Annotated in this window: 51 protein-coding genes (1 of these 51 running past the window's edge); 25 read left to right on the forward strand and 26 right to left on the reverse strand. The window is 64.1% G+C overall.

Features of this window, described 5'->3' with window-relative positions; genetic code table 11:
* Positions 1–54 precede the first annotated feature (54 nt).
* Both cmk and rpsA read left to right on the forward strand, forming a co-directional pair.
* Positions 55–705, forward strand: a complete 651-nt coding sequence (gene cmk, locus FJ979_RS08785) for a (d)CMP kinase (RefSeq protein WP_140512881.1) — start codon at positions 55–57, stop codon at positions 703–705.
* Between the two features lie 203 nt (positions 706–908).
* Positions 909–2,606, forward strand: a complete 1,698-nt coding sequence (gene rpsA, locus FJ979_RS08790; protein WP_140497246.1) for a 30S ribosomal protein S1 — start codon at positions 909–911, stop codon at positions 2,604–2,606.
* Positions 2,607–2,717: 111 nt separating this feature from the next.
* On the opposite strand, the gene FJ979_RS08795 is transcribed toward rpsA, so the two are convergent.
* The 4 genes from FJ979_RS08795 to FJ979_RS08810 all read right to left on the reverse strand — a co-directional run bounded on the left by FJ979_RS08795 (position 2,718) and on the right by FJ979_RS08810 (position 6,731).
* Positions 2,718–3,425 (reverse strand): SDR family NAD(P)-dependent oxidoreductase, encoded by a 708-nt coding sequence (locus tag FJ979_RS08795; RefSeq protein WP_140512879.1) that lies wholly within the window; start codon positions 3,423–3,425, stop codon positions 2,718–2,720.
* Between the two features lie 212 nt (positions 3,426–3,637).
* Positions 3,638–5,218 (reverse strand): 5-guanidino-2-oxopentanoate decarboxylase, encoded by a 1,581-nt coding sequence (locus FJ979_RS08800; RefSeq protein WP_140580574.1) that lies wholly within the window; start codon positions 5,216–5,218, stop codon positions 3,638–3,640.
* Positions 5,218–5,889, reverse strand: coding sequence for a TetR family transcriptional regulator C-terminal domain-containing protein (locus FJ979_RS08805; RefSeq protein WP_140497252.1), 672 nt, complete (start codon positions 5,887–5,889; stop codon positions 5,218–5,220). The genes FJ979_RS08800 and FJ979_RS08805 overlap by 1 nt, the downstream gene beginning before the upstream one ends.
* Positions 5,859–6,731, reverse strand: a complete 873-nt coding sequence (locus FJ979_RS08810; RefSeq protein ID WP_140525839.1) for a dimethylarginine dimethylaminohydrolase family protein — start codon at positions 6,729–6,731, stop codon at positions 5,859–5,861. The genes FJ979_RS08805 and FJ979_RS08810 overlap by 31 nt, the downstream gene beginning before the upstream one ends.
* A gap of 211 nt (positions 6,732–6,942) precedes the next feature.
* Here FJ979_RS08810 and FJ979_RS08815 point away from each other — a divergent pair, with 211 nt between their 5' ends.
* The 7 genes from FJ979_RS08815 to FJ979_RS08845 all read left to right on the forward strand — a co-directional run bounded on the left by FJ979_RS08815 (position 6,943) and on the right by FJ979_RS08845 (position 13,189).
* Entirely contained in the window at positions 6,943–7,758 is an 816-nt protein-coding gene (locus FJ979_RS08815) for an ABC transporter ATP-binding protein (RefSeq protein ID WP_140580576.1), read from the forward strand.
* A gap of 53 nt (positions 7,759–7,811) precedes the next feature.
* Positions 7,812–8,612 (forward strand): transporter substrate-binding domain-containing protein, encoded by an 801-nt coding sequence (locus tag FJ979_RS08820; protein ID WP_140512875.1) that lies wholly within the window; start codon positions 7,812–7,814, stop codon positions 8,610–8,612.
* A gap of 260 nt (positions 8,613–8,872) precedes the next feature.
* On the forward strand, positions 8,873–9,538 hold the full coding sequence (locus FJ979_RS08825; RefSeq protein WP_140556911.1) for an ABC transporter permease: 666 nt from the start codon (positions 8,873–8,875) through the stop codon (positions 9,536–9,538).
* A complete protein-coding gene (locus tag FJ979_RS08830) occupies positions 9,538–10,347 on the forward strand; it encodes an ABC transporter permease (RefSeq protein ID WP_140497262.1) in 810 nt (269 codons plus the stop codon). Before FJ979_RS08825 ends, FJ979_RS08830 begins: the two co-directional genes overlap by 1 nt.
* Positions 10,348–10,450: 103 nt before the next feature.
* Positions 10,451–11,452 (forward strand): Ldh family oxidoreductase, encoded by a 1,002-nt coding sequence (locus FJ979_RS08835; protein WP_140564982.1) that lies wholly within the window; start codon positions 10,451–10,453, stop codon positions 11,450–11,452.
* Between the two features lie 236 nt (positions 11,453–11,688).
* Positions 11,689–11,970, forward strand: a complete 282-nt coding sequence (locus tag FJ979_RS08840) for a hypothetical protein (protein WP_140580578.1) — start codon at positions 11,689–11,691, stop codon at positions 11,968–11,970.
* A gap of 244 nt (positions 11,971–12,214) precedes the next feature.
* Positions 12,215–13,189, forward strand: a complete 975-nt coding sequence (locus FJ979_RS08845) for a complex I NDUFA9 subunit family protein (RefSeq protein ID WP_140580580.1) — start codon at positions 12,215–12,217, stop codon at positions 13,187–13,189.
* Between the two features lie 21 nt (positions 13,190–13,210).
* Here FJ979_RS08845 and FJ979_RS08850 read toward each other — a convergent pair whose 3' ends face one another.
* Positions 13,211–14,581, reverse strand: a complete 1,371-nt coding sequence (locus tag FJ979_RS08850; RefSeq protein WP_140512865.1) for a cytochrome P450 — start codon at positions 14,579–14,581, stop codon at positions 13,211–13,213.
* A gap of 231 nt (positions 14,582–14,812) precedes the next feature.
* Here FJ979_RS08850 and FJ979_RS08855 point away from each other — a divergent pair, with 231 nt between their 5' ends.
* From FJ979_RS08855 to FJ979_RS08865, 3 genes are all read left to right on the forward strand, one after another.
* Positions 14,813–15,382 carry an NADPH-dependent FMN reductase gene (locus FJ979_RS08855; protein ID WP_140580582.1) on the forward strand — a complete coding sequence of 190 codons (570 nt, stop codon included), beginning with the start codon at positions 14,813–14,815 and terminating at the stop codon, positions 15,380–15,382.
* Between the two features lie 347 nt (positions 15,383–15,729).
* Positions 15,730–18,201, forward strand: coding sequence for a DNA topoisomerase (ATP-hydrolyzing) subunit B (gene gyrB, locus FJ979_RS08860; RefSeq protein ID WP_140512864.1), 2,472 nt, complete (start codon positions 15,730–15,732; stop codon positions 18,199–18,201).
* A gap of 227 nt (positions 18,202–18,428) precedes the next feature.
* Positions 18,429–19,346, forward strand: coding sequence for a hypothetical protein (locus FJ979_RS08865; protein WP_140580584.1), 918 nt, complete (start codon positions 18,429–18,431; stop codon positions 19,344–19,346).
* A 68-nt stretch (positions 19,347–19,414) separates the two neighbouring features.
* Here the strand turns inward: FJ979_RS08865 and FJ979_RS08870 are convergent, their stop codons facing one another.
* From FJ979_RS08870 to FJ979_RS08915, 10 genes are all read right to left on the reverse strand, one after another.
* On the reverse strand, positions 19,415–20,815 hold the full coding sequence (locus tag FJ979_RS08870) for an NAD(P)(+) transhydrogenase (Re/Si-specific) subunit beta (protein ID WP_140580586.1): 1,401 nt from the start codon (positions 20,813–20,815) through the stop codon (positions 19,415–19,417).
* 1 nt (position 20,816) lies between these two features.
* Positions 20,817–21,242, reverse strand: coding sequence for an NAD(P) transhydrogenase subunit alpha (locus FJ979_RS08875; RefSeq protein ID WP_140580588.1), 426 nt, complete (start codon positions 21,240–21,242; stop codon positions 20,817–20,819).
* On the reverse strand, positions 21,242–22,570 hold the full coding sequence (locus FJ979_RS08880) for a Re/Si-specific NAD(P)(+) transhydrogenase subunit alpha (RefSeq protein WP_140580589.1): 1,329 nt from the start codon (positions 22,568–22,570) through the stop codon (positions 21,242–21,244). The genes FJ979_RS08875 and FJ979_RS08880 overlap by 1 nt, the downstream gene beginning before the upstream one ends.
* Positions 22,571–22,657: 87 nt before the next feature.
* Positions 22,658–22,882 carry an aa3-type cytochrome c oxidase subunit IV gene (locus FJ979_RS08885; RefSeq protein ID WP_140501115.1) on the reverse strand — a complete coding sequence of 75 codons (225 nt, stop codon included), beginning with the start codon at positions 22,880–22,882 and terminating at the stop codon, positions 22,658–22,660.
* Positions 22,883–23,095: 213 nt separating this feature from the next.
* The gene (locus FJ979_RS08890; protein WP_140501117.1) at positions 23,096–23,245 is read right to left on the reverse strand and encodes a DUF3096 domain-containing protein; all 150 of its coding nucleotides are present in this window, start codon (positions 23,243–23,245) and stop codon (positions 23,096–23,098) included.
* A 114-nt stretch (positions 23,246–23,359) separates the two neighbouring features.
* Positions 23,360–24,127, reverse strand: coding sequence for a hypothetical protein (locus FJ979_RS08895; RefSeq protein WP_140501119.1), 768 nt, complete (start codon positions 24,125–24,127; stop codon positions 23,360–23,362).
* 339 nt (positions 24,128–24,466) lie between these two features.
* Positions 24,467–26,782 carry an EAL domain-containing protein gene (locus FJ979_RS08900; RefSeq protein WP_140580591.1) on the reverse strand — a complete coding sequence of 772 codons (2,316 nt, stop codon included), beginning with the start codon at positions 26,780–26,782 and terminating at the stop codon, positions 24,467–24,469.
* Between the two features lie 136 nt (positions 26,783–26,918).
* Positions 26,919–30,395, reverse strand: a complete 3,477-nt coding sequence (locus tag FJ979_RS08905) for an indolepyruvate ferredoxin oxidoreductase family protein (protein ID WP_140580592.1) — start codon at positions 30,393–30,395, stop codon at positions 26,919–26,921.
* Between the two features lie 220 nt (positions 30,396–30,615).
* Entirely contained in the window at positions 30,616–31,167 is a 552-nt protein-coding gene (locus tag FJ979_RS08910) for a hypothetical protein (RefSeq protein WP_140558751.1), read from the reverse strand.
* Positions 31,142–31,756: a CGNR zinc finger domain-containing protein gene (locus FJ979_RS08915; protein ID WP_140580594.1), complete on the reverse strand. Its 615-nt coding sequence runs from the start codon at positions 31,754–31,756 to the stop codon at positions 31,142–31,144. Before FJ979_RS08915 ends, FJ979_RS08910 begins: the two co-directional genes overlap by 26 nt.
* 150 nt (positions 31,757–31,906) lie before the next feature.
* Between FJ979_RS08915 and FJ979_RS08920 the strand changes: the two genes are divergently transcribed.
* The 4 genes from FJ979_RS08920 to FJ979_RS08935 all read left to right on the forward strand — a co-directional run bounded on the left by FJ979_RS08920 (position 31,907) and on the right by FJ979_RS08935 (position 36,529).
* Positions 31,907–32,812: a branched-chain amino acid ABC transporter permease gene (locus tag FJ979_RS08920; RefSeq protein ID WP_140580596.1), complete on the forward strand. Its 906-nt coding sequence runs from the start codon at positions 31,907–31,909 to the stop codon at positions 32,810–32,812.
* Positions 32,813–33,103: 291 nt separating this feature from the next.
* Positions 33,104–33,688, forward strand: a complete 585-nt coding sequence (locus FJ979_RS08925; RefSeq protein ID WP_140501131.1) for a TRAP transporter small permease subunit — start codon at positions 33,104–33,106, stop codon at positions 33,686–33,688.
* Positions 33,685–35,481 carry a TRAP transporter large permease subunit gene (locus FJ979_RS08930; RefSeq protein ID WP_181167623.1) on the forward strand — a complete coding sequence of 599 codons (1,797 nt, stop codon included), beginning with the start codon at positions 33,685–33,687 and terminating at the stop codon, positions 35,479–35,481. Before FJ979_RS08925 ends, FJ979_RS08930 begins: the two co-directional genes overlap by 4 nt.
* Positions 35,482–35,500: 19 nt before the next feature.
* Positions 35,501–36,529, forward strand: coding sequence for a zinc-dependent alcohol dehydrogenase family protein (locus tag FJ979_RS08935; RefSeq protein ID WP_140580598.1), 1,029 nt, complete (start codon positions 35,501–35,503; stop codon positions 36,527–36,529).
* Positions 36,530–36,676: 147 nt separating this feature from the next.
* Here FJ979_RS08935 and FJ979_RS08940 read toward each other — a convergent pair whose 3' ends face one another.
* On the reverse strand, positions 36,677–37,786 hold the full coding sequence (locus tag FJ979_RS08940) for a TRAP transporter substrate-binding protein (protein WP_140501135.1): 1,110 nt from the start codon (positions 37,784–37,786) through the stop codon (positions 36,677–36,679).
* A gap of 244 nt (positions 37,787–38,030) precedes the next feature.
* Between FJ979_RS08940 and FJ979_RS08945 the strand changes: the two genes are divergently transcribed.
* On the forward strand, positions 38,031–38,822 hold the full coding sequence (locus FJ979_RS08945; protein ID WP_224647246.1) for a gamma-glutamyl-gamma-aminobutyrate hydrolase family protein: 792 nt from the start codon (positions 38,031–38,033) through the stop codon (positions 38,820–38,822).
* Here the strand turns inward: FJ979_RS08945 and FJ979_RS08950 are convergent, their stop codons facing one another.
* The 5 genes from FJ979_RS08950 to FJ979_RS08970 form a co-directional block, all read right to left on the reverse strand.
* Positions 38,823–39,227, reverse strand: a complete 405-nt coding sequence (locus FJ979_RS08950; RefSeq protein WP_140580600.1) for a hypothetical protein — start codon at positions 39,225–39,227, stop codon at positions 38,823–38,825.
* A gap of 85 nt (positions 39,228–39,312) precedes the next feature.
* Positions 39,313–40,296 carry a 2-hydroxyacid dehydrogenase gene (locus FJ979_RS08955; protein WP_140580602.1) on the reverse strand — a complete coding sequence of 328 codons (984 nt, stop codon included), beginning with the start codon at positions 40,294–40,296 and terminating at the stop codon, positions 39,313–39,315.
* A complete protein-coding gene (locus FJ979_RS08960; protein WP_140501249.1) occupies positions 40,293–41,315 on the reverse strand; it encodes a LacI family DNA-binding transcriptional regulator in 1,023 nt (340 codons plus the stop codon). Before FJ979_RS08960 ends, FJ979_RS08955 begins: the two co-directional genes overlap by 4 nt.
* A gap of 66 nt (positions 41,316–41,381) precedes the next feature.
* Entirely contained in the window at positions 41,382–42,266 is an 885-nt protein-coding gene (locus FJ979_RS08965) for a DMT family transporter (RefSeq protein ID WP_181165295.1), read from the reverse strand.
* A 172-nt stretch (positions 42,267–42,438) separates the two neighbouring features.
* Positions 42,439–42,846, reverse strand: coding sequence for a DUF2000 family protein (locus tag FJ979_RS08970; protein ID WP_140580605.1), 408 nt, complete (start codon positions 42,844–42,846; stop codon positions 42,439–42,441).
* 49 nt (positions 42,847–42,895) lie between these two features.
* Here FJ979_RS08970 and FJ979_RS08975 point away from each other — a divergent pair, with 49 nt between their 5' ends.
* On the forward strand, positions 42,896–43,765 hold the full coding sequence (locus tag FJ979_RS08975; protein WP_140580607.1) for an AraC family transcriptional regulator: 870 nt from the start codon (positions 42,896–42,898) through the stop codon (positions 43,763–43,765).
* Positions 43,766–43,781: 16 nt separating this feature from the next.
* On the opposite strand, the gene FJ979_RS08980 is transcribed toward FJ979_RS08975, so the two are convergent.
* Entirely contained in the window at positions 43,782–44,252 is a 471-nt protein-coding gene (locus FJ979_RS08980; RefSeq protein ID WP_140525594.1) for a MarR family transcriptional regulator, read from the reverse strand.
* 411 nt (positions 44,253–44,663) lie between these two features.
* On the opposite strand from FJ979_RS08980, the gene FJ979_RS08985 reads away from it, so the two are divergent.
* From FJ979_RS08985 to FJ979_RS09005, 5 genes are all read left to right on the forward strand, one after another.
* Positions 44,664–45,713 (forward strand): GTP-binding protein, encoded by a 1,050-nt coding sequence (locus FJ979_RS08985; protein ID WP_140580609.1) that lies wholly within the window; start codon positions 44,664–44,666, stop codon positions 45,711–45,713.
* Between the two features lie 128 nt (positions 45,714–45,841).
* Positions 45,842–46,816 carry a WD40 repeat domain-containing protein gene (locus tag FJ979_RS08990; RefSeq protein WP_140525596.1) on the forward strand — a complete coding sequence of 325 codons (975 nt, stop codon included), beginning with the start codon at positions 45,842–45,844 and terminating at the stop codon, positions 46,814–46,816.
* A gap of 98 nt (positions 46,817–46,914) precedes the next feature.
* Positions 46,915–48,288 (forward strand): aspartate aminotransferase family protein, encoded by a 1,374-nt coding sequence (locus tag FJ979_RS08995; protein ID WP_140558757.1) that lies wholly within the window; start codon positions 46,915–46,917, stop codon positions 48,286–48,288.
* A 47-nt stretch (positions 48,289–48,335) separates the two neighbouring features.
* Positions 48,336–49,721 carry a glutamine synthetase family protein gene (locus FJ979_RS09000; protein ID WP_140580650.1) on the forward strand — a complete coding sequence of 462 codons (1,386 nt, stop codon included), beginning with the start codon at positions 48,336–48,338 and terminating at the stop codon, positions 49,719–49,721.
* Complete coding sequence (locus FJ979_RS09005) at positions 49,718–50,455, forward strand: UdgX family uracil-DNA binding protein (RefSeq protein ID WP_224647248.1); 738 nt, start codon at positions 49,718–49,720, stop codon at positions 50,453–50,455. The genes FJ979_RS09000 and FJ979_RS09005 overlap by 4 nt, the downstream gene beginning before the upstream one ends.
* 9 nt (positions 50,456–50,464) lie before the next feature.
* On the opposite strand, the gene FJ979_RS09010 is transcribed toward FJ979_RS09005, so the two are convergent.
* The 4 genes from FJ979_RS09010 to FJ979_RS09025 form a co-directional block, all read right to left on the reverse strand.
* Positions 50,465–51,730: a glycerate kinase gene (locus FJ979_RS09010; RefSeq protein ID WP_140525599.1), complete on the reverse strand. Its 1,266-nt coding sequence runs from the start codon at positions 51,728–51,730 to the stop codon at positions 50,465–50,467.
* Positions 51,731–51,914: 184 nt separating this feature from the next.
* Positions 51,915–52,421, reverse strand: coding sequence for a heme-degrading domain-containing protein (locus FJ979_RS09015; protein ID WP_140580611.1), 507 nt, complete (start codon positions 52,419–52,421; stop codon positions 51,915–51,917).
* An 89-nt stretch (positions 52,422–52,510) separates the two neighbouring features.
* Positions 52,511–53,824 (reverse strand): guanine deaminase, encoded by a 1,314-nt coding sequence (guaD, locus tag FJ979_RS09020; protein WP_140580613.1) that lies wholly within the window; start codon positions 53,822–53,824, stop codon positions 52,511–52,513.
* Between the two features lie 2 nt (positions 53,825–53,826).
* Complete coding sequence (locus FJ979_RS09025) at positions 53,827–55,044, reverse strand: urate hydroxylase PuuD (protein ID WP_140501161.1); 1,218 nt, start codon at positions 55,042–55,044, stop codon at positions 53,827–53,829.
* A 138-nt stretch (positions 55,045–55,182) separates the two neighbouring features.
* On the opposite strand from FJ979_RS09025, the gene FJ979_RS09030 reads away from it, so the two are divergent.
* The gene (locus FJ979_RS09030; protein ID WP_140558761.1) at positions 55,183–56,103 is read left to right on the forward strand and encodes a LysR family transcriptional regulator; all 921 of its coding nucleotides are present in this window, start codon (positions 55,183–55,185) and stop codon (positions 56,101–56,103) included.
* Positions 56,104–56,211: 108 nt separating this feature from the next.
* On the forward strand, positions 56,212–57,139 hold the 5' portion of the coding sequence (locus FJ979_RS09035; RefSeq protein ID WP_140580616.1) for an LLM class flavin-dependent oxidoreductase. Its footprint extends 56 nt past the window's final position; only the first 928 of its 984 coding nucleotides appear in the window; its start codon is at positions 56,212–56,214; its stop codon lies beyond the right edge, outside the window.

Genomic DNA, 57,139 nt, shown 5'->3' on the forward strand with positions numbered 1-57,139 from the left:
GCAAGCTCTCTCCGGACCGCTACGCTGTTCGGTTTCAGGTATGCTGGCCTGCCAATGACACACGTCTTCACCATCGCCATCGACGGTCCGGCCGGAGCCGGCAAGGGCACCCTCGCCCGGCGTCTGGCCGATCACTACCGACTGAACCTGCTCGACACCGGCCTCACCTACCGTGCCGTCGCCCATGCCTTGCTGCGGCTTGGCTTGCCGCTCGACAATGTCTCGGCGGCCGAGACGGCCGCGCGCCAAGTCGACCTGGCGAAGCTCGACCGGGCCGTCTTGTCGGCGCATGCGGTTGGCGAAGCGGCCTCGAAGGTCGCGGTGTTTCCAACGGTGCGGCGCATCCTGGTGGAGAAACAGCGCGAGTTTGCCAAATCCCCTCCGGGTGCCGTGCTCGACGGTCGCGACATCGGCACCGTGGTGTGCCCCGATGCCGACATCAAACTCTATGTGACCGCGAGCGCCGAGGTGCGGGCAAGGCGCCGGCTGGCGGAGATCGAGAGCATCGGCGGCACGGCTGATTTCACCGAAATCCTCGCCGATATCCGGCGCCGCGACGAGCGTGACATGGGCCGCGCCGACTCGCCCTTGAAGCCTGCCCCCGACGCGCACTTGCTTGATACCAGCGAAATGGCTATAGAAGCCGCGTTTCTCGCGGCCAGAACTGTCATCGACGACGTGCTGTCCAAGGGAAACAAGGCCTGATCCGGGTTTTCCCTCGAGTTTCCGTTGCTGGAGGCAAAGGAAATACCCATATCGGGCACGAACCAGCCTGCCAGCATTCTTCATGCGCCGGACTTGCCGCCTTAAGCGGCCAAGGGCTCTTTGCCCGGAACGCCGGCAGGCCAACGCAACGCTAACCCACGGCGCACGCCCCGCTAAAGATGCGGGGTATTCCAGGAGAAACAATGTCTGTAGCAAATCCCTCTCGCGACGATTTCGCGAGCATGCTCGAAGAATCATTCACCGCCGGCCATTCCGGCGAGGGCCAGGTTGTCCGGGGCACGATCACCGCGATCGAAAAGGACATGGCCATCATCGACGTCGGCCTCAAGGTCGAAGGCCGCGTGCCGCTGAAGGAATTCGGCGCCAAGGGCAAGGAATCCACCCTCAAGGTCGGCGACACGGTCGAAGTCTATGTCGAGCGTATCGAGAACGCGCTTGGCGAAGCCATGCTGTCGCGCGAGAAGGCTCGCCGCGAAGAGAGCTGGGTGCGTCTCGAAGAGAAGTTCACCAAGGGTGAGCGCGTCGAAGGCGTCATCTTCAACCAGGTCAAGGGTGGCTTTACCGTCGACCTCGACGGCGCCGTGGCGTTCCTGCCGCGCAGCCAGGTCGACATCCGCCCGATCCGCGACGTCTCGCCGCTGATGCACAACCCGCAGCCTTTCGAGATCCTCAAGATGGATCGCCGCCGCGGCAACATCGTGGTGTCGCGCCGCACCGTGCTCGAGGAGAGCCGCGCCGAACAGCGTTCGGAAATCGTGCAGAACCTCGAAGAGGGACAGGTTGTCGAAGGCGTGGTCAAGAACATCACCGACTACGGTGCGTTCGTCGACCTCGGCGGCATCGACGGCCTGCTGCATGTCACCGACATGGCATGGCGCCGCGTCAACCATCCGACCGAGATCCTCAACATCGGCCAGACGGTCAAGGTGCAGATCATCCGCATCAACCAGGAAACGCACCGTATCTCGCTCGGCATGAAGCAGCTCGAGAGCGATCCTTGGTCGGAGATCGGCACCAAGTTCCCGATCGGCAAGAAGATCAAGGGCACCGTCACCAACATCACCGACTACGGCGCGTTCGTCGAGCTGGAGCCGGGCATCGAAGGCCTCATCCACGTTTCGGAAATGTCGTGGACCAAGAAGAACGTGCATCCCGGCAAGATCCTGTCGACGACGCAGGAAGTCGATGTCGTGGTGCTCGAAGTCGATCCGGCCAAGCGCCGCATCTCGCTAGGTCTCAAGCAGACGCTGGAGAACCCGTGGGAGGCTTTCGCTCGCAGCCATCCGGTCGGCAGCCAGGTCGAGGGCGAGGTCAAGAACAAGACCGAGTTCGGCCTGTTCATCGGCCTGGAAGGCGACGTGGACGGCATGGTCCACCTTTCAGACCTCGACTGGACCCGTCCGGGCGAGCAGGTGATCGAGGAGTACAATCGCGGCGACATGGTCAAGGCGCAGGTGCTCGACGTCGACATCGAGAAGGAGCGCATCTCGCTCGGCATCAAGCAGCTGGCCCGCGACACGGTTGGCGAAGCGGCGACGTCAGGCGAACTGCGCAAGAACGCCGTCGTCACCTGTGAGGTCATCGGCGTCAAGGATGGCGGTCTGGAAGTGCGGCTGGTGGAAAGCGGCATCGAGACCTTCATCAAGCGCTCCGACCTTTCCCGCGACCGCGACGAGCAGCGCCCCGAGCGCTTCACCGTCGGCCAGAAGGTCGACGCCCGCGTCATCGCCTTCGACAAGAAGACCCGCAAGCTGCAGGTCTCGATCAAGGCGCTGGAAATCGCCGAGGAGAAGGAAGCGGTCGCCCAGTACGGCTCGACCGACTCCGGCGCCTCGCTGGGCGACATCCTGGGCGCCGCGCTGAAGAAGCAGGGCAGCTAATCGCCCTTTCGCACAGGCCCGAAACAAAACCCCGCCGGAGCGATCCGGCGGGGTTTTTCTTTGTCGGAAACTCGGACGCAGCCCGAGGATCGTCGGAATCAACTATGCGCCTTATGCGCGACCGTAGAGCGGCACCAGCGTGCCGCTCATCGCCTGGTTGGCGGGCGAGGCAAGGTAGGCGATGGCCTCGGCCGCCGCTTCGAGGCTGACCCATTTGCTGAAATCGGCATCCGGCATGTCGGCACGGTTGGCCGGCGTGTCGAGCGTCGAGGGGGCCACCGCATTGACCAGGATGCCCTGGTGCTTCAGCTCTTCCGCCATGGCCACCGTCATCGCCGCGACCGCTGCTTTGGAGGCGGCATAGGCGACCATGCCCGAGCCGCGGCGCGGATCAAGCCCGGCGCGTGCCGTGACATTGACGACGCGGCCGGCGGTGCCCGCCGCCAGCATCGAGCGCACCGCCGCACGGCTGCACAGGAACGCGGTGCGGGCATTGGTGTCCATCATCTCGGCAAAGGAGGCGGATTCGATCTTCTCCACCGGCGCCATGGCAAAGCCGCCTGCCAGATGGATCGATCCCCACAAGGCGGGAACCTGGGCATAGAAGGCTTCGACCTTGGCGGAGTCGGAGAGGTCGACATTGTGCGCCAGCCTGACGTTCTCGTGCGTGGTGAAAGGGAAATGCGAAGGTGCCGCGGCATGGGCGTTCGGCACATGGCAGACCGCGCCCTCGCCCAGCAGCTTGCCGACGACCGCGCCGCCGAGCGCACCGGTTCCACCGGTCACAACGATATGCCTGCCCTGAAGTGTTTCCGTCATCCTGGACCGCTCCTGTCTTTTTTTGATTATGTCGCTTGTTTCGCCGCGCCGACGCGAAGCGTCGCGCCTTTCGTGCGATCACTCAATTGATATCTCGACATGGCAGCCGTCGCGTCTTTGCATGTGTCGGGCAGCGGCGATTGTTGCCGCGCAAAAGCCAAGCCGGCGAATGACCACGATGCAGGTAGGAAAATCGACGCCGGCGTGAAGCTTCAATCGACCGTGATTTCGATGACGCGCGGCAACCCCGTTGCCCAGGCCCGCTTCAGCGCGAGTGGCAAGGCGCCGGTATCGGCGAGCCGTTCGGCGCCGATGCCATAGGCCTCGGCCAGTTTGCAGAAATCCGGCGGTGCCGGGGACACGCCGACGGGTTCCACGCCGACGTCGAGCATCGAAGTCTCGATCTCGCGATAGCCCCTGTTATTCCAGACGACGAAGATAACGGATGCCGCGGCATCGAGCGCCGCGCCAAGCTCGGGCAAGGTGAACTGGAAGCCACCGTCGCCGGTGAGGCAGACGATCGGCGCGTCTGGCATGGCGAGCGCCGCGCCCACCGCCGCCGGCGGGCCGTAGCCCAGCGCGCCGAAGCCGGTGGCGGCGTTGAACCAGCCGCCCGGCCGGTCGTGATCGTAATAGAGGTTGGCGGCGTAGACGGGCTGGGTGGAGTCGCCGACGATGATCGCGCCCGGCAGGGCATCGCGGATGGCTTCCACCGCATGGACCTGCGCCGCATGGACGGGAGTCAGTTCGGCGCGAGCCGCCTTTCGCGCCGCCGCGGCGCGGTTCTTCCCGTCCTGCCTGCCCGCGTCGACCGAGCCGAGCGCGGCAAGCAAGGCTTCGATCGCCTCGGCGCAGTCGGCCTGGATGGCCACCGTCGCCGGACGGCGCGCCAGCTGATCGGCGCCGATGTCGATGCGGATCAGATTGGCCGGCAGGACAAATCCGCCATCGCCATAGCCGTCATAATCGGTCGGGCCGAACTCGGTGCCGGCGGCAATGACCAGATCGGCCTCGCCCATCAGCGCGCGGATGGCTTTCAGGCTGGGACTGGCCGGTACGCAGAGCGGATGGCGGTGGAGCAGGCCGCGCGCATTGGTCGTCTCGACGACCGGCGCGCCCAGCCTTTCGGCCAGGCGCCGCAGCGCATCCTCGGCGCGCTTGGCGCCGCCGCCGGCCAGGATGAGCGGGTGCCGAGCCGCCGCACAAAGGCTGGCCGCCGCGGCGATGGCCGTCGCTCCGGCAGCCGGTGGCGCGGCATTGCTCAGCACCGCCGCGATCCCATCGGCAGGCTTGACCATGACGTCGGTCGGAATCTCGATATGCACCGGGCCCGGCCGCGACGAGGAAAACAGCGCGAAGGCACGGGCGAGCGCGCCGGGCAGTTCGCCGGCCTCGGTGATGCGTTGCGAAAACAGCGCCACCTTTTCCATCATGCCGCGCTGGTCCGGCAGCTCGTGCAGGAAGCCCAGGCCCTTGCCAAGCGTCGGCGTGGCGTTGACGCCCGAGATTACCAGCATCGGCACCGAATCGGCGCGCGCCTGTGCCATGGCGGTGATGGTGTTGGTCAGACCCGGGCCGGTGATGACGAAGGCGACGCCCGGCCGGCCGCCGGCGCGCGCATAGCCGTCGGCCATGAAGCCCGCGCCCTGCTCGTGGCGCGGCGTGACATGGCGGATCCTCGAACGCGCCAACCCGCGATAAAGCTCGACCGTGTGGACGCCGGGAATACCGAACACGGTGTCGACGCCATGCGCCTCGAGCAGTGATATCAACGCTTCGCCAATGGTGGTCATTAGTGTTCTCCCCTTTCCGGCTCGAGGCCGAGCTCGGCTTCGACAGCCTTGATCCCAATCGCCGCCAATTCGCCGGGCGAGAACATCTCGCCGGCCAGGCAGCCTTCGATCCAGAGTCCGTCGATGATCGCGTTGATCGCGATGGCATGGTGGCGCAACTGGCTTGCGTCCGGCTTGCACTGTTCGGCGGCGAGCACTTCGGCCACAACCGCCTCCACCTCGTTGCGAAAGCCGAGATAGCCTTCGCGGTGGGCACGGGCCAGGGTCGGATCCGCACCGGCGCGGCCGATGAAGGTTGCCCAGAGCGAAAAAACCCGCGCGTCGATGATCGGCGCGTTGAGGTTGGCGGTGACGAAAGCCGCAAGGCGTTGCCGCGGCGAGGCATCTTCCATGACCAATGCTGCTTTCGCCTGCTCGGTCATGCGGCCGACCAGTGCCGTATAGGCCTCCTGCAGCAGTTCTTCCTTGCCGGGGAAATAGTGCCGGATCAGCCCCGCGGTGACGCCGGCACGCAATGCGATGGTGCGCAAGGTGGCGCCCTGCAGCCCATGTTCGGCCACGCTGTCCAGAGTCGCCTCGATCAGATCCTGCCGCCGCCGCTCCTCGCCCTCGCGACGAAACTTGCGGCGGGATGGCGCATTCATTGGCGCAGGATCGGCCGCGTCAGGCATGTCGGCCCACCTTCGCAGGCGATGCAGAGCGCATCCGCCTCGAAGACTTCAACCATGCAGCCCGCGGCCTCCATCGCGGCCTTGGTCTTGGGAAAGCCTGCAACGGCAATGACCTTGAGCGGGCTAGTCGGCAGTACGTTAAGGCTGAGGCCGTTGGAAGCAGCGAACTCCTCGGCATCGCCTTCGACCAGCCGGATGCCGCGTGCCTTCAGCATTTGATAGAACGGGGCCGGCAAAAGCGGCGAATAAACCAGCGCGAGGTCGTCGGCCAACGGGCTGATCACCGACATCAGGTGCAGGCACGCCTCTTCGCCCTGCCACAGCGGCAGATCAAAGCCGTAGACGGAAACGCCCAGCGGCGTCAGCAGGTTGGAAACCTGCTGGATGCCTTCCTGGTTGGAGCGGACACCGCGCCCGATCGCCAGCGTGCGGGCGTCCACCCAGACACAATCACCGCCTTCGACCTGACCAGGAGCCTCGACGCGGCCGAGGATCGGAATGCCCAGCCTTGTGTAGGTTTCCTCATGCAGCGAGGGCTCCCTGGCGCGTAGTGGCTTACCCATGGACAGGATCAGCGCGCCGCGACCGGTCATCAGCGATGGGTCGTGCGTGAACACCGAATCCGAAAGTCCGTCGGCCTTGTCTTCGATCCATTCGATTTCAGCGCCGGAAGCCGCTACCAACTCAGCAAGGGCCGCGTGCTGCGAGGCAGCTTTCGCCGGATTGAACCCCGGGCCATAGTGCCAGGCAGATCTGTCGGCGTCGCGCATGGCGTTGGCCGCCGACCGCATCAGCACGCGCCGCAGCGTCGCCGCCATGGACTGTGATCCGAAAGCGCTCATCGGTGCCCTTTTTAGCTGAAAAAAATCGAGAAAATTTCATGAAAGGCTATTTATACACTTGCACAACAAGGCCGCAAGTGCCGTAATGAGCGGGATTGACGGGCTCGCGCTGTTGGGTCCATGCTGAAGTCTGGAGCGGGGCAGTACAGCGTATGTTGATTAGCCGGGTAGACGTTCGACGAGCTGCCATCGACTGCACGGAGGTCACCTGTTGAGCACGGCGGGAGTTGCCGCAGCCCCATCCGGTGAGGCGCAAAATGGCGCCGCCGAAGCCATCCACGTCGAGAACCTGCACAAGAAATTCGGTGAGCTGCATGTGCTGAAGGGCGTCTCGCTGTCGGCGCGCGACGGCGAGGTCATCGCCATCATCGGCGGCTCGGGCTCAGGCAAATCGACGCTGTTGCGCTGCATCAACTGCCTGGAGAATCCGACCAGCGGCATCATTCGCGTCAATGGCGAGGAGATCAAGCTGAAGGCGGACAGCCACGGCCATACCGTGCCGGCCGACCGCAGGCAGATCGAACGCATCCGCTCCAAGCTCGGCATGGTGTTCCAGAATTTCAATCTGTGGAGCCACATGACGCTGATCGAGAACGTCATCGAGGTTCCCGTGCATGTGCTGGGCGTCAGGCGCGACGCGGCGATCGCCCAGGCCGAAAAGCTGCTCGTCCGCGTCGGCCTCGCCGAAAAGCGGGACGTCTATCCGGCCTATCTATCGGGCGGCCAGCAGCAGCGCGCCGCGATCGCTCGCGCATTGGCAATCAATCCGCGCGTCATGCTGTTCGACGAACCGACGTCGGCGCTCGACCCCGAACTGGTCGGCGAGGTGCTGAGAGTGATCGGCGACCTGGCGCGCGAAGGCCGCACCATGGTGCTGGTCACCCACGAGATGAAGTTCGCGCGCGAGGTCGCGACGCATGTCGTCTATCTCTACAATGGACTGGTCGAGGAGGAAGGCCCGCCGGAGCAGATCTTCGGCGCGCCCAGATCCGAAAGGCTCAAGCAATTCATTCGCAACATCGGCTAGCAAACCGAGGGCGGAAGAAAACCGGGAACCAACAACAAACTGGGAGTCGTGAAATGAAGACTGTTCTGAAGACGTTCGCCGCAGCGCTGCTGCTCGGCGTCGCCGCCATGGGCGTGGCCAAGGCCGATCCGGTCAAGATCGGCATCGCCGCCGAGCCGTATCCGCCGTTCACCTCGCCGGATGCTTCGGGCAAATGGGTCGGCTGGGAGATCGAGTTCATCGACGCCGTCTGCGCCGAGGAGAAGCTCGACTGCGTCATCACGCCCGTCGCCTGGGACGGCATCATCCCGGCGCTGACCACCAAGAAGATCGACCTTATCGTCTCTTCGATGTCGATCACCGACGAACGCAAGAAGACGATCGACTTCTCGGATAAGTACTACAACACGCCGACGGCGATCATCGGACCGAAGGACCAGAAATTCGGCTCCGCGCCGGACGATCTCAAGGGCAAGATCCTGGGCGTCCAGGTATCGACCGTGCATGCCGTCTACGCCAAGAAGCATTTCGGCGCCACGGCATCCGAGATCAAGGAGTACCAGACGCAGGACGAGGCCAACAACGACCTTGCCGCCGGGCGCCTCGATGCGGTGCAGGCCGATTCCATCGCGCTTGGCGAGTTCCTCAAGACCGACCAGGGCAAGGCCTGCTGCGACCTGAAGGGCATGGTGGCTCCGGACGACGAAGTGCTCGGACCGGGCGTTGGCGCCGGCGTGCGCAAGGAAGACACAGAGCTGAAGGAAAAGATCAACGCCGGCATCAAGGCGATCCGCGCCAATGGCAAGTATGACGAGATCTCGAAGAAATACTTCGATTTCGACATATATGGTGGCAGCGGCGCGCAGTCGAACTGACGTGGCGATGCCATGCAGCCGGACTGACGCGGCGGTGCCACGCAGTCGGACTGACGACCATCGCATGGGCTGGAAGACAAGGCACTGACGCCAAGTCCTCCAACCCGACCTTTCCCACGCACCCTTGCCGCCGGCGGCTTGCGCCGGCGGATTGAGCCAGCAATCCGGGGGCGAAGCTGATCGATTCATTTCTTCCGGCCTCTGCGGCCGGCATCATCGAACTCCTGTCGCCCGCGCCCGTCGGCTGGGGCGGGACGCTCATGCTTGGGCTGCTGCATTCGCTTGAGATCGCCGTCGGCGCCACGATCGTCGGACTGTTGATCGGAACCGGCGGTGCCTATGGCAAGCTTTATGGCGGCCCCGTGGTGCGCGACCTGCTGGCGGTCTACACGACCATCGTGCGCGCGGTACCGGAACTGGTGCTGATCCTGCTCCTCTACTACGCCGGTACCGACCTGATAAACCAGATGCTGACCGCCATGGGCTATCAGCGCGTCGACATCAGCGGGCTGGTGGCCGGCATCGCGGTGCTCGGTTTCGTCCAGGGTGCCTACTCGACCGAGGTCATACGCGGCGCCATTCTTGCCGTCCCGCAAGGCCAGATCGAAGCTGCCCGCGCTTACGGCATGTCTCCCGGCCTTCTCTTGCGGCGCATCACGTTGCCGGCAATGCTGCCCTTCGCCATTCCAGGTCTCGCCAATCTGTGGCTGATCGCCACCAAGGATACGGCGCTGCTGGCCGTGGTCGGCTTCTTCGAATTGACGTTGGCGACGCGGCAGGCGGCGGGCGTCACCAAGGCCTATCTGATATTCTATCTCGCGGCCGGCATGCTCTATCTGGCCGTGACGCTGTTTTCGAACCTCATTCTTGGTCGCGTCGAGAAATGGGCGCGGCGCGGCATGCCTTCGATCAAGGAAGCACACTGATGGCGAGCGAAGCGGCCATCATCAACAGCGCGGCTCGCGCCTCGCTCTGGCTGCAACCGCATCGCATCGTCCTGATCCTGATTGCGCTCGGGCTGGTGCTGTCCGCGGCGTTCTTCATGCGCTGGGACTGGCTGCCGCAATATTACGGCCTGGCCCTGCTCGGCATCTGGCGCGCGTTGTGGATCCTGGCCGTCACCTGTCTGTTGGGCTTCCTGATCGCCGTGCCGGTCGGATTGGCACAGGCTGGCGGCCCGATCTGGTTCGCGGCGCCGGCGAAGGTCTTCTGCACCGTCATCAGGGGAACGCCGCTGCTGTTGCAGCTGTGGCTGCTCTATTACGGGCTGGGTTCGTTGTTTCCGCAATATCCGTGGATCCGCGAATCCTGGATGTGGCCCTATCTCAGGCAGGCATGGCCTTACGCCGTCCTGGCGCTGACGCTCTCGTTCGCGGGTTACGAGGGCGAAGTGATGCGCGGCGCCTTTGCCGGCGTGCCGAAGGGGCAGCTCGAAGCCGCACGTGCGTTCGGCATGAGCCGCTGGAAGATCTTCCGGCGTATCTGGCTGCCGCAGGCCTTCTACCGGGCGCTGCCGACGCTGACGGGGGAAACCGTGCTGCAGCTGAAATCGACGCCGCTGGTGGCGACCATCAGCGTCATCGACATCTTCGCCGTTTCGTCGAAGGTCAGACAGGACACTTACCTCACCTATGAGCCCTTGCTGCTGCTTGCCTTGATCTATATGGCGATCACCGGCATTCTGGTCTTCGCCTTCGGCAGGATCGAGGCGCGGATTCCGAACAAGATCGGCTAGGGACCTAGTGAGTAGGGATTGGTGAGTAGGAAGTGGCTAGCCGCCACCACCCATTGCTGACTACTCACTACTCACCACTCACCACTCACTAAAGGCAGTCGCCATGCAACTCAGTCTCGAACAGGCAACCGGGCTGTGCCGCATGGCGGCGCTGGGTGCGGGCGCCAACGAGGAAGCGGCGCAATCGCTCACCGCCTCGATCATATCGGCCGAGGCAGAAGGACTCTCGACCGTCGGATTGTCGCATTTCATCGACTATCTCGAAGCGCTGGAGGCCGGCCGCATCGACGGCAATGCCGAGCCGGTGATCACCCGGCCGGCGCTCGCAGTCTATCTTTCCGATGCGCAAGGCGGGCTGGCGCATACCGGCTTCGACCGCACGCTCGACGATCTCGCCAAGGCGGCAAGACTGTTCGGCGTCGCCATCTTTTCGCAGAAGAATGCCTATACATGCGGCGCCCTCGGCTACTTTACCGGAAGGCTGGCAGCGCAGGGGCTGGTCTCCTTCGCTGCCACCAACGGTCCCGCCGTGCTTGCCGGTTCGGGCTCGGTCAAGCCGGTCTATTGCACCAACCCGATGTCCTTCGCCGCACCCGCCGCCGACGGCCCGCCGCTGGTCATCGACCAGTCGTCGAGCGCCACCGCCTTCGTCAATATCCGCAAGGCGGCCGAGGACGGCAAGAAGATCCCCGAAGGCTGGGCGCTCGATGCCAGCGGCAATCCCACTACAGATCCGGCCGCAGCCATGAAGGGCGCCATGCTCGCCTTCGGTGGCCAGCGCGGCGCCAACATCGCGCTGATGGTCGAGGTGCTGGCGGCGGGTCTGTCGGGGGCAAACTGGTCGCTCGATGCGCCCTGGTTCACCGGCGGCCCGGACAATCCCGGCACCGGCCTGTTCGTGCTGGCCGTCGAGCCCAAGCTGCTCGATCCGGATTTCGAGCAGCGGATGAAGGATCAGCTCGACCGGCTGCGCCGGCGCTACGGCGTGCACATACCGGGCCGCTCCCGGGCCGAGGCGGCGGAGAAGGCCGCGGCACGGGGCATCAAGGTCTCCAAGGCCGTGGTGCAACGCATTTCCGAATTCGCCGAGCGCTATTCGGCCTGAAGTAACTTCTTCTTTTCAGCTCATCAGCCGCCGGCGCCTGCCCGCGGCATGGCTATGCGTGTTTTTTTCGCGCGCGGTCTGAACCTTTTCGAGCGTCGGGGCGACCAATGCTTGTCCAGGGCAGGATGAGCTTGCCGATCCAGACCGGGGAACAGCACGTCACATCGAAATCTGCTCCACGCCAAGGCATGGCCTTCGCGTCCCGGAGAAACCAACCTCAGTGAAAAGGAACCATCATGACCAGCACCAAGACCACCATTCTGACCGCCGTCCTTCTCCTCGGCTCGTTCATGGGCGCGACCCAGGCGGCCAACCTGAAGGCCGCGCCGGTCAAGCCGTCCAGTCCAGGCGTCATTGCCGCGCCGGGCGGCGGCGCTACCGAGGACCACTATTGCAAGAACGGTCACGCGAAATTCGTCAGTTGCAGCGCCGATTTCATCGCGGCCTGCAAGAAGGTCGGTGGCACCATGTCGGATGTCCAGGGCTGGGGTGGGCGTACTTGCTTCACGCCCTCCTGATACCGTCTCAGGTCAGGCCGCTCCGTTGGCCCCTGGCTTCGCATGGATGTCATCCGGAAAACCCCGCCTCGGCGGGGTTTTCTGCGTCAGGCAAGGCGTTCTGAAGCGCTTTTGTCCTGACGCAATTCCCAAGCTGTTTCTCCTGGGAAACCCGCTTCACAGCGACGACGCGTCACCCTTTGCGTTTGACGCGAAACGGATTATGAAACGGCTTCAGCCAAGCTTTCGAGCGCCGGAGCCAGCCATGACCGAAATCCTGCAGACCCCCAAGCTCGTCGTCATTTTCGGCGGGTCGGGCTTTGTCGGCCGCCACGTGGTGCGGGCCTTGGCCAAGCGCGGCTATCGCATCAGGGTCGCCTGCCGCCGGCCCGATCTCGCCGGCCATTTGCAGCCGCTCGGCAATGTCGGCCAGATCCAGCCCGTGCAGGCCAATGTGCGCGTGCGCTGGTCGGTCGATCGCGCCGTGCAGGGCGCCGATCATGTCGTCAACCTGGTTGCCGTTCTGCATGAGAGCGGGCGGCAGAAATTCACGGCCGTGCACGAATTCGGCGCTCGCGCCGTGGCCGAAGCGGCACGCGCAGCGGGCGCCGGCCTGACCCATATTTCGGCCCTGGGCGCCGACCTGGAAGCCGCATCCAACTATGCACGCACCAAGGCGCTTGGTGAAAAGGCCGTTCTGGAGACGATCAAGGACGCCGTGATCCTGCGGCCGTCGATCAATTTCGGACCGGAAGATAGTTTCTTCAACCGCTTCGCCAACATGGCGCGTTATTCGCCGGCACTGCCGCTGATCGGCGGCGGCCATACCAAGTTCCAGCTGGTCTATGTCGGCGACGTCGCCGAAGCGGTGGCGCGCTCGGTCGATGGCAAGGTCAAGGGCGGTCAGATCTACGAGCTTGGCGGCCCGCAGGTGCTTACTTTCAAGGAAAGCATGCAGGAAATGCTCGCGGTGATCGAGCGCAAGCGCCTACTGGTTCCGGTGCCGTGGTGGGTGGCGAACCTGCAGGCGTCGATCCTGGGCCTCTTGCCCAACCCGCTGCTGACCAAGGACCAGGTGCTGCAATTGCGCGAGCACAATGTCGTGTCGGAGGAGGCCGCCGGGGCCAACCGCACGCTTGCCGGCCTCGGCATCCAGCCGCAGGCGCTCGGCACGATCCTGCCAAGCTATCTCTGGCGTTTTCGCGCGGCCGGCCAGTTCCAGCGCAAACCGGCGGTCTGAACATAGGCCGACGGCGGGCGATTACAGGCGCGAAGTGATCCGCATGGGCAGCCCGCCTTGCGGCTGGGTGGTCAGCTTCTGGACCGGCCACGGCCTGGTTTGCGCGATGGAATCGAAGCGGAAACGCGACAGCAGGACGGCGAGCGCGATGATCGCTTCCTGCATGGCGAAGCTGGCGCCGATGCAGACGCGCGGCCCGGCGCCGAACGGCAGATACTGAAAGCGGTCGATCTTTTCGCGGTTGCCCGGATGGAACCGCTCCGGCATGAACGCGTCCGGCCTGTCCCACAGCTTCCTGTGACGGTGGACGACCCAAGGCATGACCAGCACGGCCGCGCGCCCCGGGATGTGGAGATCCCTCCAGTTCTCCGGCTCGATCGGCTCGCGGTTGATCGACGGCGCCGGCGGATAGAGCCTGAGCGCCTCGTCGAAGGCGGCGCGGGTGAGCGGCATGGCGTCCAGCCATCTGGTCGGATCGGGCTCGCGCGCCAGCACGGCATCGATCTCGCGCTCGATCTTTTCCCGCTCCCATGGCGCCTCGGCCAGGCAATAGAGCGTCCAGCCCAAGGCTCGCGCCGTGGTCTCATGGCCGGCACCGATGAAGGTGATGATGTTGTCCTCGACTTCCGAGCGTGTCAGCCCGTCCGGCCCCTCGGCCTTGAGCAGGAGGGTCAGGAAATCCTGCGGCACGGCATCGGCATCGCGCCTGAGTCTCTGTTCGCGTATCTTGACCGTATTGCTGACGATCTTGCGGAAATAGGCCATGGTCTTGCGGCCGCGGATGCGGGTAAGCCGCGGCAGCCATTCGGGCGCGCGCAGCAGGTCTAGCGGATCGACGCGGCCCATGGTCTCGAACAGCCGGTCGATCTCCTTGGCGAAACTGCCCGGCTCCCCCGCGATTTCCCCGGAGAACAGCGTCTCGGCCAGGATGTCGTAGGTCAGCAGCGTCATGTCGTGGGCAATGTCGGAGATGCCGCCATCCTCGTAGCGGGAGGCGAATTCAAGCGTGCGCTTGAGCATCGGTCCCGCGAAACCAAAGATGTGACGCGGCGTGAACACCGGCGCCATCGCCTTGCGCGAACGCTTCCAGACCTCGCCTTCGGCCGTCAGCAAGCCGTCGCGCAGGATCGGCCGCAGGATGAGCTGGCGCACCGTCGCCATCTTGTAGTTCCTGGCATTGTCGACCAGGACATGGCGAATGAGGCCCGGGTCGTTGGCGATGACCAGCGGTCCACCGACGCCGTTCACCGAGATCCAGGGCTCGTTGTAGGTCGGCTCTCCCCACAGCTCGAGCGGGTTGCGGTAGACGATGCGCATCATCTCCAGCGTCGAGGGCGGCGATGTGCGCGGCCTCGGCGCCGGCGGAACGAAGGGGGCGGGCTGAGTGTCCATGGCTGCTCCGCTGGCAAGCGCGTCGCGCTAGTCCTTGCCTCCGTTCGATGTAGTGACTGACGCACGGCGCGTCCATGTGGCCTGACGATAAAAGCCCGTGCCCCGACGGGACGGAGCGATGCTCCCATCATCTGATTGTGACCGCTCGCCAAACGGCGCGGTCTTGTCCATGACGGCGCTCTGCCGTAGGTCACAGTCACCAACAGATACCGTCAATCGAAGGAGCCCGCCTTGAAGCACCAGTTGAACATCATCATCGGCAGCACCCGGCCGGGCCGGGCCGGGCCGGTTTTCGCTCACTGGCTGGAGCGGTTCGCGCGCGAGCACGGCAAGTTCGAACCGGTGCTGACCGACATCGCCGCCTTCGATCTGCCGGTGCTGGACGAGCCGCACCATCCCAGGCTCGGCAACTACCTGAACGATCATACCAAGGCCTGGTCGAAGGCCGTCGATGCCGCCGACGCTTTCGTCTTCGTGGCACCGGAATATAATTACTTCGTCGCACCGGCCATCGTGAACGCGATCGACTATCTCTCGCGCGAATGGAAATACAAGCCCGCCGCCATCTTCAGCTATGGCGGCGTTTCCGGTGGCCTGCGCGCGGCACAGGCGCTCAAGCCGCTGCTGACCTCCGTCGGCGTCATGCCGGTTCCGGAAGGCATCGCGCTGCCGCTGTACCAGAAGCTGCTGGGGACCGACGGCTCCTTCGAAGTGAGCGAGCAGGTGCAGGGCGGGGCAAGAACCATGCTGGAGGAGTTGCTGCGCTGGAGCGAGGCGCTGAAGCCGATGCGCGCCGGCTGATGCAAGCCGGCTCGCCCGCGCCGTAGACAGGCGGAATGTCGGCAAACGACCGAACCGTGGGCGGTTCGGCCTGCGTTTGCCCTGCGCTTTGCTGCCGGTGCTTTTTGATCGCCGTCGTCGCGGCAGCCGGCGCCAAGATAGAAGTTCACGATCAAAATTCCTGCGCGACCGGCTGGCTAAGGTCAAAGCCTCTCGCCAATAGCTGGCCGACGGTGCGCTTTTCCGCCCGGAAATGCCTGCAAACCTTGGAAAAACCACCTTTAACGCCTATATCTAGGCAATATTGAAAGCGCGATTCGGGGGGGATTTTTCGCGCTCCACCAGCCGCCTCTAGACAACAGGTTTTCATGAGCGACCAGACTGAGAACGCCAACGGCGCCGAAGCCGAATACGGCGCAGATTCCATCAAGGTTTTGAAGGGCTTGGATGCCGTCCGCAAACGGCCCGGCATGTATATCGGCGACACCGATGACGGTTCGGGCCTGCATCACATGGTCTATGAGGTCGTCGACAACGCCATCGACGAGGCACTGGCCGGTCATGCCGATCTCGTCACGGTGACGCTCAATCCCGACGGTTCGGTCACCGTCATCGACAATGGGCGCGGCATTCCCACCGATATCCATCCCAGCGAAGGCATTTCGGCAGCCGAAGTGATCATGACGCAGCTGCATGCCGGCGGCAAATTCGACCAGAACTCCTACAAAGTGTCCGGCGGCCTGCACGGCGTCGGCGTCTCTGTGGTCAACGCCCTGTCGGCCTGGCTGAAGCTCAAGATCCGCCGCAATGGCAAGATTTTCGAGATGAGCTTCACACACGGCAATGCCGACGCGCCGCTGAGCGTCACAGGCAGCTATGAACAGGACAAGCAGCCCGGCACCTATGAAGGCCGCAGCGGCAGCGAGATCACCTTCTTTCCGTCGTCCGAGACCTTCACGATGGTCGAATTCGATTTCGGCACGCTGGAGCATCGGCTGCGCGAGCTTGCGTTCCTGAATTCGGGCGTGCGCATCGTGCTGACCGACGCCCGCCACGCCGACGTCGTGCGGCATGAGCTGCACTATGATGGCGGCCTGGAGGAATTCGTCAAATATCTCGACCGGGTCAAGAAACCGCTGATCGACAAACCGATCGCCATCAGGGCCGAGCGCGACGGCATCACCGTCGAAGTGGCCATGTGGTGGAACGACAGCTACCACGAGAATGTGCTGGCCTTCACCAACAACATCCCGCAGCGCGACGGCGGCACCCATCTCGCCGGTTTTCGCGGCGCCCTGACGCGTCAGATCACCGGATATGGCGATTCCTCGGGCCTGACCAAGAAGGAAAAGGTCTCGCTGATCGGCGACGATTGCCGCGAGGGGCTGACGGCAGTGCTGTCGGTCAAGGTTCCCGACCCGAAATTCTCCTCGCAGACCAAGGACAAGCTGGTCTCCTCGGAAGTCCGGCCCGTGGTCGAAGGGCTGGTCAACGAGGCGCTCGGCACCTGGCTCGAAGAACATCCGAGCGAAGGCAAGGTCGTGGTCGAGAAGGTGATCCAGGCCGCGGCGGCGCGCGAGGCCGCGCGCAAGGCGCGCGACATCACCCGCAAGACCTCGCTGGGCGTCACCTCGCTGCCCGGCAAGCTTGCCGACTGCCAGGAACGCGATCCGGCGAAGTCCGAGATCTTCATCGTCGAGGGCGACTCGGCCGGCGGCTCCGCCAAGGGCGGCCGCTCGCGCCAGAACCAGGCCATCCTGCCGCTGCGCGGCAAGATCCTTAATGTCGAGCGCGCCCGCTTCGACCGCATGCTCAGTTCCGACATGATCGGCACGCTGATCACCGCGCTCGGCACGTCGATCGGCAAGGACGAATTCAACGCCGACAAGCTGCGCTACCACAAGATCATCCTGATGACCGACGCCGATGTCGACGGCGCGCATATCAGGACGTTGCTGCTCACCTTCTTCTTCCGGCAGATGCCGGAATTGATCGAACGCGGCCATCTCTATATCGCCCAGCCGCCGCTTTATAAGGTGACGCGTGGCAAGAGCTCGCAATACATCAAGAACGAAAGCGCGTTCGAGGAATTCCTGATCGGCTCGGGACTGGAAGAAGCCTCGCTCACGCTCGGCTCCGGCGAGGTTCGCGCCGGACAGGACCTGCGGGCGGCGATCGACGATGCGCTCGCCGTGCGCCAGCTCATCAACGGCCTGCACACGCGCTACAACAGAGGCGTCGTGGAGCAGGCGGCGATCGCCGGCGGGCTCAATGCCGACGTCGTCGCCGATCTTGGCCGCGCCAATGCGATGGCGGAGCGGATCGCGCAACGTCTCGACATCATTGCCGAGGACACCGAGCGCGGCTGGACCGGCCGGATGTCGACTTCGAATGAGGGTATCGGCGGCTATGTCTTCGAACGCACGGTGCGCAGCGTCAAGGAATACGCCCATCTCGATATGGCGCTGATCAATTCAGCCGATGCGCGACAGCTCGACCGCTACGCGCAGCGGCTCAGCGACGTCTATGGAGCGCCGCCCGTGCTGCGCCGCAAGGATGTCTCGGAACCCATCTCGGGACCGTTGGCACTGCTCAACGCGGTGTTCGCGACCGGCCGCAAGGGCCTGACCATGCAGCGCTACAAGGGCCTGGGCGAGATGAACGCCGAGCAGCTTTGGGAAACCACGCTCGATCCGAACGTGCGTTCGCTGCTGCAGGTCAAGGTGAACGACGCCACCGACGCCGACAGCCTGTTCTCGCGGCTGATGGGCGACGAGGTCGAGCCGCGGCGCGAGTTCATCCAGGACAACGCGCTGTCGGTGGCCAATCTGGACATTTAATCCGGAGTCATCCCGGGACCATTGGCGCGCGTCGGTCGCGCCAGTGTTTCCCTTGCGAGATTCATTCGAACCGCCGGAACGGAAGCTTCTTTCCAGCATTGTGACAGTATCGATCACAATTCCTGGCGAAGGAGGCTCCCATGGGACGCGGCATCTTGCTCTGGTTACTCGGGGTTCCAATCCCGATCATCCTTCTTATCATGCTTTTCGCGCGATAGGGGGCTGTCATGCAGTCCACCCTGTCGATCACGGATGATCCCGGCGCGGTGGAATCGTCCGCCACCGCTATCAGCTGGGGTCCGATCATCGCCGGTGCCTTCGCCGCCTCGACATTGACCTTCATCCTGATGCTGCTCGGCTCCGGCCTGGGGTTGAGCATGGTCTCGCCATGGTCGGGCTCAAGCGCCTCTATCACCAGCTTCGCGGTTTCGACCGCGGTCTGGCTGATCGTCGTGCAATGGCTGTCATCCGGCCTCGGTGGCTATCTTGCCGGCCGGCTGCGCACCAAATGGGTGGGCGTGCATACCGACGAGGTTTATTTCCGGGATACGGCTCATGGCTTCCTGGCATGGGCGCTGGCGACGCTGCTGGTCCTCGGCGTGCTCGGCTCGGCGCTGTCGGCGGCTGTGGGTTCCGGCGTCCAGGCTGTATCCAGCGTGGCCGCCGGCGCCGCCCAGGGCGCTTCGGCCGGTGCATCGGCCAATGCAGGCGGGGCATCGACGGACAATGCCACATCCTATCTGGTGGACTCGTTGTTCAGGCCGGCGGACGCGGCGAGACTGGCGGCAGCCAATCCGCAAAACGACGCGGCGGCGGCGGCGCAGGCATCGCGCATCCTGGTCGCCAGCGCTGCGGCTGGCGAGGTTTCGCCCGAGGACAAGACATACCTGTCGCAGCTGGTCGCGGCACGCACCGGCCTGTCGGAAGCAGACGCCAAGACGCGTGTCGATACGCTGCTGGCAAAGGCGCAGGACGCCAAGGCCAAGGCCCAGCAGGCGGCCGATACCGCCAGGAAGGCGAGCGCCACATTTGCGCTCCTCGGCGCCCTGTCGCTGGTCATCGGCGCCTTCATCGCCAGCGCCGCGGCCGCCCTCGGCGGCAGGCAGCGCGACGACGAGGAGGCTGTGTTCCTGACCAGCCGTTGAACATCGTCTGAAATCCGCATGAAGAAGCCCGGCGAGCCGGGCTTCTTCATGCGGACGATGTGACCGGGTCAGTGATCCATGGCCTTGACGATTTCCTCGGTCATCTTCTTGGCGTCGCCGAGCAGCATCATGGTGCCGTCCTTGTAGAACAGCGTGTTGTCGATGCCGGCATAGCCGGAGCCGAGCGAGCGCTTGACGAACAGGCAGGTGCGCGCCTTGTCGACGTCGAGGATCGGCATACCGTAAATAGGTGAGCTCTTGTCATCCCGCGCCGACGGGTTGGTGACGTCGTTGGCGCCGATGACATAGGCGACGTCGGCCTGCGCGAATTCGGAGTTGATGTCCTCGAGCTCGAACACTTCGTCGTAAGGCACGTTGGCTTCGGCCAAGAGCACGTTCATGTGGCCCGGCATGCGGCCGGCCACGGGGTGGATGGCGTATTTGACGTCGACGCCATTGGCCTTGAGCTTGTCGGCCATCTCGCGCAGCGCATGCTGCGCCTGCGGGACCGCCATGCCGTAGCCCGGCACGATGATGACCTTCTGTGCGTTCATCATCAGATAGGCGGCATCGTCGGCCGAGCCCTGCTTGACCGTGCGCTCGATCCCATCATCAGCGCCCGCGGCTGCGGTCTCACCACCGAAGCCGCCGAGGATGACGGAGATGAAGGAGCGGTTCATGCCCTTGCACATGATGTAGGACAGGATGGCACCCGACGAGCCGACCAGGGCGCCGGTGATGATCAGCGCCAGATTGCCGAGCGTGAAGCCCAGAGCCGCGGCCGCCCAGCCGGAATAGGAATTCAGCATCGACACCACGACCGGCATGTCGGCGCCGCCGATGGGGATGATGAGCAGCACGCCCAGCACCAGCGATGCGGCAACGATGAGCCAGAAGACGAGCTTCGATTCGGTGGTGACCAAAAGCACGATCAGCACGACCAAGGCGATGCCAAGCGCGATGTTGATGAAATGGCGGCCGCCGATCATGATCGGCTTGCCGGACATGCGCCCGTCAAGCTTGAGGAAGGCGATGACCGAGCCGGTGAAGGTGATGGCGCCGATGGCCACACCCAGGCTCATTTCGACCAGCGCCTGGGCGTGGATGTCGCCCGCCGTGCCGATGCCGAAGCTTTCCGGCGCATAGATGGCGGCCGCCGCCACCATCACGGCGGCAAGGCCGACGAGCGAGTGGAAGGCGGCGACCAGTTGCGGCATCGAGGTCATGGCGATGCGCCTGGCCGTGACGGCGCCGACGCCGCCGCCAATGGCAAGGCCGAGCACGATCAGGCCGAAGCGTCCGGCCGATGGCGTGGCCAGCGCCAGCGTGGTGGCGATGGCGATGCCCATGCCGATCATGCCGTAGAGATTGCCCTGCCGGCTGGTGGTCGGGTGCGACAGGCCGCGCAGCGCCAGGATGAACAGAATGCCGGAGACCAGATAGAGGAAGGAGGCGAGATTGACGGTCACGTCACTTGTCCTTCTTCTTGTACATTGCCAGCATGCGCTGGGTGACGAGGAAGCCGCCGAAGATGTTGACCGACACCAGCATCAGCGCGACGAAGCCGAAGCCCGCGGCGACGCCGGAGGCGGCGATGCCGACGGCAAGCAGCGCGCCGACGACAATGACCGAGGAGATGGCGTTGGTGACGGCCATCAGCGGCGTGTGCAGCGCAGGCGTCACCGACCAGACGACGTAATAGCCGACGAAGATCGCCAGCACGAAGATGGCCAGGCGGAAGACGAAGGGATCGATGGCGCCGCCCGACAGCGCCTGCGCGGCGTCGCCGGCCGCCTCAGCGCCTCCGGGAGCATTTGCCAGGTTCTGCACCGCCAGCCGGACGGCGGCACTTGCCTGGTCGAGCTGGTCGAGGGCTTTCTGCAAGGTCTGATCCATCACGCGGTCCCTTTCGGCTTGGGCGAGGGCGACTTTGGCGAGGGCGACTTTGGCAGCGAGGGCTTGGATGCGGCGGCTTGCTTGGGCGCGGCTTTCCTAGGCGCGGCTTTCTTGGGCGCCGAAGCATCAGCGACCATTGTGCTGGCCGGTATCGCGGGGGGCTCGATATATTGGCCCTTTGGCGGCTGCTGGTCGGCCTTGGCGAAGGCCGGATGGACGATCTTGCCGCCGTCGGTCAGCATGGTCGCCTTGACCAGGTCGTCATCGCGGTTGATGGCAAGCGTCTTCGTCGCCTTGTCGACCAGGGTCTCGAGGAAAGCAAAAAGGTTCCTGGCGTAGAGCAGCGAAGCGGAGGCCGCGACGCGGCCCGGCACGTTGAGATGGCCGACGATCTTGACGCCGTTGGCCGTCGTCACGACCTTGCCAGGCACAGCGCCCTCGACATTGCCGCCGCGCTCCACAGCAAGATCGACGATCACCGAACCAGGCTTCATCGAGGCGACCATGTCAGCCGACACCAGCCTCGGCGCCGGGCGGCCGGGGATCAGCGCCGTGGTGATGACGATGTCCTGCTTGGCGATGTGCTCGGCGGTCAGCGCCGCCTGCTTGGCCTGGTATTCCCTGGACATCTCCTTGGCGTAGCCGCCGGCGGTCTCGGCCGCCTTGAACTCTTCGTCCTCGACGGCGAGGAACTTTGCGCCAAGCGAGGCGACCTGTTCCTTGGCGGCGGGGCGCACATCGGTCGCGGTGACGACCGCGCCGAGCCGGCGCGCTGTGGCGATCGCCTGCAGGCCGGCGACGCCGACGCCCATGATGAACACCTTGGCGGCAGGAACAGTGCCGGCCGCCGTCATCATCATCGGCAGCGCCCGGTCATATTCGGCAGCGCCGTCGATGACCGCCTGGTAGCCGGCAAGGTTAGCCTGCGAGGACAAGACGTCCATCGACTGGGCGCGCGTGATGCGCGGCATGAATTCCATCGCAAAGGCGGTCACCCCGGCCTTGGCCAGTGCCGCGACGGCGGCATCGTTGCCATACGGATCCATGATGGCGATGACCGCAGCGCCTGACTTGTAGCTTTTCAGCTCCGCATCGGTCGGCCGGCGCACCTTCAGCACCACGTCGGCCTTGGCCACATCGCCGGCCTCGCCGATCGAAGCGCCCGCCTTGGCGAACTCCTCATCGGGAATGCGCGATCGCGTGCCGGCACCGGCCTCCACAACCACTTCAAGACCCAGGCCGGCCAGCCGTTTCACCGTATCGGGCGAAGCCGCGACGCGCGGCTCGTTCGCATCGAGCTCACGAGGGATGAAAACCGTCTGTCCCACCGCATGATCCTTTCGGCTGGAACCTGTTTGCGCAAAGTGTCGGCCGGGGCGTCCGGCGACGTCAAAGGCAATGGGGTTTTGGAAAGACTATCGCAGAATGAAGGCGCCGACGGCCATGATCAGGACGAACAGGATAGTCGCCGAGAAGAAGCCGCCCGCGAAGAAACCGAAAGCCATCGCCAGAAGTATGGCGCCGCAGAAGAGTGATCCGTATTTGGCCAGCATGAGGAAGCCCGCATAGGTGCGGTCGTGCTCGGCATAGTCCATCTTCGCGCCCAGTTCGACAGGACCGGTCGGCGTGTGCTCAGCCATAGGAATACCCCTTCGAAGACATCTTTCAGGCACATAGCGAAAAGCCGCGCCGAGAGCAATGGCGCTATTGCCGCATCGCAGCCGACAACTGCCTCAAGGGAAATTTGAAGCAAAGCGCCCCTGCGTTCGGCAGAATCGCCGAACCGCTCCGGCTGCTTGTTTTCGCGCAATCCCGGACGAAGCCGGCTGGCGCGTCAACCGCGCTGTCCGTCTTTAGCCGGCGAGGTGCGGAAACAATCCAAGCAGGCCGGCTATGATCAGGTAGAGCGCGACGATGTAGTTCAGCAGCCGTGGCATGACCAGAATCAGCACCCCGGCGATCAGCGAGATAAGCGGCGTGAGCGCGAGCTGGGAAATATGCATGTCGGGGTCCTTTTGGCAGATACGTCGAAATGAAGACGCGGAGCGTCAACGCGCCGCCGTCATCAAAACGCGGATCTGGCCGGAAAGCTCCGGAGCTTTGCAAAATCAGGGGCCTCAGGCGGCCTCACGATAATATTTCGCCGTCGGCACGATAGACAAGGGCGTCAGCCGATTGATGGCCGGATTGGCGAACATCAACCGCTGTTCCATGGGCGTCGACCTGAAGAATGGGAAACGTTCGAGCGTCAGGCGCATATTTTCGCCGGCGGGGATTTCGAACAGGGCGATCCGGGTAAGAACGCCCGGAAACTCCTTAGCCTCGGTCCTCTGCACGGCATTGAAGTAACGAGAATAAAAATTGGAATGCTCGACCTTGACCGGCGTCAGCACAGAGTTCTGGCCAAAATAGAGCGAGGCCACCATGGCAAGCCTGAGTGTCAGAAACGGCAGCACTCCGGGTGCCGGCGCGGCATCAGGATCGGTTGCGAAGCGGGTTCCGTCGATGAAGGTTTCTCCGCGGGCAAGCCGCTCGATCAGTATTTCCGGATAGGCATCAACGGAGGGCGAATTCGGGTGCTCGATGGAAATGTAATGGAAGCGGATTGTGCTCACCAATTCGCCGTAGCAATAGACACCGAATCGGTAGGAATTGGGTAGATTGTCCCAGCGATCCTCGAACATGCCGCTGGCGAGCGGGCCGCACATGCCGGAGCGCAGATAGGACTTATAGCGAAGCCGGTAAATCGCTTCCAAATCCTCGCCCCCGGTAATGAGGCGATAATCGACATGCTCAAGCAGTTGCATCATCGATCGATTCAGCACCGAATCCCCGGCTGTGCTTACCCCGCCAGACGCATTCCTTGTAGCTGTTGCAGCATCCATCGTCTGTCCTCGAATTCGACCTAGGATAGGCTATTCGAGTTGAAATGAGACACAAGCCGAAATTTAGATCTTGTTGATTTACATTCCGTTAACCTTAATGGCCGGGAGCCGCTTGAGAATATCTTACTGAGCAATCGTCCGAGCGATTGCCACTGAGAGGATGTGGATCATGCCTCCGATACATCTGCGTAGTGAGGAAGACCTTTCAGCAGCATTGCGCAAAGCCAAAATCACGGCGGAACCGTATCCTGTCATCGAACGATTGAGTTCGACATCAAAGAGCATCGTGCGACTCGCACGCGCGGGGAATCCAATCGAGCGAAGTCGAAAATTACGGCGCTAACGGACCGTCCGTTTACCGGTGCGACGCAGGTCAGCGGCGAATGGCCAGGTGACATTCGACATCGTCTCGATACCCGACGCACTGAGCGCGGCACCGAACAGGAAGCCCTGCACGAGATCCGGTTTCACTTGCAAGGCCAGGATCTTGAGCTGCTCAAAGGTCTCGACGCCTTCGACAGTCACCGAAAGTCCAAGCGGCCGCGACAGATTGACAATGCCCTTCAGCAGCTCCAGCGAACGCTTGCTCTGGGTGACGTCCATCAAGAAGGAGCGATCGATCTTGATCTTGTCGAGCGGCAGCTTGTGCAGATAGCTCAGGCTCGAATAGCCGGTACCGAAATCGTCAAGTGCGATGCGCACACCGATCTGCTTCAGTTCCTCGATGTATTGACGTGTCAGCGACTTGTCATCGAGCAGCGCCGTTTCGGTGACCTCGATCTCCAGCCGGCCGGCGGCAAGGCCGGAGCTGGCCAGAGCGTCGCGAACCTTCTGGATGACGTCCCGGTTGCGGAAATCCTTGGCGGAGAGATTGACCGAGACGCTGGTGTGGTCCGGCCATTTGGCGCATTCGGTGCAGGCTGCCTGCAGCACGAAGGTGCTGATCTCGGAAATGATGCCCATTTCCTCCGCCAGCGGAATGAAGATGCCGGGCGAAATCGGCCCGAGGTCGGGATGGTCCCATCGGCACAGCGCCTCGCAGCTGGCGATGCGCATCGTGCTCATCGCCACGATCGGCTGGTAGACGACGCGCAGGGCCTTGCCTTCCACCGCGCTGCGCAGATCCGCCTTCATCAGCTGGCGGTTGCGGAACGCAGCGTCCATGGCGGCCTCGAACAGCCGCCAGCCGTTCTTGCCGAGCTCCTTGGCCTTATAGAGCGCCAGGTCCGCCTTGACGATCATGGCGTCGACGTCGGTATCCCTGACCCGCGACAGCACGGCGCCGGCGCTGGCCTGGATGCGCAGCCCATGGCCGGCGACGTCCACCTCCCCTTGCAACGCTGCAAAGATCTCGTCGATCTGAAGGGTCAGATGGCTTTCATCCTCTATACGGTCGAAGAAAACCATGAATTCGTCGCCGCCGAAGCGGCTGACGGTGATGCCTTGTCCCGCAATGGCGGCAAGACGCTCGGCCACCGCGTAGATCAATCCATCGCCGATCGGATGCCCGAGCGTGTCGTTGACACTCTTGAAATCGTCGAGGTCGAGCACGGCAAGGCCGCAGAGGCGGTCACGGTCGCCTGACGCCATCGCCTCGCCGATCAGTTCGTGGAAATAGGCGCGATTGGGCAGGCCGGTGAGATTGTCATAGCGCGCCATGAAGCGGATCTTGTCTTCCGCCTCGACGCGCGCCGTCACGTCCTCGAAGGTGATGACCCCGAGTTCCTGGCTGCCTTCGCGGGCGGAGAATTCGTAGTGCTGGCCATTGGCGAGCGAAACCAGGACCTTACGGTCGCGGCCCTCGCGCAATGCACGCGTCAGCTGGGCTTCGATGTAGCGGCAGTCCTTTGGGGCCAGCATGCCGCCCACGACGCCGCGCATCAAGAGACCATGGATTGACCGCCCAAGCAGCGCATCGGCCGATTTGAGCGACATCAGATGCGCGGCCTCGGCATTGGCGACCGCCACCCGACCGTCCGGGCCAAGCATGACGAGGCCATGCGACATGGTATTGAGCGCGCGATCGAATCTGAGCGCGAGCTTCCTCGCTTCCTTGTGGCCGATGACAGCCGAGAAAAGCACATCGCGGACGTGGTCGGCGCTGTTGATCGTGACGAAAGTCAACGGGATGATCATCAGACCGAGAATGACCGAAGGCACATCCATGCGCAGCAAAAGTGCAAGTGCTGCCGGACCAATGAAGGTCACGGAGAAAACCCGCACCATAATGGGAGAGCCGTAGTTCCGGCCAACAACCGTCACCAAGGTCGCGATGGCCAGCGACGTCGCGGCCAGTTCGGCAAAGGGATCGGGATAGACATAGATCGATATGAAGCACAGTGCGCCCAACGTTAGGCCCTGCACGCTGCCCTTGAGGATGTAGTTGCGCTCCCACCGATGCGCCTCCTGGACGTCGGCTATTACACCGCCTGCCTTCCGGAAGGCGCGAATGCCGAAATAGCGGTAAAGGCAGATGGACAGCAGAACAAAAGAGAAAGCCAGGAACAACGGATTGTTCGTGCGCAAGTAGATCATTAGTCCGAGGATCCAGTAGCACACGCCACCGATCACCAGCATGTGGGCGTTGTCGAACAACGACCGCACAAACTGGATATAAACATCCGCTGGGATGTTTTCGGTCTTTGTTCTGCCCATGTCGTCGGCCCAACGCTAGGCCTCGTCATCTCACATCCGCCTTAAGAAAGGCTTAGAACAGCGGTTTTGGGCGGCTTGCCGAAGGCGCGCAAAGCAGGACAGACTGGGAGAATTGGGCTTTAGGTAAACAAGGCCATCACTCGGCGGCCTGGAGTTCCACCCTCGCTGACGTGCCGGACAGGCGCTCGAGCAGTCTTTGGCGCTCGCCGGCCGCCTTTTGAGCGCTGGCTTGCCGAACATGGCCGTAACCGCGGATGAGTGCCGGCACCGAGACGAGGGCCGTGGCGGCCTCGATGGTGTCCGGCGCCAGCGAGTTGGCGACGCGTTGCAGGTCGGCCTCATATTGCGCCAATAATTGCCGCTCCATGCGCCGCTCGGCGGTGTAGCCGAACAGGTCGAATGCTGTCCCGCGCAGGCCCTTCAGCGCCGCCAGTATGCGGAACCCTTTCATCATCCAGGGACCAAAGCTCGATTTCCTCGGTTTGCCGTCATTGCCGCGACGGCCCAGGATCGGCGGCGCCAGGTGGAATTCGAGTTTTTCGTAACTCTGGAACTGCTTGCCGAGTTCGGCGGCGAAGGAGCCGTCGGTATAGAGCCGCGCCACCTCGTATTCGTCCTTGATCGCCATCAGCTTGAACAGGTTCCTGGCCGCCGCTTCCGTCACGGCGCTCGAACCGGGCGCGGCCTTGGCTTCGGCCGCGCGCAGGGCAGCGATCCTGCCGGCGTAGCGCTTGCCATAGGCGGCGTTCTGATAGGCGGAAAGGAAAGCGATCCGGCGGGCAATGATTTCGTCCAGCGTCTGGGCAATCGTGGCGGGTTGGCCGTCCTTGCCCGGCTGGACGAGGCCACGCACGAAATCCGGCTGATGCGCGGCGCGGCGGCCCCAGCGGAAGGCGGCGATATTCATCCCCACCGCCTCGCCGTTCAATTCGATCGCCTTTTCGACGGCTTGCGCCGACAGCGGCAGACCGCCATGCTGGAAGGCGAAGCCGAGCATGAACATGTTGGCGCCCAGCGAATTGCCGAACAGGGCGGTGGCTGTGCGGGTGGCGTCGAAGAAATGCGCCTTGTCGTCGCCGGCAGCAGTGCGGATCGCCTTCTTCAAGCGCTCGATGGGCAGCGAGAAATCGGCCGAGCGGGCAAACTCGCCCGGCATGATCTCGGCAGTGTTGGCGAGGAAGATGGTGTGGCCCTCGCGCACCGCGGCCAGCACCTTCTTGGCGCCCGACACGACGAGATCGCAGCCGAGCACGAGATCGGCTTTGCCGGCCGAGACACGGATGGCATGGATGTCATCGGGCGTGCGGGCGATGCGGACATGGGTGAACACCGAACCGCCCTTCTGGGCAAGCCCGGCCATGTCGATCATGCCGCAGCCCTTGCCTTCGAGATGAGCCGCCATGCCGAGCACGGCGCCGACGGTGACGACGCCGGTGCCGCCGACGCCGTCGATGATCGCCGCCCAGCCCTGTTCGCCGAGCGGGAATTCGGCGGCTGCTGGAACGCCGTCGAGCGGATCGGTCTTGCCGGCGATGCCTTCGGCCTTGCGGATCTTGGCGCCATGCACCGTGACGAAGGACGGGCAGAAGCCATTGACGCAGGAAAAATCCTTGTTGCAGCTCGACTGGTCGATCCGGCGCTTGCGGCCGAACTCGGTCTCCACCGGCTGGATGGAGACGCAGTTCGATTGGACGCCGCAGTCGCCGCAGCCCTCGCAGATCAGTTCGTTGATGAAGACCCGCTTGTCGGGATCGGGAAAGGTTCCGCGCTTGCGACGGCGGCGCTTTTCGGCGGCACAGGTCTGGTCGTAGAGCAGGATCGAAACCCCGCTAACGCCGCGCAGCTCGCGCTGGACGAGATCGAGATCGTCGCGGTGATGGATGGTGGCGCCGGCCGGGAACTCGACCTTGCCGGCATATTTGTCGGGTTCGTCTGTGACGACGGCGATGCGCTCGATCCCTTCGGCTCGCACCTGCCTGGCGATCATGTCCACCGTCAGGCCGCCTTCATGCGGCTGGCCGCCGGTCATGGCCACCGCGTCGTTATAGAGTATCTTGTAGGTGATGTTGGCGCCCGACGACAGCGCGAAGCGGATCGCCAGCGTGCCGGAGTGGTTGTAGGTGCCGTCGCCGAGATTCTGGAAAATGTGGTCGCGCTTGGAAAAGGGCGCCTGGCCGACCCACTGCGCCCCCTCGCCACCCATGGCGGTGAAGCCGACAGTATTCCTGTCCATCCACAGTGCCATGAAATGGCAGCCGATGCCGGCCGCGGCGATCGAGCCATCCGGCACCTTGGTCGAGGAATTGTGTGGGCAGCCGGAGCAGAAGAAGGGCGTGCGGGAGCCGATGTCCGACGCGTCTGCGAGCATGGCCTGGAACTGGCGCAGCTTCGCCACCCGCGCTGAAATCTCTTCCGACGGACCGATGGTTTTCACGATCCTTTCGCCAAGGGCAATGGCGATTTCGTTGGGGTCGAGCGCGCCCTTGGCCGGAAACAGCCAGTCGCCGCGCTCGTTCTTCTTGCCGACGATGACGGGCTGCGTGGCGGTGCCGTAGAGGCTCTCGCGAAGCTGCACCTCGATCAGCGAACGCTTCTCCTCGACGACGACGATGGTGTCGAGGCCGCGCGCGAACTCGGCAATGTGCTGGAAATCGAGCGGCCAGGGGCAACCGACTTTGAACAGCCGCACGCCGATGCGGCCGGCGGCCGCCTCGTCGATGCCGATATCCTCGAGCGCCTGGCGGACGTCGAGATAGCTTTTGCCGATGGTGATGATGCCGATCCTGGGATTGCGGCCGCCCGAATAGACGACGCGGTTCAGCCCGTTGGCATGGATGAAGGCCGACGCGGCGGCGCGCTTGTACTCATGCAGCCGCTCCTCCTGGCCGAGCATGTCGATCTCGTGGCGGATGTTGAGGCCGCCGGGCGGCATGTCGAACTCGGGATTAACGATGTTCAGACGCTCGATCGAGGCATCGACCGAGGCCGTCGATTCGATGTTGTCCTTGACGCATTTGATGGCCGCCCATGTGCCGGCGAAGCGCGACATGGCAAAACCGTAGAGCCCGTAATCGATTATCTCCTGGACACCGGCCGGGTTGAGGATCGGCACCATGGCGTCGACGAACAGGAATTCGGTGGCGTGCGCGTTGGTCGAGGATTCGGCCATGTGGTCGTCGCCCATCAAAGCGAGCGCACCGCCATGTTTCGACGAGCCGGCCAGATTGGCGTGGCGGAAGACGTCGCCGGAGCGGTCGACCCCCGGACCCTTGCCGTACCAAACCGAAAAAACGCCGTCATGGGTGCCTTCGCCCAGCAGTTCCGTCTGCTGCGATCCCCAGCAGGCGGTAGCGGCGAGTTCCTCGTTAAGGCCGGGCTGGAAGACGATGTCGGCCTGAGCGAGCTGTTTTTTTGCCTTCCACAGCTGCATGTCGAGGCCGCCCAGCGGCGAACCGCGATAGCCGGAGACGAAGCCGGCCGTGTTCAGGCCCGCGCGGCGGTCGCGCTCGCGCTGCATCAGCAGCATGCGGATGACCGCCTGGGCGCCGGACAGGAAGATGCGTTCCTTCCCCAGGTCGAACTTGTCGTCGAGCGCGACGTCGTGCAGCGTCATCAGGCATTTCCTCTGCGGAGGCCGCGCGGGGGCAGGCAGCCAGCGTCGGGATCGGATGACGCATCCTTTCTCCCCTTGCAAGACAGGTCAAACGAAATCGGACGTGCCAGGCAACGCGCAACGAACGATCCGCCGTCATCTCTTGCCCGGTATGAAATCGCCCCGCGAGCAATGTCCGGCGTACGAAAATTTCGCTTGCTTTTCGGCTTGGCGGCGAGCGTCAGGTCCCCTTGGAGCAGTCGGGCTTCGGCTCGCCCGGCAGCTTGCCGTCGGGGTGGCCGACGAGATCGGGATTGGCGGTGTAGAGCTGGTCAATGACGAGCGGCCGGTCGGGCAGGATGGACTGGTCTTCGGTGGACATCAGCGTGGTGTCGATCTTCTGCAGGACCGCGCCGTCGGAGCCCTTGATAGCGATGGCGATCGTATAAGGCTTGTTCTTGACGACGCAGGTCAAAGCCGGGCTCTCCAGCGTCACCTTGTCGAGCTTGGGCCAGACCTTCTGCTCGACCACCAACGGCGCGCCGCCGGCCGGATCCTGGAAGCTGGCGACCGCGACCTGGCCCTCTCCCATCGGCCGCAGGGGCCGCAGCGTCACGACATAGGTCGCCCTGGCAAGACGATAGTTGAAGACGAATATCTTGCCCGAAATCTCGAACAACTTGCCTTCACCGTCCTTGGCGGTGTCGCGGCAGGCGCCGAGCGCCATCGCCGCGATCAGCGCCATGCCGAGCAGGGCTGAACGAGAGCTAATCCTGGACATTGTTGACCTCATTGGCCGCCCTGCGGCGGCGATAGTGGCGGCTTGCCTTCTGGCGGTTGCCGCAGACCGCCATGTCGCACCACAGGCGGCTGGAATTACGGCTGCGGTCGACGAACAGCCAGGTGCAGTTGGGACAGATCCTGAGCCTGGCGACCGTGTCCTCGCGCAGCAGCGACAAGGCGGAAACCGCCAGCGCCGCCTCGAAAGCGATCGGCGTTGCCGGATCGCCGAACGGCTTTCCGGGCGTTGCGATCTCGGTCCGACTGCCGGCAAGACCGTCGGCGCAGGCCGCCAGGAGGCCGGAGAGATGATCGGTAGCGACCGTGCCTTTCGACACCGCGTGGCGAAACAACCGGTCCGTCGCCTCGCGGATCGCCAGCACGACAGGCGCAATTGCAGTCGGCGCGGAGACCGCCAGCCGCCTGCCGCCAAGCTCGGCGGCGCGAAAGCCGCTCGCCGCGTCCGCGAAGCGGGCGATCTCGCGCGGATCGTCAAAACGGTCGAAGGTCCTCTCGGGATCGGCACGCAGCACGACGGTGTTCGCCGTGTCGAGCGCGAGCAGGCCGCCGGTGAAGCGGTGCGGGGTCCAGGATACCGTCATGTCCGAAATCTAACCGATAAATGGCATTTGACAAGTTAGATTCGACGATGCAAGTCTGCCCTGAAGCGGGTATTGCCGCTCTCTGTCTGGAGCGTATCGTCGTCCCAAAACCGCTATGCGCTTTGGGCGACATGCCCCGAGGATTTTTGCATGCTGTATCTGTTCCAGCAGGTCCTGAACGGGCTGCATTCAGGCGCACTCTATGCGCTGCTGGCGTTCGGCTATGTGCTGACCAACGGCATCCTGCACCGCACCAACCTGGCCTATGGCGCGCTGTTCGCCTTTTGCGGACAGACGATGATCCTGACCGCCGCCTTCGGCTACCAGGTGCTGTGGCTGACGCTGACGGCGGCGGTGGTGCTCGGCGTCGCAGCGGCTTTCCTCTACGCCGCGCTCATCAGCCGCGTCCTGTCGCGCAGCGTCTTCGAACCGCTGGCCGACCGCTCGCCCAATGCGATCGTGGTGACCACGCTTGGCATCCTGCTGGTTTTGTCGGAAGCAAGCCGCATCGCCGCCGACACGCATGATCTGTGGCTGCCGCCTATGCTGGCGCAGCCTGTCGTTTTCGCGCAGGATGCCGGCTTCAAGGCGACATTGACGCTGATCCAGCTGCTCGATTGCGCCGTGGTGCTGGGGGCGGTGGCGCTTGCGGCTTGGGGCTTTGCCCATTCGAATTTCGGCCGGCGCTGGCGCGCCGTCTCCGACGATCCCAAGGCGGCCGCCATGTGCGGCGTCGACGTGCGCGCCGTGTTCCGCCACGCAGTGCTGTTCGGCGGTTTCTGCGCCGCGCTGGCCGGCGTCATGGCCGGCCTCTATTACGGCAATGTCAGTTTCGGTTCCGGCCTCGTCTACGGGCTCAAGATCCTGTTCGTGACAGCGGTCGGCGGCTATCTCTCGCCGCCGCGGGCGGCCCTGGGCGCTGCCGCCTTCGGCATGGCCGAGTCGCTGTGGGCCGGCTATTTCCCGGTGGAATGGCGCGACGCGTGGATGTACCTGTTCCTCGTCGCCATGCTGGTGCTGATCGGCGCTGGCCGCGACCAGACCAAGATCGCGTGATCAGCATCAGACTTTGGTTGCATGACGCCTGCCACCGATAAGCTTGTTTCGGAAACGAAACGACCGCCTTAAGGTTTTGATTTTCCCCACGAACCCTGCCGGCTGCCGGTTCCGGGTTCCCAAACCGTGCGCCGTCGGCCTGCGCTTCGTCGGCTTCCTCGTCTCACAACCGCGTTGACAGCGCCGCTCCTGTGTTGACCCGTCCTGCCACGCACGGCATACGGTTAGGCCACAGCGGCGCGGCGTAAAACAAGGGGGAGCCGTCGCGCCTCGGACAAAAGGGAGGAATGCATGGCAGGGCTTCTCGCTCTATCCAGGACGATCGACCGTGTGAACGAGTTCATCGGCAAATGGATATCGTGGTTGATCCTGCTGGCAATCCTGGTGAGCGCCGCTAACGCGACCATCCGCAAGGTGTTCGACACCTCGTCGAATGCGTGGCTGGAGCTGCAATGGTACCTGTTCGGCGCCGCCTTCATGCTGGCGGCGGCCTACACGCTGAAGCAGAACGACCATATCCGCATCGACATCGTCTATGGCCTGTTCCCGCGCCGCGTGCAGCACTGGATCGACCTTTTCGGCCATGTCTTTTTCCTGATGCCGTTCGTGACGCTGATGGTGATCTATTTCGTCCCGTATGTGTCGCTGTCGTTCCGCAGCGGCGAAATGTCGAACAATTCCGGCGGGCTGATCATCTGGCCGGCAAAGGCGATCCTGCTGGTCGGCTTCTTCCTGCTGGCGCTGCAGGGCATCTCCGAGATCATCAAGAAGATCGCCATCATGCGCGGCGACATGGACGACCCGACCCCGTTCATATCGGCGCATGAGCAGGCGGAACTCGAAGCCAAGGCACTGGCCGACGAGGTGCGCTCGTGATCGAGTTCATCGCCCAGAACATGGCGCCGATCATGTTCGCCTCGCTGGTCCTCTTCCTGCTGATCGGCTATCCCGTCGCCTTCTCGCTCGCCGCCAACGGACTTTTGTTCTTCTTCATCGGCGTGCTGGTCTCACCCTATTCGGGCGGCTCGATCAATCTCGCCTGGCCGCTGCTGCATGCGTTGCCGGACAATTTCTACGGCAGCCGGGTGATGTCGAACGACACGCTGCTGGCGATCCCTTTCTTCACCTTCATGGGCATCGTGCTCGAGCGATCGGGGATGGCGGAAGACCTGCTCGATACGATCGGCCAGCTGTTCGGGCCGATCCGCGGCGGCCTTGCCTATGCCGTGATCTTCGTCGGCGCGCTGCTGGCCGCGACGACCGGCGTGGTGGCGGCATCGGTCATCGCCATGGGGCTGATCTCGCTGCCGATCATGCTGCGCTACGGCTATGACCGCCGGCTGGCGTCCGGCGTCATCGCCGCGTCCGGAACGCTCGCCCAGATCATCCCGCCGTCGTTGGTGCTGATCGTGCTCGCCGACCAGCTCGGCCGCTCGGTCGGCGACATGTATGCGGGCGCGCTGATCCCCGGCATCGTGCTGACCAGCCTCTACATGCTCTACATCCTGATCATGACGATCGTCCGGCCGAATTCGATGCCGGCGCTGCCGCTGGAAGCACGCACGCTCGGCCATGGCGTCGTGTCGCTGCTGGTGGCGTTGCTGGCGACGGTGGCGATCTCCTACGCGGCCTACCGCTATCTCGCACCGACCCATGGCGACAATGCCGACATCCTCGGCGCCAGCATCGGCGTGGCCGTGATCTATATCGTTGCGATCGCCGATCAGCGCCTGAAAATCAACATGATGTCGCGGCTGGCGCAGCAGGTCGTGATCGTGCTGATCCCGCCATTGGCGTTGATCTTCCTGGTGCTGGGCACCATTTTCCTTGGCATCGCCACTCCAACCGAGGGCGGCGCCATGGGCGCTGTCGGCGCGCTGGCGATGGCGGCGATCAAAGGCCGGCTGTCGCTCGACGTGGTCAAGCAGGCGCTCGCTTCGACGACAAGGCTGTCGTCCTTCGTGCTGTTCATCCTGATCGGCGCGCGCGTCTTCTCCCTCACCTTCTACGGCGTCAACGGCCACATCTGGGTCGAGCATCTCCTGACCTCGCTGCCGGGCGGCGAGGTCGGCTTCCTGATCGGCGTCAACATTCTGGTCTTCGTGCTTGCCTTCTTCCTCGATTTCTTCGAACTGGCCTTCATCATCGTGCCGTTGCTGGCACCGGCCGCCGACAAGCTCGGCATCGACCTGATCTGGTTCGGTGTGCTTCTGGGCGTCAACATGCAGACCAGCTTCATGCATCCACCCTTCGGCTTCGCGCTGTTTTACCTGCGCTCGGTCGCCGCCCGGGTGCCCTATCTCGACCGCTTGACCGGCAAGCAGATCGCGCCGGTGACCACGGGCCAGATCTATTGGGGCGCCGTGCCGTTCGTCTGCATCCAGGTGATCATGATCGGGCTCACCATCGCCTTCCCGCAAATGGTGATGCACTACAAGGGCACAGCGGTCGATTCCGGCACGATCGACTATACGGTGCCGGAGGTGCCGGGACTGACGCCGCTCGGCACGCCGCCGGCCGGTACCGGAACCGCACCCGCCACTGGCGCCGCGCCGCCCGCCGCGCCTGCCGCGCCCGACCTGTCGCAACCGCCGAACTTCGGCGACACGGCGCCCGCCAAACCGGCGGCACCACAGCCGGATCTGTCGCAGCCGCCGAATTTCAACTGATGCCGGAGGTCGCAAAACCATGAAAGCGGTACGGCTGGAAGCGGTTGGCAGCATCACGCTGCGCGAGGTCGCCGAGCCGGTTCCCGGGCCTGACGATCTGCTGGTGCGCATCGAGGCCTGCGGCGTCTGCGGCACGGACCGGCATCTCTTCCACGGCGAGTTTCCCTGCCGGCCGCCGGTAACACCCGGCCATGAGTTCTCCGGCATCGTCGAGGCAATGGGACATTCGGTGAGCGGCTTCTCGCTCGGCGACCGCGTCACCGGCGACCCCAACATCGCCTGCGGACGCTGCCGCCATTGCCATGCCGGCCGCGTTAACTTGTGCAGCAATCTCAATGCCATCGGCATCCATCGCGACGGCGGTTTCGCCGACTACGTCGTGTTGCCGCAAAAACAGGCCTTCATCCTGCCCGCGGACTTGAAGCCGACGCACGGCGCCTTCTGCGAGCCGCTCGGCTGCTGTCTCCACGGCGTGGATCTGGCCGAGATCAAGCCCGGCTCCTCGGTCGCCATACTTGGCGGCGGCGTGATCGGCCTGCTCACAGTGCAACTGGCAAGGCTTGCAGGGGCGACGACCATCATCCTGTCGACGCGACAGGCCTCACGGCGCGCACTGGCCGAGGAGCTCGGCGCGACGGCAACGGTCGACGCAAGCGCCGCCGACGTCATCGATGCCATCTCCGGGCCAGCGGGACTGGTGCCCGGCGGTGTCGACGTGGTGCTCGAATGTGCCGGTGTCCAGGAAACGGTCGAGCAGTCGCTGCGGCTGGCGAGGGCCGGCGGCACGGTCGTCATTGTCGGCGTGGTGCCGCAAGGCATGAAGGCGGCGTTCGAGCCCTTCGATCTTCTGTTTCGCGAGTTGAAGGTTCTCGGCTCCTTCCTCAATCCCTACACGCACCGCCGCGCCGCCGAGCTGATCGCTTCGGGCGCGATCGAGATCGACCGGCTGATCTCCAGGCAGGTGCCGCTGGAAGAGGCCGCCGCGGTAATCGCCAACCCGCCTGCCGCCGGCGAGGTCAAGGTGGTGGTGGTGCCGGACCGAGGCTGAGTGCCGCTGTCGCTTCGAACCCGTTCGACCCCCGGCGCTGCGGCGCAAGTTTCGACGCCTTCGACTATCGATGTTTCCAGCACCGACGCCCAACGAATAAACCCCGGACTACCGAGTCCGGGGTCTTCGAAATAAGGCAGAAAAACCTTACAGCTTGCCGTTGCGCTGCTGGACCATCATGAAGGTGTCGTAATTGTACTCGGCCACCTGCGCCCAGAGATAGTGCTCCTTACGGAAGCCCTTGATCGAGTCCCAGATCTTCTTGAACGGCGCGTTCGAGGCTTCCATTTCGGCGTAGACCTCATTGGCCTTCTCGAAGCATGCGGACATGATCTCCTGGCTGAACGGACGCAGTTTGGCGCCGCCGGCCACCAGCCGCTTCACCGCCGCAGGATTGAGATAGTCGTATTTCTGCAGCATGTTGGCATCGGCGGCTTGCGCGGCGGTATGCAGCAGCGACTTGTAAGTCGGCGAAAGTTCTTCGTATTTCGCCTTGTTGAACATCAGGTGGACGGTCGGGCCGCCTTCCCACCAGCCTGGATAGTAGTAGTAGGGCGCAACCTTATAGAAGCCGAGCTTCTCGTCGTCATAGGGGCCGACCCATTCGGCTGCGTCAATGGTGCCCTTTTCGAGCGCCGGGTAAATGTCGCCGCCGGCGATCTGCTGCGGCACGACGCCGAGCTTCTGCACAACCTTGCCAGCGAAGCCGCCGATGCGCATCTTGAGGCCGGAAAGGTCGGCCACCGTGTTGATCTCCTTGCGGAACCAGCCGCCCATCTGCACGCCGGTATTGCCGCCAGGCAGGCCGAACAAGCCTTGCGTGGCGAGAAATTCGTTGAACAGGTCGATGCCGCCGCCATGATAGTGCCAGGCGTTCATGCCGCGCGCGTTAAGCGAGAACGGAACCGCCGCGCCCAGCGCCCAGGTCGGGTCCTTGCCCCAGTAATAGTATGCCACCGTGTGGCAGGCCTCGACCGTGCCGGCGGTCGTGGCGTCGGCCGCCTGAAGGCCGGGCACCAGTTCGCCAGCGGCGAAGACCTGGATCTGGAAATTGCCGTCGGTGGCTTCCGAAAGCATCTTTGAGAAGACCTCGGCGCCGCCATAGATCGTGTCGAGCGATTTGGGAAAGGACGACGCCAGCCGCCAGGTCACCTTTGGATTGGACTGGGCTATGGCCGGCGCGGCGAGCGTGGCGGCGGCCGCGGCGGCGCCAACGCCGGTCGTCCCGGCCTTGCGGATGAATGAACGACGATCCATGAAGTCCTCCCTTTTGGATCAACAAACCGACGTGCGGCGCATGCTCGATGCCCCGCACGGCTGGGCGAAACAATACACGGGCAAGGAGTCGAGTCCAGCGTGGCGGCCTGATTTGACGGCGTGTGCGCAGGGCCTTGCAACTATAGTCTAACGGGCCGTTTGGTGGCCCATCCGACGGACCGAAACTTGTCATGGAAAAATGTGCTGGGATCGCCTATTTTGAAGGCAGGATTCCCCGGCCCAGATGGAAAACAAAGCCAAAATGCAGCAGCCGCTCGTCGCCATATCGACCGACGTCCGTCAATTCGACAACTACACCTGGCATGCCGCCCCACAGCAATATCTGGAGGCGGCGATCGCCGGCGCCGGCGTGTTTCCGGTGCTGGTGCCTTCGTTCGGCGAGCGGCTCGATTTCGATGAGCTGCTGTCGTCGGTCGACGGCGTCATGCTGACCGGCTCGAAATCCAACGTCGACCCCTCGCTCTATGGCGGCGATGCCAGCGAGGCGAACGGCCCGTATGATCCGGCACGCGACGCCACCACCTTGCCGCTGATTCGCAAGGCGATCGAGCGTGGCGTGCCGCTGCTTGCCATCTGCCGCGGCATCCAGGAGATGAACGTGGCGCTGGGCGGCACGCTGGGCACCGAAATCCAGGAGCGTGAAGGCTCGCTCGACCACCGCGCGCCGGTGAGCGACAATCAGGACGAACGTTTCGCGATTCACCAGACCGTTTCGATCAAGGCGGGCAGTTGCCTGGCCGGTGTGTTTGGGGCCGGCGACATGAAGGTCAACTCGTTGCACCGCCAGGCAATCGGCCGGCTTGGTTCGAAGCTGCAGATCGAAGCCGTGGCCGACGACGGCACCGTCGAGGCGGTCTCTGTAAAGGATGCCCGCGCTTTCGCGGTCGGCGTCCAGTGGCATCCCGAATACTGGGTCAAGTCGGATAGTAACTCGGCCAAGATCTTCCGGGCCTTCGGCGACGCGGTTCGCCTGCATGCGGCTGCCAAAGCCGGCGCCCGCGCGGCGGCGGAGTAGTCAGTCGTCGGTGCTCGGGTCCCCGGCGGCCGCCAGCGACAGCAGCGGCAGTGCGGGAGCGTAGGATTCGAATCCGTCGCCATCGGCGACCGCGAAGGTGACGATCGGATCGACGCCGTTGACGCTGAAGGCGACCGTGCCGTCCTCCTGCTCGCGCCAGAATTTCGCCCGCTCGATGCCTGGCATGAGTCGGCGGCAGTTCGGAGCCACCGTCAAAAGCGACAGGCCGTCCGAAACGGTGGCGCCGCGTTTGATTGCGCAACCCCCCTCATCACCATTGGCGACCAGCCTGTAGGTGTCGGGCGGCGCGGCCTCTTCAGCGACGCTTTCGCCAGTGCCGCCATGAAACAGCTGAACGCCGCCAAACAGGGCGGCGGCTCCGATCAGTACGGAAAGCGTTTTCATGGTGATCCTCATCCATGCGTACGGACAGGATGAAGAATGATTTCAAAGGGTTAAGCTGACGTTAATAAATATGCAGCCCGACCGCTCAGCCGCGCGCCTTCACATGCGCGGTCTCGGGCACAGGTGTGATCGACCGGCGCTCACTGAACCAGGACACCAGATTGTCGACGCACAGATCCGCCATGGCGCGACGTGTGTGCTCCGACGCCGAACCGACATGCGGCAACAGACTGGCATTGGTCGCGTCAAGCAGCGCCCGCGGCACGTTCGGTTCGTCGGCGAAGACATCGAGCCCGGCGGCGGCGATAGTGCCCTTGGCGAGGGCTGTCGCAAGCGCCGCCTCGTCGACCGTGCTGCCGCGCCCGATATTGACGAAGACGCCGTTGGCGCCAAGCGCCGACAGTACCTCGGCATCGACCGCCTTTTCCGTCGAGGCGCCGCCCGGGACCACCGAAATCAGCGTGTCGACTGCTTCGGCGAGGCCCTTCAGCGTCGGATGATAGGGATAGGACAGGCCCTCGACCCGGCGCCGGTTGTGATAGGCGACGGGCAATCCGAACGCCTCCAGCCGGCGGGCAATAGCGAGCCCGATGCGGCCCATGCCGAAAATGCCGGCGCTGCGGCCGCGCAAGGTAAGCCGGCTCAAGGGATAGTTGCCCTTGCGCTGCCAGCTGCCGTCGCGCAGCCAGGTTTCGGCGCGCGGCAGGTCGCGCACGGTGTTGATCAGCAGGCCGATGGCGGTGTCGGCGACCTCCTCGGTCAGCACATCCGGCGTGTTGGTGACCATGATGCCGTGATCGCCAGCGTGGCGGGCATCGACCGAATCATAGCCGACGCCGAAACTGGCGACGATCTCAAGCTTGGGCAATGCATCCATGAAGGCCGCGCTGATGCCGCCGAACGAGGCGATGGCGCGCACGTTGTCGCGCATATCATCGGTGACCAGGGACGGCTCGGCGCGCTCGATCCCGACACGCCTGAATGTCCGGTCGATGCGCTCGACCGCGTGGTCGTTGAAATGCCCCGGCACCAGGATGGCGACGGTTTGCAGTTGCTCGGGCTTTGTCATGCACGCTCCACCGGCTTGCCGGTCGACTGTCGCACATGCAGTTCCGGCTTGATCAGTTCCTGCGAGGGCCGCACCGTCTGCCCGTTCAGCTTGTCGAGCAGGGCGCTGGCGGCGCGGCGGCCAACCTCGCGCTGACCGTTCCACACGGTGGTCAACGCCGGCGTGGCGATTGCCGCCTCCTCGAGATCGTCGTAGCCGGTGACCGATATGTCCAGGCCGGGCACCAGGCCGGCGCGCGCGATGCCGTTCATCAGGCCGATGGCGACGAGGTCGTTCCAGCAGCAGGCGGCTGTCGGCTTGTCCTTCAGGGCCAGAAACTGTCCGGCGGCCTCGAAGCCAGCCTGCTTGGTGCGCGGGCCGGGGATGCGCCAGGCCGGCCGCACTTCCAGCCCGGCGGCCTCCATGGCGTTGACATAGCCCTGGTAGCGATCGCGGCCGGTCGAGGTCTGGTCGGTGCCGCCGATCATGGCGATGCGCTTGTGGCCGAGCGAGATCAGGTGATTGGTGGCAAGCCCCGTGCCATAGGCATCGTCGCCGCGAAAAACCGGCACGTCGGCGCCCTCGACGGTGCGCGCGATCAGCACCGCCGGCAGGCCGTTTTCCTCGGCCATCAGAATATCCGAGGCCGGAGTACCGATGGCCGGCGACATGATGACGCCGTCGGCACCGAGCTGCAACAGCGTGTCGATGAAAGTGCGCTGCTTCTCGAGCTGGTCGTAGTGATTGGACAGGATGAAGGTCTGGCGGCTGCGGTCGAGCTCGCTTTCGATCGAGCGCAGGATCTCGGCGAAGAACGGGTTCATGATGTCATGCACGACGACACCGACAATGCCCGAACGCGAGGTGCGCAGGCTGGCGGCACGGCGGTTGTAGATGTAACCGATGGCGCGGGCATGTTCCTTGATGCGGTCGCGGGTGCCGCCTGCGACCAGCGGGCTGTCGCGCAGCGCCAGCGATACCGTGGCCGTGGACACGCCGAGCGCATCCGCGATCGTCGACAGCTTGATCTTCTGTGCCAGCCTTCCGCTCCCCCGTCGTTTTTTAAACTGTTTAAAGGCGGCCTTATGCCACCCTTCGAGGCTAAATCAAAGTTTTTTTGCCAGCGCTTCCGCCTCGACGTCCAGCACCGCACGATTGCGCAGGCGCAGCCGGTGCTCGCGATGAACGATGTAGAGACCGCTGGCGACGATGACGGCGGCGCCGACGAGCGTCCAGCGGTCGGGGAACTGCTTGAAGACGATCAGCCCGGAAAGGATCATCCACACCATCTGCGAATAGGGATAGGGGGCGAGCGCGGTGGTGGTGGCCATGCGATAGGCCTGCACCAGAAGCCAATGACCGACGCCGCCAAAGACGCCGAGCATGAGCAGGATGAACCAGTGCCAGCCATCATGCGGCAGGGAAAACGAGAACGGCAGCATGGGCAGGAGCACCACCGCCGGGGCCAGTGCCGAAAACAGGATGAGGCTTTCCGATGTCTCGGTCGCCGACATGCGCCGGGTCATGATCACATAGAAGCAGTTCGACAGCATCGAGCCGAGCGCGAACAGGTGGCCGATGCCGAAAACGCCGACTCCCGGCCTTGTGATGATCAGAACCCCGGCGAACGCGGCCAGGATCGCCAGCCACCGCCGCCAGCCCGCCCATTCGCCAAGTAGCGGGCCGGCAAGTGCGGTGATGACCATCGGCCCGAAGAAATAGATCGATGTCGTCTCGGCCAGTTGCAGGGACCGCAGGGCCAGCACGTTGAAGATGGTCGAGCCGAACAGGAACAGCCCGCGCAGGACATGAGCCGGCAGGTTGGCCGGACGGAACCGCGCCGGTTCACGCCAGCCGCGCAACAGCGCGCCGACCAGCACGACATGCACGGCAAAGCGCACCCAGGCGACGACAAGCGCGGAGACGCCGGCTAGGACGAGGTATTTGCTGCTGGTGTCGAGAAAGGTGAAGAAGACATAGGTGGAAAGCATGCACAGGATCGCCACCGGCGGCGTCGCGCTTTCTGAAGATGTTTGGGGAGCACTCACTTGCAGGCCGAATGGAAAGCTGGGCTGAGGCCCACCTTTGCGGCAATTGCGGGCGTGCGGCAAGCCAAAAGCGGCTGGCACAACAAGACGCGCCGACAGGCTCAGGCCGGCGCCGTCAGGGATGCATGCGAGCGCCCTTGGTGATCTTGTCGACCGTCTTCTTGTCGGCGCGCAATCCAATGCCGACAACCTTGGCGTCTTCCGGCGCGAATTCGGCGAAGACGGCGCGGTTGGCGGCGTCGAACCCGGTCGAGAACATCTCCTCGACATAGAGCGAGCTCGTTACTCCGCGCTCCAGGGCGCGGCTGTGGATTGCGCCGAGTGTCGCCTGGTCGGCGGACAGCACGATGACGGGCTGGATCGACAGCGGGTTGTAGACATTGCCGGCGCGGTCACGATAGGGCTCGCCGATGAGATCGGGGAACTGCGCGACGACGCCGCTGGTCAGGAATGCTGTGACGTTGAGTTTTTGCCAGACCGGCAGATCATCCCTGAGCACGATTGCAAATTTCGTATCGAACATGAGACAGTGACCATTCGTGGTTATGCCCCTTTCAAGGCGAAAGGAAGCGATGTCGCTCGATCTAGGCAGCCAGGCGTTCCAGGGTCTTGGACGTTTGTGCGCGGAGGCTTCGGAAAACTGCATCATTGCCGCCCGCGACCCCGCCGGCATGGAGCGCATCGAGGCGCGGTTCCAGGGCAGCGCCTTCGACCTGCATCGCCACGACACCTATGCGATCGGGGTGACGCTGCAAGGCATACAGAGCTTTCGCTATCGCGGTGCGGTGCGGCATAGCCTGCCTGGCCAGATCATCGTCCTGCATCCCGACGAACTGCATGATGGCGGCGCGGGAACCGAGGACGGGCTGCGCTACCGGATCCTCTATCTGGAACCGTCGCTGATGCTGGACTGCCTCGGCGGCGCATCGTTGCCTTTCGTCAGGCAAGCCGTGGTGGCGGACGAACGCCTGCGCGCGACCTTGCTTTCGGCGCTGGGTCCACTGGAGGAGGAACTCGACGAGTTGTTCGTCGCCGACTTCCTGGCGCAACTTATGCAAGGGCTCGCCCGCCATGCCGGCCAGCCGGCGAGAGCGGTGCCGGGAACGGCCTGGCGGGCGGCCGCTCTGGCGCGCGACTATCTCACGGAAAACTCTGCCCGGCCCGTGCGATCCGACGAGTTGGAGGCGGTTACCGGGTTCGACCGCTATGCCTTGTCCAGGCATTTCCGCGCCGCTTTCTCCACTAGCCCGCATCGTTTCCTTTTGATGCGCCGGCTTCAGCGCGCGCGGCGCATGATCGCCGCCGGCGAGCCGCTGGCACAGATCGCGGCCGAAGCCGGTTTCAGCGACCAAAGCCACTTCAACAGGCAATTCAAGAAGGCATTCGGCATGACGCCGGGACGCTGGTCTTCGCTGATCCGTGGGTCCGCCGCGGTGGCCTGATCACCGCAACCGGCGGTCAGTCGTCCGACTCGGCGTCGTCGTCGATCAAGGCCAGGTCTTCGTTCGAAAGATTGGCCTCGATGCGGGCAAGAAATTTGAACAGTGCCTTCTGGTCCTTCTTGTCGAGGCCCTTCAGCGCCTGCTTTTCGGTCTTCTTCACCGACTTTTCGATGGCGCGGATGGTCTCGCGACCGGTGTCGGTGAGAAAGATATGCGCCTGGCGGGCATCGGCGTCGGAGGCGCGCTTTTGCAGAAAGCCCTGTGCCTGCAGCCGATTGATGGTCTTGGTGATGGTGGGCGGGCGCACGCCGAGCCGGCCAGCCAGATTGCCCGGGGTCTGGCCGTCCTCGCGGTCGAGCGCCAGCATGATCTGGTCCTGGCCGGCATAGAAGCCATGCGCCAGCAGCCGTGCCGCAAGCGCTGTTCTTGCCAGCCTTGCCGCCGAATGCAGCCGGCTCATTGTCGCAGTCTTGTCCGCCTTGGCCATGGTCATCCCTCTTCGGCCATACCGGTGCGGGCAGCATAGACGCAGCCGGCCGGTTGGCAATCGACGATCAAAAAAGATTCCGGCGCCTGAAACAGCTTTGCCGGCAAGCATTGCGGTACCCGCCGTGGCTAATGCCAGATGATTATTTCAGTTAGATGACAAACGACTTTTCGCGAAAGCGATTGCGGTGGATCGGCCCGCCGTGGCCGTCCACAGGCTCTTTTTGCGCACCGATACCGCATGGCCTGCAGGGCGCCGCCAGCCGCCTAGTTCGACGAGACGCTGACCTATGGATTGGACCGCAGCCATTCGCGGTTTGCCTCGTGCAAAAGCCCGCCGCGCATCCTATATGGAGCCGACAATCCCTTTCGAGGCCGAAATCTTTCAAGGCCCATCCATTCGAGGCAAGCCATGAGCGACGCACAGACGCAGATCCCCGTAACCGTTCTGACCGGCTATCTCGGCGCCGGCAAGACGACGCTGCTCAACCGCATCCTGTCGGAAAACCACGGCAGGCGCTACGCCGTCATCGTCAACGAATTCGGCGAGATCGGCATCGACAACGACCTGATCGTGGAGTCCGACGAGGAAATCTACGAGATGAACAATGGCTGCGTCTGCTGCACGGTGCGCGGCGACCTGATCCGCGTCGTCGAGGGCTTGATGCGCCGGCCCGGCCGCTTCGACGCCATCGTGGTGGAGACCACGGGTCTCGCCGATCCGGTGCCGGTGGCGCAGACCTTCTTCATGGACGACGACGTGCGCTCCAAGACGAAGCTCGACGCCGTGGTGGCGCTGGTCGACGCCAAGCACCTGCCGCTCAGGCTGAAGGATTCCAAGGAAGCCGAGGACCAGATCGCCTTCGCCGACGTCGTCGTGCTCAACAAGACCGACCTCGTCACACCAGAAGAACTGGCCAAGGTGGAAGCGACGATCCGCGCCATCAACCCGGCCGCAAGGATCCATCGCACCACCCGCGCCGGCGTGGCGCTGTCGGAAGTGCTCGACCGCGGCGCCTTCGACCTGTCCAGGGCGCTGGAGAACGACCCGCATTTCCTCGAGGCGCATGACGACCACCATGATCATCACCACCACGATCATGACGGGCACGATCATGACCACGATGGGCACCACCATCACGCGCACCCATCCGACATCCATGACGTCACGGTGCAGTCGGTTTCGCTGCGCGGGGGCGAGATGGATCCGAAGAAATTCTTCCCCTGGATCGAGAAGGTCACCCAGATGGAGGGGCCGAACATCCTGCGCCTGAAAGGCATCATCGCCTTGAAGGGCGACGACGAGCGTTACGTCATCCAGGGCGTGCACATGATCATCGAGGGCGACCACCAGCGCGCCTGGAAAGACGGCGAGAAGCATGAGAGCCGGCTGGTGTTCATCGGTCGCGAACTGGACGCCGAACGGCTGAAGAAGAGCTTCGAGGCCTGCCAGGCCGCTTGATTTCCGGACTTTATGGCGGTAGCGCTGCCCGCTCTTCCTTCTCCCCTTGCGGGAGAGGGTGGGGCCGCGCCTGGCGCGCTGGCGGCTCCCGAGACGACCAGCAACAATCTGGAATGGACCTGTCCTACATGCCGACCGTCGCCCCGCTTGATCTCGAAGGCCATTGCCTTGCCGCCGCCTTCCTCCGCGACGTGCCGCATTTCGCGCTGGCCGACGGCACCGTCCATCGGCTCGACAATGGCCACAAGACGGTGCAGGCCAATGACGGGCTGCTCGCGGCCTTCCACGATGCCGCCAATGACCGGCTGCTCACCGGCGGCGAAGACGGCAAGGTGTTTGCGGTGAAAGCGGGCGGCGAGGCCAAGGAATTGGCGAGCGCGGGCAAGAAGTGGGTCACCAGCGTCGCCGCTGGCCCGCAAGGCGCCATCGCCTACGCTACAGGCAAGACCGCCTATGTGCGCTTTGCCGACGGCCACACAAAAGAGTTCGCCCATCCGCGTTCGGTCGAGGGGCTGGCATTTTCGCCCAAGGGCATGCGCTTCGGCGTCGCGCGCTACAATGGCGCGACGCTGCATTTCCCGGCCGCCGAGGGCAAGCCGGTGGAGCTCGAATGGGCCGGCGCCCATACCGGCATCACCTTCTCGCCGGATGGCGCCTTCCTGGTCACCACCATGCAGGAAAACGCGTTGCACGGCTGGAAGCTGGCGGACGGCAAGCACATGCGCATGAGCGGCTATCCCGCCAAGGTCAAAAGCCTGTCATGGAGCGTGAAAGGCAAGTGGCTGGCGAGTTCCGGCGCGCCGGCGGCGATCGTCTGGCCGTTTTCAGGCAAGGACGGGCCAATGGGCAAGGCGCCGCTGGAACTCGGTACGCGCGGCAATGCGATGGTGACCTCAGTCGCCTGCCATCCGAGCCAGGATGTCGTCGCCATCGGCTATGAGGACGGCATGGTGATGGCGGTGCGTTTTTCCGACGCCAAGGAAGTGCTGTTGCGTCGCCCCGGCAAGGGCGCCATCACCTCGATGATGTGGGACAGGGAAGAACGCCGCATCGCCTTCGGCAGTGCCGCCGGCGACTGCGGCGTTATCGACATCACGGGTTAGGGGAGTAGGGGAGTAGGGCAATATGGGAGCGGGTTTAGAGCATCCGGGCCGTTGAGCGCCTACCCCACTACTCCACTACTGCGCCAGAGAGGGGTTTCATGCACAGCGCCCACACGTCCATTGGCGGCGTCAGCCGCGACCGCATTGCCGCATTGCGGGATACCGAAGGCGCCAGCTTCCGCAAGGCGCGGCCGAAATCGCAGGCCAAGGCCGGCAACGGCCTGCCCGGCTTCTTCGGTGGCGTGCCGATGCACTGGATGAACGACTGGCCGACGCCGTTTCCGATCCTGGTCGAGAGCGCCAAAGGCGCTACGATCACCGACATCGACGGCAACAGGCTCGACGATTTCTGCCTCGGCGACACCGGATCGATGTTCGGCCATTCGCCGCCGGCGATAGCGCGCGCCATCCGCCGGCAGGCCGGACGCGGCCTGACATACATGCTGCCTTCGGAAGATGCGCTCGCCATTGGACCGCTGCTGCAACAGCGCTTCGGCCTGCCGTTCTGGCAGATCGCCACGACGGCGACCGATGCCAACCGCTTCGCGCTGCGCGTTGCCCGCGCCGTCACCGGGCGAGAAAAGATATTGGTTTTCAACGGCTGTTATCACGGCTCTGTCGACGAGACGATGGTGCGGCTGATCGACGGCAAGCCGGCCAACCGGCCCGGATTGGCCGGAGAATTCCGCGACCTGACCCGCACGGCCAAGGTCATCGAGTTCAACGACGTTGCCGCGCTGGAGGCAGCGCTCAGGGACAAGGATGTCGCCTGCGTCATCGCCGAACCGGTGCTGACCAATTCCTGCATGGTGCTGGCCGATCCCGGTTTCCACGAGGCGCTGCGAAAGCTGACCCGCGCGGCCGGCACGCTGCTTCTGATCGACGAGACACACACGATCTCGACCGGACCGGGCGGCTATTCCGCGAAATACGGGCTGGAGCCGGACCTGTTCGTGCTAGGCAAGCCGATCGCCGGTGGTGTACCGGCAAGCGTATGGGGCATGAGCGAAGAGGTCGCCTCGCGCTACGCCGACTACAACAGGACGAAAGAGCCGGGTTATTCCGGCATGGGCACGACGCTCTCGGCCAATCCTCTGCAATTCGCCGCGATGCGCGCCGCGCTCGAAGAAGTGATGACGGCCGAGAACTACGACCGCATGGATCATCTGGCGCGGCGGCTCGATGCCGGGCTGACCACGGTCATCGACCGCTACCGCCTGCCATGGCATGTCGCCCGCGTCGGCGCCCGCGTCGAATTCATCTGCGCGCCGGGCCCGCTGCGCAATGGGGCGGAGGCGGAGGCCGCGCACGCGCCGGAACTCGAAGCCGCCATCCATGTCGCGCTGGTCAATCGCGGCGTGCTTATCGCGCCCTTCCACAATATGATGCTGATCTCTCCGGCGACCACTGGCGCCCAGGTCAACCGGCTGATCACCGCCTTCGGCGCAGTTGCGGCGGAGCTTGCGGCATGAGACAAGCCACCGAACAGACAGGCGCGCAAGCCAGGCCGGGCTCCATCATGACTTCACCTTCGGGCTCGACGCCCACCGAGGCGCAGGCCTTTCTCGACGCCCATCCTGAGATCGAAGCCTTCGATATCGTGCTGACCGATGCCAACGGCGTCGGCCGTGGCAAGATCGTGCGCCGGCACGAGCTGAAAGCCATCTTCGAAGGCGGCCGGCACATGCCGATCTCGATCCTCGGCCTCGACATCACCGGCGAGGACGTGCACGAGACCGGGCTGATCTGGACCACCGGCGACGGCGATCTGCGCGCCTGGCCGATTCCTGACACGCTGGTGCCGCTCCACGGGACCAACCCGCCGCGCGGCCAGGTGCTGATGGCGATGTATCATCTCGACGGCGCGCCGATGTCATCGGACCCGCGGCTGGCGCTGGCAAGGCAGGTCGACATATTGGCGTCCAAGGGGCTGTACCCGGCCGGCGCCTTCGAGCTCGAATTTTTTCTCCTCGCCAATGAGCGCGACAGCGACGGCAAGGTGCAGCCGGCGCACGCCGTGCTGGATGGCCGCGTCTCGGGCAAGACCGAGGTCTACTCGGTCGACCATCTGCACGGCATGGAGCCGCTGTTTACCGACATCTATGCCGCGGCCAAGGCACAGGGCATTCCGGCCGAGACCGTGATTTCCGAATATGCGCCCGGCCAGTACGAATTGACGCTGAACTACCGCAAGGATGTGATGCGGGCGGCCGACGACCTCGTCATGCTGAAACGGCTGGTTCGGGCGCAGGCGCGCCGCCATGGCGTCACCGCTTGCTTCATGGCCAAACCGATCGAGAAATATGCCGGCTCCGGCATGCATTTCCACGTCTCGCTGCAGGACAAGGCTAGCCGAAACGTTTTTTCGGAGGCCGGTGGCGAGAGTTGGTCGCTGCCACTGCTGCGCGGGCTGGGCGGCCTGATCCAGACCATGGCGGAATCGATGCTGGTGTTTGCGCCGCACGCCAATTCCTGGCGGCGCTTCGTCTCCCAATCCTATGCACCGGTGGCGCCGACCTGGGGCGTCAACAACCGGTCGGTGGCGCTGCGCGTGCCGGCGGGCGACGCCAGGAACCGGCGCATCGAGCATCGGCCGTCGGGCGTCGACGCCAACCCCTATCTGATCGCGGCAACCGTGCTTGCCGGCATCGTCAAAGGGCTCGACGAAGGCCTCGACCCCGGCCCCGAGACGACCGGAAACGGCTATGAGGCGGCGGTGACGCGCACGACCATGCCGGTCGACTGGCGCGCGGCGATCGAGGCGGCCAGAGCGTCCAGCTTCCTCAAAGGCGCGCTTGGCGAAGACCTGCACCGCACCTTCGTGGCGATCAAGCAGTCCGAATACCTGCGCGTGGCGCGCACGGTCAGCGAGCTGGACTATCACCTCTATCTGCACGAGGTCTGAGCCCTCGGAGGAACCATCGCCCTTCCCGTCCATTTCAGTGTCAGAACCGACAGGACAGGATGATGGCGACCACAGGCCAAACGCATGAAGCGAAGAGGCCGGCCAGGCGCATTTCCGGGCCGTCCGACGAGCCACTGCCAGATGTCACCTCGATCTCGGAGCTGCGTGAGGTAGCGAAGGCTTGCCACCGCTGCCCGCTGTGGCGCGATGCGACGCAGACCGTGTTCGGCGAAGGGCCTGACGGCGCCAAGGTGATTTTCGTCGGCGAGCAGCCCGGCGATCAGGAAGATCTCGCCGGCGCTCCCTTCGTCGGCCCGGCCGGCAGGGTGTTCGACGCCATACTGGACGACGCCGGGGTCGACCGCCAGAAAGTCTACGTCACCAATGCGGTCAAGCACTTCAAGTTCGAGCCGCGCGGCAAGCGTCGCATTCATTCCAAGCCGAACGCCGGCGAGATTCAGGCGTGCCGCTGGTGGCTCGACCAGGAATTCGGACTGATCAAACCGAACCTTGCCGTGGCGCTTGGCGCAACGGCGGCATTGTCGCTGCTCGGCAAGGCGGTTCCGGTGACGAAGATGCGCGGCCAGGCGATCGAGCGGGAAGATGGCATGCGTGTGTTCATCACCATCCATCCATCCTTCATCCTGCGCATCCGTGACCGTGCGGACAAGGAGGCCGAGCGAGAACGGTTCCTTGACGACATGAAGCAGGTGAAGCGGCTGATGGCTGCCTGATCCAAACGATTAGCGAATCAGGATGGCCCTGAGATCGTTGACATTGGTGCCGGTCGGACCGGGCACGAACAGATCGCCGACCGCGTTGAAAGCCGTCCAGGCATTGTTGCCTGCCAGCATCGCCTTGGCGTCGATGCCGGCCGCGCGCATGCGCGCGACCGTGGAACCATCGGCGAAGGCGCCGGCATTGTCCTCCGAGCCGTCGATGCCGTCGGTGTCGGCGGCCAGGGCGTGAATGCCCTTCACATCATTGATGCCGATGGCGAAGGCGAGCAGGAATTCGGAGTTGCGGCCGCCTTTCCCCTTGGCACGCAGCGTCACCGTGGTCTCGCCGCCGGACAGGATCAGCACCGGCTTTGAGAAAGGCCGATTGCGTGTCGCTACTTCGCGCGCGATGGCCGCGTGAACCCCGCCCACCTCGCGGGCTTCGCCTTCGATGGCATCCGAGAGAATGACAGCTTCCATGCCCTGTCGGCTCGCTTCCGCTGCGGCTGCTTCGAGCGACACGCCGGCGGAGGCGATCAGATGCACCTCGTTGCGCGAAAAGCGCTCATCCCCGGGAATTGGTGCATCGGCGGCCGGTGAATTGATATGCGCCATGACCGAGGCCGGCAGGTTCATGCCGTAGGCTGATATCGACGCCAGCGCATCCGCCCGGCTGCCGGTGTCGGGAACGGTCGGGCCGGATGCGACCAGCGCCGGATTGTCACCGGGAATATCGGAGACAACCAGCGACACCATTTTGGCCGGCCAGGCGGCGGCGGCCAGCCGGCCTCCCTTGATGGTGGAAAGATGCTTGCGGATGGTGTTCATCGCCGCGATCGGCGCGCCCGACGCCAGCAGCGCCTCGTTGACGGCGATCTCGTCGGCCAATGTCAGGCCGGTTGCCGGTGACGGCAGCAGCGCCGAACCGCCGCCGGAAATCAGCGCCACCACCAGATCGTCGGCGGTCAGCCCTTGCACCTTCCCGAGCAGCCGCCGCGAAGCCTCGAGCCCGGCGGCGTCCGGCACCGGATGCGCCGCCTCGATGATCTCAATGCGCTCACATTTCGCGTCATAGCCGTAGCGGGTGACGACCAGTCCTTCGAGCGGGCCGTCCCATGCTTTCTCGAAGGCCGCCGCCATCTGCGCCGAGCCTTTGCCGGCGCCGATCACGATGGTGCGGCCCTTGGGCCTGACCGGCAAATGATAGCGGATGGTCTTTTCCGGATCGGCGGCGGCGACGGCGGCGTTGAAGATGGAGGTGAGGAAGGATTTGGGATCGAGAATGGTCATATCCGGCAGCCAGCAGCGTTTCGCGCATTCTTGCAGAGCTGACGTTGCGCCTCACCCCGACCCTCTCCCCGTGAAGAACGGGCATAGGGGGATAGCCAGCGGTGGAGCGTTTCACTTCCACCCGCAGCAGCTACAGCGCAGCTGCTGCGAAGGACGGGCAGGCGGATGAGGGGCGGCGCCGATGTCACGATTTTTCTTCCGGCGGCAATACCAGTTCGCGCTTGTCGAGGCCCAAATGATTACACAGCGCATCGACCACCACGCCGTGATCCTCGCGCTCCGGCAACCCGGAGACGGCGATGACGCCGATGACCCCGACACCCTTGACCGTGACGGGAAAGCCGCCGCCGGCCAGCACGTAGTCAGCAATATCCAGGCCCTCGCCGATCTTGAAAGTGCGGTCGGGGCGCTGCTGTTCCAGCACCATGCGGTAAGTGCTTTTCAGGAACCGCTTGACGACGTTGATCTTGCGCCGCGCCCAGTCGGGATTGGAAGCGTTCGAGCCCGGCATGGCGGCGTAGAACAGCGGCCGGTCGAAGGTCCTGATGTCGACTATGACCGGGAGATTCTCGGTGAGCGCCCTGTCGCGGATCGCGGACCCGACACTGAACGCGACTGCCTCGTCGAAGGCGGGAAAGACAAGGACTTCCTCCTGTCTCTTGATCAGAGCGATGTCTTCGGCAACGGCCATGTCGTTCCCCTTTCAACGTCGCCGCACGCTTTGACGGATGGTTGCCGCTGGGTCAAGCCCGGGTCAAGCAAGGAACGCGCCGTCACGTTCTAAATTGCCAAATCGGTTTTTGCCGGCCGACCCGCCACATAGACCTCGCGCACGGCGCGATCATCGCCCAGCGTCTGCAAGAGAAAGAGTTCCTGCGCCAGCGTCTCGACGGTCTCCATCCTGAGCCGCATCGACGACGTCGCCCTGGCGTCCAGCACGACGATATCGGCATCGGTGCCTTCCTCCAGCGTGCCGATCCTTTGCGCCACCGACAGCGCCTCGGCGTTGCCGCGCGTGACCTGCCAGAAGGACTGGAACGGGTTCAGCTTCTCGCCGTTCAGCGCGATCACCTTGTAGCCCTCGTCCATGGTGCGCAGCATGGAATAGTTGGTGCCGCCACCGACATCGGTGGCGGCGGCGATGCGGAGGGCTTTATCGCGGGTGCGGTAGCGCTGATAATCGAACAGGCCGGAGCCGAGGAAAAGGTTCGAGGTCGGGCAGAACACGGCTACGGAGCCGCTGTCCGAAAGCGCGTCCGCTTCCCGCTCCGACAGATGGATGCAATGGCCGAGCAGGCTCTTTCTACCCAACAGCCCGTAATGCTCATAGACGTCGGTGTAATCGCGCGACCACGGATAAAGCTCCTGCGTGAAGGCGATCTCGGCATGGTTTTCCGACAGATGCGTCTGGATGTGCAGGTCGGGGTATTCGCGGCATAGCGCGCCGGCCATCTCCATCTGCTCCGGCGACGAGGTGATCGCGAAGCGAGGGGTGATGGCATAAAGCTGCCGGCCCTTGCCGTGCCACTCCTTGATCAGCGCCTTGCTGTCGTCATAGCCCGATTGCGGCGTGTCGAGCACGCCATCGGGCGCGTTGCGGTCCATCATCACCTTGCCGGCGATGTTGAGTATGTTGCGGTCATGCGACTCGGCGAAGAAAGCTTCTGCGGAGGCCTTGTGCACGGAACAGTAGGCGGCAACCGTCGTGGTGCCGTGGCGCACCATCTCGTCGAGGAACAGCCGCGCGACGCGCCGGCCATGCTGCGCATTGGCGAACTTCGTCTCCTCCGGGAAAGTGTAGGCGTTCAGCCAATCGAGCAGTTCCGCGCCGTAGGAGGCGATGATCTGCATCTGCGGGAAATGCACATGGGCATCGATGAAGCCCGGAAGCAGCAGATGCGGCCGGTGATCGATCCTTCTCGTTGTCTCGCCTGCCTTCCTTTCAACATCGACGTAAGCGCCCGCAGCGACGATCCCGCCGTCGTGGATCAGCAGGCCGCCATCCTCCTCGTAGCGCCAGGCGGAATGATCATCGATGCTTTCAGGCCAGCGCACGAAGGACAGCGTGCGGCCACGCAGAAGTGTCGATGTCATGCTTATTTCCCCGCGCCTTCGAACCAGGCCACCAGCAGCGCCCGCTCCTTGTCGGTGATCTGGCTGACATTGGCGGGCGGCATGGCATGGCTGCGGCCGGCCTGCAGATAGATCTCGCGGGCATGCTCGGCGATGCCGGCGTCTGTATCCAGCATCACGCCCTTGGGCGCATGGTAGATGCCCTCGTAGACCGGCTCCTGTGAATGGCACATCGAGCAGCGGCCGAGCACGGTGTCGCGCACGGCCGGGAAATGGGCCGAAGCGATATAGACTTGCGCCGAGGCGGACGCCTTCGGTTCGCCGGTCAACACCTTCGGCACGGTGGACAACCAGACGATGATGAGGAACAGGACAAGGGCGCCCAGCCAGGTCCAGTGCGGGTTGCCGGCGCGCTTGTGCACGGTGTTGAAGTAGTGGCGGATCAACACGCCGATGATGAACACCAGGGAGGCGATGATCCAGTTGAACTCAGTGCCGAACGCCAGCGGGTAATGGTTCGACAGCATCAGAAACAGCACCGGCAGCGTCAGGTAATTGTTGTGGAGCGAGCGCTGCTTGGCGATCTTGCCGTATTTCGGATCCGGCTTGCGGCCGGCGATGAGGTCGGCAACGACGATCTTCTGGTTGGGGATGATGACCATGAAGACATTGGCCGACATGATCGTGGCGGTGATGGCGCCCAGATGCAGGAAAGCGGCGCGGCCGGTGAACAGATGGGTCAGTCCCCAGGCGATGAACACCAGCACGCAGTAGAGCACCAGCATCAGGCCTGTATCGCTTTTGCCCAGCGGCGAACGGCAGAGCAGGTCATAAACCACCCAGCCGACGCCGATCGTCGCCATCGACAGGACGATCCCGACCGGCACAGACATCGGCAGCACGTTGGGATCGATCAGGAACAGGTCGGCCCCGGCATAGTAGACCACGCACAGCATGGCGAAGCCGGACAGCCAGGTGGCGTAGGATTCCCATTTGAACCAGGTGAGGTGTTCCGGCATCTCGGCCGGCGCGACCAGGTATTTCTGGATGTGATAGAAGCCGCCGCCATGCACCTGCCACTCCTCGCCGAAGGCGCCGACAGGCATGCCCGGTCGCTGGCGCAAACCGAGATCAAGCGCGACGAAATAGAAGGACGAGCCGATCCAGGCGATGCCGGTGATGACGTGCAGCCAGCGCACGGCAAAGCTCAGCCAGTCCCAGAAAATAGCGAAATCCATCATTGAAGTCGTCCCTGCCGATGAAGCGACTTTACGGTGTGGCGCGCAAACGGAAAGAGGCGAGGTGTGCGATGACTTTCAAAAAAAATTGGAAAATACTAGGTTGCTCGCACACAGCTTGATTGAAAGCCCCTGAACCGCATGGCCTATCTCGACAACATCGCCGTCTTCGTCCGCGTGGTCGAGCTCGGCAATCTGTCGGCGGCCGGGCGCGACATGCGCATTTCGCCGGCGGTTGCTTCCAACCGAATCAAGGAGCTGGAGAAGCACCTTGGTGTGCGGCTGTTCAACCGCACGACACGACAATTGATGCCGACCGAGCATGGCACGGTGTTCTACACCGGCGCCAAGCAGGTGCTGGAAGCGATCACCGAGGCGGAGGCCGCGGTTTCGGCCCTTTCCGGTCAGCCGCGCGGCACCATCCGCGTGACCGCGCCGCTCGGCCTCGGCCGCCGCCTGGTCGCCTCGGGTATTCCCGATTTCCACGACAAATATCCTGATATCGAAGTGCGGCTGAGGCTCTCGGATCACAATGTCGATATCATGAAAGAGGGCATCGACGTCGCCTTCCGACTCGGTATCATCGAAGATTCGAGCCTCAGGATGCGCGGCATCATGGAATGCGAGCGGGTGCTGGTGGCGGCACCCAAATATCTGGAGGCGCGCGGAGAGCCGGCCGAGCCGCAGGAACTGATCAGCAGGAAGCACGATTGCCTGATGCTGCGCTATTCCGGCGCGCGCGAATATGTCTGGACCTTGCAGACGCCGAACGGACCGCAGAAATTCGAGGTGCACGGGCCCTATGATACGGACGATGGCGACGTGCTGACCGGCTGGGCGCTGTCGGGGCGCGGCATCATCAACAAGCCGCGCTTCGAGGTCGAGCCGTTCATCCGCGACCGGCGGCTGAGGATCATCCTGGCCGGCACGCCGCCGACGCCGGTGCAGTTCGCCGCCGTCTATCCGCACAAGAAGCTGCAGGACCCGAAGGTGCGCCTGCTGCTGGATTTCATGGCCGAGCGCTGCCAGCGGCTGATCAAGGACATACTGGTCGGCAAGTGAGCGGCTCCTGGCCCAGTCGCAAGGGTTGCCTTGCGCGAAGGCGAACTTAGGTTCGCGGATGCCGCCTCATGGCCGATGGGCTTTGCGCCGACTGACGAGCTAGCCACAATGCATCTCACCGTTTCGCTCAACATTGCCTCCACGGCCGGGCAGGCCGGCGCGCTCACCTTCAGCGACTTGGCCGGCTTCGCGCAGCGGGCGGAAGCGGCCGGGCTGGACATGATTGTTCTCGACGATGCGCCGCCGGGCAGGGCCGGGTCGGGCAACCCGTTCGAAGCGACGACCCTGCTTGCCGCACTGGCGACCGTGACGAGCAGGATCGGGCTGGTCGCCACCGCGTCGATGGTTGCCCACCAGCCCTACAATCTGGCGCGCCGGTTCGCCTCGCTCGATATCATCAGCCACGGTCGCGCCGGATGGAACGCAACGATGGCGCAGGCGCCGAGCGAGGCGGCCAATTTCAGCCGGCCGGATGGATTTTCCAGCGACGAGTTTCGCCGCCGCTCCGAGGAATATATCGGCATCGTCCAGGGCTTGTGGAATGGCTGGGAGGCGGACGCGCTGTTGTTCGACAAAGACAGCGGCCGCTTTCACGATCCCGGAAAAATGCACCAACTCGACCACAAGGGCGAATTCTTCGCCGTGCGCGGACCGCTGAACGTGGCGCGCTCGCCGCAGGATACGCCGGTTCTGGTCCTGTCCGGCCTGGCGGCAGGCGACCTCGACATTGCCGCGCGCACAGCCGATGTCATCCTGCTGGACGAAAGGCAGGCAGCGCGGCGCAAGGCACGCCATGACGAATGCAGGCGCCGCGTTTCCGCGTCCGGGCGCGAACCGGATGCCGTGAGGATATTGGCTGACATATCCCTCGCCGCCAACGGCGTCGCCGGGCTGGCCGACAGGATGGAGGAAGAATTCCGGGCGAACAATTGCGACGGATTCAACATCCGGCTGTCCGCGCACATTTCAGCGCTCGACGATTTCACCAATCGCGTTCTGCCGGAGCTGCGGCGGCGCGGCGTGATTCGACAGAGCT

Origin of the sequence: Mesorhizobium sp. B1-1-6 (assembly GCF_006443035.1) — a bacterium.
Taxonomy (GTDB): Bacteria; Pseudomonadota; Alphaproteobacteria; order Rhizobiales; family Rhizobiaceae; genus Mesorhizobium.

What these genes read in the sequence shown, in the direction of transcription:
- cmk (WP_140512881.1), top strand. Translation starts at nt 55, where the DNA reads ATGACACACGTCTTCACCATCGCCATCGACGGTCCGGCCGGAGCCGGC.
- rpsA (WP_140497246.1), top strand. Translation starts at nt 909, where the DNA reads ATGTCTGTAGCAAATCCCTCTCGCGACGATTTCGCGAGCATGCTCGAA.
- FJ979_RS08795 (WP_140512879.1), bottom strand. Translation starts at nt 3,425, where the DNA reads ATGACGGAAACACTTCAGGGCAGGCATATCGTTGTGACCGGTGGAACC.
- FJ979_RS08800 (WP_140580574.1), bottom strand. Translation starts at nt 5,218, where the DNA reads ATGACCACCATTGGCGAAGCGTTGATATCACTGCTCGAGGCGCATGGC.
- FJ979_RS08805 (WP_140497252.1), bottom strand. Translation starts at nt 5,889, where the DNA reads ATGCCTGACGCGGCCGATCCTGCGCCAATGAATGCGCCATCCCGCCGC.
- FJ979_RS08810 (WP_140525839.1), bottom strand. Translation starts at nt 6,731, where the DNA reads ATGAGCGCTTTCGGATCACAGTCCATGGCGGCGACGCTGCGGCGCGTG.
- FJ979_RS08820 (WP_140512875.1), top strand. Translation starts at nt 7,812, where the DNA reads ATGAAGACTGTTCTGAAGACGTTCGCCGCAGCGCTGCTGCTCGGCGTC.
- FJ979_RS08825 (WP_140556911.1), top strand. Translation starts at nt 8,873, where the DNA reads ATGCTTGGGCTGCTGCATTCGCTTGAGATCGCCGTCGGCGCCACGATC.
- FJ979_RS08830 (WP_140497262.1), top strand. Translation starts at nt 9,538, where the DNA reads ATGGCGAGCGAAGCGGCCATCATCAACAGCGCGGCTCGCGCCTCGCTC.
- FJ979_RS08835 (WP_140564982.1), top strand. Translation starts at nt 10,451, where the DNA reads ATGCAACTCAGTCTCGAACAGGCAACCGGGCTGTGCCGCATGGCGGCG.
- FJ979_RS08840 (WP_140580578.1), top strand. Translation starts at nt 11,689, where the DNA reads ATGACCAGCACCAAGACCACCATTCTGACCGCCGTCCTTCTCCTCGGC.
- FJ979_RS08845 (WP_140580580.1), top strand. Translation starts at nt 12,215, where the DNA reads ATGACCGAAATCCTGCAGACCCCCAAGCTCGTCGTCATTTTCGGCGGG.
- FJ979_RS08850 (WP_140512865.1), bottom strand. Translation starts at nt 14,581, where the DNA reads ATGGACACTCAGCCCGCCCCCTTCGTTCCGCCGGCGCCGAGGCCGCGC.
- gyrB (WP_140512864.1), top strand. Translation starts at nt 15,730, where the DNA reads ATGAGCGACCAGACTGAGAACGCCAACGGCGCCGAAGCCGAATACGGC.
- FJ979_RS08865 (WP_140580584.1), top strand. Translation starts at nt 18,429, where the DNA reads ATGCAGTCCACCCTGTCGATCACGGATGATCCCGGCGCGGTGGAATCG.
- FJ979_RS08875 (WP_140580588.1), bottom strand. Translation starts at nt 21,242, where the DNA reads ATGGATCAGACCTTGCAGAAAGCCCTCGACCAGCTCGACCAGGCAAGT.
- FJ979_RS08885 (WP_140501115.1), bottom strand. Translation starts at nt 22,882, where the DNA reads ATGGCTGAGCACACGCCGACCGGTCCTGTCGAACTGGGCGCGAAGATG.
- FJ979_RS08890 (WP_140501117.1), bottom strand. Translation starts at nt 23,245, where the DNA reads ATGCATATTTCCCAGCTCGCGCTCACGCCGCTTATCTCGCTGATCGCC.
- FJ979_RS08895 (WP_140501119.1), bottom strand. Translation starts at nt 24,127, where the DNA reads ATGGATGCTGCAACAGCTACAAGGAATGCGTCTGGCGGGGTAAGCACA.
- FJ979_RS08900 (WP_140580591.1), bottom strand. Translation starts at nt 26,782, where the DNA reads ATGGGCAGAACAAAGACCGAAAACATCCCAGCGGATGTTTATATCCAG.
- FJ979_RS08905 (WP_140580592.1), bottom strand. Translation starts at nt 30,395, where the DNA reads ATGACGCTGCACGACGTCGCGCTCGACGACAAGTTCGACCTGGGGAAG.
- FJ979_RS08910 (WP_140558751.1), bottom strand. Translation starts at nt 31,167, where the DNA reads ATGAGGTCAACAATGTCCAGGATTAGCTCTCGTTCAGCCCTGCTCGGC.
- FJ979_RS08915 (WP_140580594.1), bottom strand. Translation starts at nt 31,756, where the DNA reads ATGACGGTATCCTGGACCCCGCACCGCTTCACCGGCGGCCTGCTCGCG.
- FJ979_RS08920 (WP_140580596.1), top strand. Translation starts at nt 31,907, where the DNA reads ATGCTGTATCTGTTCCAGCAGGTCCTGAACGGGCTGCATTCAGGCGCA.
- FJ979_RS08925 (WP_140501131.1), top strand. Translation starts at nt 33,104, where the DNA reads ATGGCAGGGCTTCTCGCTCTATCCAGGACGATCGACCGTGTGAACGAG.
- FJ979_RS08935 (WP_140580598.1), top strand. Translation starts at nt 35,501, where the DNA reads ATGAAAGCGGTACGGCTGGAAGCGGTTGGCAGCATCACGCTGCGCGAG.
- FJ979_RS08940 (WP_140501135.1), bottom strand. Translation starts at nt 37,786, where the DNA reads ATGGATCGTCGTTCATTCATCCGCAAGGCCGGGACGACCGGCGTTGGC.
- FJ979_RS08945 (WP_224647246.1), top strand. Translation starts at nt 38,031, where the DNA reads ATGGAAAACAAAGCCAAAATGCAGCAGCCGCTCGTCGCCATATCGACC.
- FJ979_RS08950 (WP_140580600.1), bottom strand. Translation starts at nt 39,227, where the DNA reads ATGAAAACGCTTTCCGTACTGATCGGAGCCGCCGCCCTGTTTGGCGGC.
- FJ979_RS08955 (WP_140580602.1), bottom strand. Translation starts at nt 40,296, where the DNA reads ATGACAAAGCCCGAGCAACTGCAAACCGTCGCCATCCTGGTGCCGGGG.
- FJ979_RS08965 (WP_181165295.1), bottom strand. Translation starts at nt 42,266, where the DNA reads ATGCTTTCCACCTATGTCTTCTTCACCTTTCTCGACACCAGCAGCAAA.
- FJ979_RS08970 (WP_140580605.1), bottom strand. Translation starts at nt 42,846, where the DNA reads ATGTTCGATACGAAATTTGCAATCGTGCTCAGGGATGATCTGCCGGTC.
- FJ979_RS08975 (WP_140580607.1), top strand. Translation starts at nt 42,896, where the DNA reads ATGTCGCTCGATCTAGGCAGCCAGGCGTTCCAGGGTCTTGGACGTTTG.
- FJ979_RS08980 (WP_140525594.1), bottom strand. Translation starts at nt 44,252, where the DNA reads ATGGCCAAGGCGGACAAGACTGCGACAATGAGCCGGCTGCATTCGGCG.
- FJ979_RS08985 (WP_140580609.1), top strand. Translation starts at nt 44,664, where the DNA reads ATGAGCGACGCACAGACGCAGATCCCCGTAACCGTTCTGACCGGCTAT.
- FJ979_RS08990 (WP_140525596.1), top strand. Translation starts at nt 45,842, where the DNA reads ATGCCGACCGTCGCCCCGCTTGATCTCGAAGGCCATTGCCTTGCCGCC.
- FJ979_RS08995 (WP_140558757.1), top strand. Translation starts at nt 46,915, where the DNA reads ATGCACAGCGCCCACACGTCCATTGGCGGCGTCAGCCGCGACCGCATT.
- FJ979_RS09000 (WP_140580650.1), top strand. Translation starts at nt 48,336, where the DNA reads ATGACTTCACCTTCGGGCTCGACGCCCACCGAGGCGCAGGCCTTTCTC.
- FJ979_RS09010 (WP_140525599.1), bottom strand. Translation starts at nt 51,730, where the DNA reads ATGACCATTCTCGATCCCAAATCCTTCCTCACCTCCATCTTCAACGCC.
- FJ979_RS09015 (WP_140580611.1), bottom strand. Translation starts at nt 52,421, where the DNA reads ATGGCCGTTGCCGAAGACATCGCTCTGATCAAGAGACAGGAGGAAGTC.
- guaD (WP_140580613.1), bottom strand. Translation starts at nt 53,824, where the DNA reads ATGACATCGACACTTCTGCGTGGCCGCACGCTGTCCTTCGTGCGCTGG.
- FJ979_RS09025 (WP_140501161.1), bottom strand. Translation starts at nt 55,044, where the DNA reads ATGATGGATTTCGCTATTTTCTGGGACTGGCTGAGCTTTGCCGTGCGC.
- FJ979_RS09030 (WP_140558761.1), top strand. Translation starts at nt 55,183, where the DNA reads ATGGCCTATCTCGACAACATCGCCGTCTTCGTCCGCGTGGTCGAGCTC.